Source organism: Sporosarcina koreensis, assembly GCF_042655825.1.
Taxonomy (GTDB): Bacteria; Bacillota; Bacilli; order Bacillales_A; family Planococcaceae; genus Sporosarcina; species Sporosarcina koreensis.
On the sequence record NZ_JBHSNP010000011.1, the window covers coordinates 344,860 to 402,530 of the forward strand.

The 57,671-nt window shown below is 44.2% G+C and carries 63 protein-coding genes (2 of these 63 only partly in view); 58 read left to right on the forward strand and 5 right to left on the reverse strand.

The window, feature by feature from the left end:
* Together ACFPTP_RS08330 and ACFPTP_RS08335 are read left to right on the forward strand one after the other, a co-directional pair.
* A protein-coding gene (locus tag ACFPTP_RS08330) for an ECF transporter S component (RefSeq protein WP_381443564.1) crosses the window boundary here: on the forward strand, nt 1-215 show its 3' portion. 367 nt of this gene lie to the left of the window's left edge; 215 of the gene's 582 nt are visible here — the last part of the coding sequence; its start codon lies beyond the left edge, outside the window; its stop codon occupies nt 213-215.
* Nucleotides 216-787: 572 nt separating this feature from the next.
* Nucleotides 788-1,165: an LptM family lipoprotein gene (locus tag ACFPTP_RS08335; protein WP_381443566.1), complete on the forward strand. Its 378-nt coding sequence runs from the start codon at nt 788-790 to the stop codon at nt 1,163-1,165.
* A 412-nt stretch (nt 1,166-1,577) separates the two neighbouring features.
* Here the strand turns inward: ACFPTP_RS08335 and ACFPTP_RS08340 are convergent, their stop codons facing one another.
* Nucleotides 1,578-2,129, reverse strand: coding sequence for a hypothetical protein (locus ACFPTP_RS08340; RefSeq protein ID WP_381443567.1), 552 nt, complete (start codon nt 2,127-2,129; stop codon nt 1,578-1,580).
* Nucleotides 2,130-2,576: 447 nt separating this feature from the next.
* The gene (locus ACFPTP_RS08345) at nt 2,577-2,834 is read right to left on the reverse strand and encodes a ferredoxin (RefSeq protein WP_060207861.1); all 258 of its coding nucleotides are present in this window, start codon (nt 2,832-2,834) and stop codon (nt 2,577-2,579) included.
* A gap of 109 nt (nt 2,835-2,943) precedes the next feature.
* Between ACFPTP_RS08345 and ACFPTP_RS08350 the strand changes: the two genes are divergently transcribed.
* The 39 genes from ACFPTP_RS08350 to ACFPTP_RS08540 all read left to right on the forward strand — a co-directional run bounded on the left by ACFPTP_RS08350 (nt 2,944) and on the right by ACFPTP_RS08540 (nt 37,617).
* Nucleotides 2,944-3,981, forward strand: coding sequence for a YpbB family protein (locus tag ACFPTP_RS08350; protein ID WP_381443568.1), 1,038 nt, complete (start codon nt 2,944-2,946; stop codon nt 3,979-3,981).
* A complete protein-coding gene (locus tag ACFPTP_RS08355) occupies nt 3,978-5,417 on the forward strand; it encodes a RecQ family ATP-dependent DNA helicase (protein ID WP_381443569.1) in 1,440 nt (479 codons plus the stop codon). Before ACFPTP_RS08350 ends, ACFPTP_RS08355 begins: the two co-directional genes overlap by 4 nt.
* An 80-nt stretch (nt 5,418-5,497) precedes the next feature.
* Complete coding sequence (locus ACFPTP_RS08360; RefSeq protein ID WP_381443570.1) at nt 5,498-6,214, forward strand: LysM peptidoglycan-binding domain-containing protein; 717 nt, start codon at nt 5,498-5,500, stop codon at nt 6,212-6,214.
* 115 nt (nt 6,215-6,329) lie between these two features.
* Complete coding sequence (locus ACFPTP_RS08365) at nt 6,330-7,103, forward strand: metallophosphoesterase (protein ID WP_381443571.1); 774 nt, start codon at nt 6,330-6,332, stop codon at nt 7,101-7,103.
* Nucleotides 7,104-7,318: 215 nt separating this feature from the next.
* Nucleotides 7,319-8,293 (forward strand): YpdA family putative bacillithiol disulfide reductase, encoded by a 975-nt coding sequence (locus ACFPTP_RS08370; protein ID WP_381443572.1) that lies wholly within the window; start codon nt 7,319-7,321, stop codon nt 8,291-8,293.
* A 41-nt stretch (nt 8,294-8,334) separates the two neighbouring features.
* Nucleotides 8,335-9,015 carry a glutamic-type intramembrane protease PrsW gene (gene prsW, locus ACFPTP_RS08375; RefSeq protein WP_381443573.1) on the forward strand — a complete coding sequence of 227 codons (681 nt, stop codon included), beginning with the start codon at nt 8,335-8,337 and terminating at the stop codon, nt 9,013-9,015.
* A 90-nt stretch (nt 9,016-9,105) separates the two neighbouring features.
* Nucleotides 9,106-9,897, forward strand: coding sequence for a spore cortex-lytic enzyme (gene sleB / locus ACFPTP_RS08380; RefSeq protein WP_381443574.1), 792 nt, complete (start codon nt 9,106-9,108; stop codon nt 9,895-9,897).
* A 59-nt stretch (nt 9,898-9,956) separates the two neighbouring features.
* Nucleotides 9,957-11,243, forward strand: coding sequence for a PepSY1/2 domain-containing protein (locus tag ACFPTP_RS08385; protein ID WP_381444217.1), 1,287 nt, complete (start codon nt 9,957-9,959; stop codon nt 11,241-11,243).
* A gap of 93 nt (nt 11,244-11,336) precedes the next feature.
* On the forward strand, nt 11,337-11,975 hold the full coding sequence (locus ACFPTP_RS08390; protein WP_381443575.1) for a flagellar brake protein: 639 nt from the start codon (nt 11,337-11,339) through the stop codon (nt 11,973-11,975).
* A gap of 91 nt (nt 11,976-12,066) precedes the next feature.
* Entirely contained in the window at nt 12,067-12,744 is a 678-nt protein-coding gene (gene cmk, locus ACFPTP_RS08395; protein WP_381443577.1) for a (d)CMP kinase, read from the forward strand.
* Nucleotides 12,741-13,322: a lysophospholipid acyltransferase family protein gene (locus ACFPTP_RS08400; protein WP_381443579.1), complete on the forward strand. Its 582-nt coding sequence runs from the start codon at nt 12,741-12,743 to the stop codon at nt 13,320-13,322. Before cmk ends, ACFPTP_RS08400 begins: the two co-directional genes overlap by 4 nt.
* An 80-nt stretch (nt 13,323-13,402) precedes the next feature.
* Entirely contained in the window at nt 13,403-14,542 is a 1,140-nt protein-coding gene (gene rpsA, locus ACFPTP_RS08405) for a 30S ribosomal protein S1 (protein ID WP_381443580.1), read from the forward strand.
* Between the two features lie 121 nt (nt 14,543-14,663).
* Nucleotides 14,664-15,974: a ribosome biogenesis GTPase Der gene (der, locus tag ACFPTP_RS08410; RefSeq protein ID WP_381443581.1), complete on the forward strand. Its 1,311-nt coding sequence runs from the start codon at nt 14,664-14,666 to the stop codon at nt 15,972-15,974.
* A gap of 14 nt (nt 15,975-15,988) precedes the next feature.
* The gene (locus tag ACFPTP_RS08415; RefSeq protein WP_381443583.1) at nt 15,989-17,008 is read left to right on the forward strand and encodes an NAD(P)H-dependent glycerol-3-phosphate dehydrogenase; all 1,020 of its coding nucleotides are present in this window, start codon (nt 15,989-15,991) and stop codon (nt 17,006-17,008) included.
* 48 nt (nt 17,009-17,056) lie between these two features.
* Nucleotides 17,057-17,245, forward strand: a complete 189-nt coding sequence (locus ACFPTP_RS08420) for a DUF2768 domain-containing protein (RefSeq protein ID WP_381444220.1) — start codon at nt 17,057-17,059, stop codon at nt 17,243-17,245.
* Nucleotides 17,242-17,961: a hypothetical protein gene (locus tag ACFPTP_RS08425; protein WP_381443585.1), complete on the forward strand. Its 720-nt coding sequence runs from the start codon at nt 17,242-17,244 to the stop codon at nt 17,959-17,961. The genes ACFPTP_RS08420 and ACFPTP_RS08425 overlap by 4 nt, the downstream gene beginning before the upstream one ends.
* A 98-nt stretch (nt 17,962-18,059) precedes the next feature.
* Nucleotides 18,060-19,538: a stage IV sporulation protein A gene (gene spoIVA, locus ACFPTP_RS08430; protein WP_381443586.1), complete on the forward strand. Its 1,479-nt coding sequence runs from the start codon at nt 18,060-18,062 to the stop codon at nt 19,536-19,538.
* 293 nt (nt 19,539-19,831) lie between these two features.
* On the forward strand, nt 19,832-20,104 hold the full coding sequence (locus ACFPTP_RS08435; protein ID WP_147059822.1) for an HU family DNA-binding protein: 273 nt from the start codon (nt 19,832-19,834) through the stop codon (nt 20,102-20,104).
* Nucleotides 20,105-20,385: 281 nt separating this feature from the next.
* The gene (gene folE / locus ACFPTP_RS08440) at nt 20,386-20,949 is read left to right on the forward strand and encodes a GTP cyclohydrolase I FolE (protein ID WP_381443588.1); all 564 of its coding nucleotides are present in this window, start codon (nt 20,386-20,388) and stop codon (nt 20,947-20,949) included.
* A 71-nt stretch (nt 20,950-21,020) separates the two neighbouring features.
* The gene (gene mtrB, locus ACFPTP_RS08445; RefSeq protein ID WP_381443589.1) at nt 21,021-21,242 is read left to right on the forward strand and encodes a trp RNA-binding attenuation protein MtrB; all 222 of its coding nucleotides are present in this window, start codon (nt 21,021-21,023) and stop codon (nt 21,240-21,242) included.
* 45 nt (nt 21,243-21,287) lie between these two features.
* The gene (locus tag ACFPTP_RS08450) at nt 21,288-22,022 is read left to right on the forward strand and encodes a heptaprenyl diphosphate synthase component 1 (RefSeq protein WP_381443590.1); all 735 of its coding nucleotides are present in this window, start codon (nt 21,288-21,290) and stop codon (nt 22,020-22,022) included.
* Nucleotides 22,023-22,040: 18 nt separating this feature from the next.
* On the forward strand, nt 22,041-22,736 hold the full coding sequence (locus ACFPTP_RS08455; protein ID WP_381443592.1) for a demethylmenaquinone methyltransferase: 696 nt from the start codon (nt 22,041-22,043) through the stop codon (nt 22,734-22,736).
* A gap of 25 nt (nt 22,737-22,761) precedes the next feature.
* Complete coding sequence (locus tag ACFPTP_RS08460; RefSeq protein WP_381443593.1) at nt 22,762-23,736, forward strand: polyprenyl synthetase family protein; 975 nt, start codon at nt 22,762-22,764, stop codon at nt 23,734-23,736.
* A gap of 89 nt (nt 23,737-23,825) precedes the next feature.
* Nucleotides 23,826-24,272 carry a nucleoside-diphosphate kinase gene (gene ndk, locus ACFPTP_RS08465; RefSeq protein ID WP_381443594.1) on the forward strand — a complete coding sequence of 149 codons (447 nt, stop codon included), beginning with the start codon at nt 23,826-23,828 and terminating at the stop codon, nt 24,270-24,272.
* A gap of 143 nt (nt 24,273-24,415) precedes the next feature.
* Entirely contained in the window at nt 24,416-25,186 is a 771-nt protein-coding gene (locus ACFPTP_RS08470; RefSeq protein WP_381443596.1) for a CheR family methyltransferase, read from the forward strand.
* A 152-nt stretch (nt 25,187-25,338) separates the two neighbouring features.
* Nucleotides 25,339-26,520, forward strand: a complete 1,182-nt coding sequence (aroC, locus tag ACFPTP_RS08475; RefSeq protein WP_381443598.1) for a chorismate synthase — start codon at nt 25,339-25,341, stop codon at nt 26,518-26,520.
* Between the two features lies 1 nt (nt 26,521).
* Nucleotides 26,522-27,628, forward strand: a complete 1,107-nt coding sequence (gene aroB, locus ACFPTP_RS08480; protein WP_381443599.1) for a 3-dehydroquinate synthase — start codon at nt 26,522-26,524, stop codon at nt 27,626-27,628.
* Nucleotides 27,625-27,990: a chorismate mutase gene (gene aroH / locus ACFPTP_RS08485; protein WP_381443601.1), complete on the forward strand. Its 366-nt coding sequence runs from the start codon at nt 27,625-27,627 to the stop codon at nt 27,988-27,990. The genes aroB and aroH overlap by 4 nt, the downstream gene beginning before the upstream one ends.
* A 26-nt stretch (nt 27,991-28,016) precedes the next feature.
* Nucleotides 28,017-29,114, forward strand: a complete 1,098-nt coding sequence (gene hisC, locus ACFPTP_RS08490; RefSeq protein ID WP_381443603.1) for a histidinol-phosphate transaminase — start codon at nt 28,017-28,019, stop codon at nt 29,112-29,114.
* The gene (locus tag ACFPTP_RS08495; RefSeq protein WP_381443604.1) at nt 29,114-30,229 is read left to right on the forward strand and encodes a prephenate dehydrogenase; all 1,116 of its coding nucleotides are present in this window, start codon (nt 29,114-29,116) and stop codon (nt 30,227-30,229) included. Before hisC ends, ACFPTP_RS08495 begins: the two co-directional genes overlap by 1 nt.
* Nucleotides 30,230-30,253: 24 nt before the next feature.
* Complete coding sequence (gene aroA / locus ACFPTP_RS08500) at nt 30,254-31,552, forward strand: 3-phosphoshikimate 1-carboxyvinyltransferase (RefSeq protein WP_381444223.1); 1,299 nt, start codon at nt 30,254-30,256, stop codon at nt 31,550-31,552.
* Between the two features lie 42 nt (nt 31,553-31,594).
* Complete coding sequence (locus ACFPTP_RS08505; RefSeq protein ID WP_381443605.1) at nt 31,595-32,857, forward strand: tetratricopeptide repeat protein; 1,263 nt, start codon at nt 31,595-31,597, stop codon at nt 32,855-32,857.
* 1 nt (nt 32,858) lies between these two features.
* Nucleotides 32,859-33,410, forward strand: coding sequence for a ReoY family proteolytic degradation factor (locus ACFPTP_RS08510; protein ID WP_381443606.1), 552 nt, complete (start codon nt 32,859-32,861; stop codon nt 33,408-33,410).
* Nucleotides 33,411-33,467: 57 nt separating this feature from the next.
* Nucleotides 33,468-33,917, forward strand: coding sequence for a DUF2487 family protein (locus ACFPTP_RS08515; protein WP_381443608.1), 450 nt, complete (start codon nt 33,468-33,470; stop codon nt 33,915-33,917).
* Nucleotides 33,918-34,132: 215 nt separating this feature from the next.
* Entirely contained in the window at nt 34,133-34,639 is a 507-nt protein-coding gene (locus ACFPTP_RS08520; RefSeq protein ID WP_381444226.1) for a ubiquinol-cytochrome c reductase iron-sulfur subunit, read from the forward strand.
* 22 nt (nt 34,640-34,661) lie between these two features.
* Complete coding sequence (qcrB, locus tag ACFPTP_RS08525) at nt 34,662-35,336, forward strand: menaquinol-cytochrome c reductase cytochrome b subunit (RefSeq protein WP_147059784.1); 675 nt, start codon at nt 34,662-34,664, stop codon at nt 35,334-35,336.
* Nucleotides 35,337-35,391: 55 nt separating this feature from the next.
* Nucleotides 35,392-36,159 carry a menaquinol-cytochrome c reductase cytochrome b/c subunit gene (locus ACFPTP_RS08530; RefSeq protein ID WP_381443610.1) on the forward strand — a complete coding sequence of 256 codons (768 nt, stop codon included), beginning with the start codon at nt 35,392-35,394 and terminating at the stop codon, nt 36,157-36,159.
* 110 nt (nt 36,160-36,269) lie between these two features.
* Nucleotides 36,270-36,875 (forward strand): lipoprotein heptaprenylglyceryl N-acetyltransferase LhaT, encoded by a 606-nt coding sequence (lhaT, locus tag ACFPTP_RS08535; protein WP_381443611.1) that lies wholly within the window; start codon nt 36,270-36,272, stop codon nt 36,873-36,875.
* A gap of 70 nt (nt 36,876-36,945) precedes the next feature.
* Nucleotides 36,946-37,617: a zinc metallopeptidase gene (locus ACFPTP_RS08540; RefSeq protein WP_381443612.1), complete on the forward strand. Its 672-nt coding sequence runs from the start codon at nt 36,946-36,948 to the stop codon at nt 37,615-37,617.
* A gap of 39 nt (nt 37,618-37,656) precedes the next feature.
* On the opposite strand, the gene ACFPTP_RS08545 is transcribed toward ACFPTP_RS08540, so the two are convergent.
* On the reverse strand, nt 37,657-38,529 hold the full coding sequence (locus tag ACFPTP_RS08545) for a YitT family protein (protein ID WP_381443613.1): 873 nt from the start codon (nt 38,527-38,529) through the stop codon (nt 37,657-37,659).
* 70 nt (nt 38,530-38,599) lie between these two features.
* Here ACFPTP_RS08545 and ACFPTP_RS08550 point away from each other — a divergent pair, with 70 nt between their 5' ends.
* From ACFPTP_RS08550 to ACFPTP_RS08620, 15 genes are all read left to right on the forward strand, one after another.
* Nucleotides 38,600-38,971, forward strand: a complete 372-nt coding sequence (locus ACFPTP_RS08550) for a nucleotide pyrophosphohydrolase (RefSeq protein WP_381443614.1) — start codon at nt 38,600-38,602, stop codon at nt 38,969-38,971.
* Nucleotides 38,971-39,771, forward strand: a complete 801-nt coding sequence (dapB, locus tag ACFPTP_RS08555; protein ID WP_381443615.1) for a 4-hydroxy-tetrahydrodipicolinate reductase — start codon at nt 38,971-38,973, stop codon at nt 39,769-39,771. Before ACFPTP_RS08550 ends, dapB begins: the two co-directional genes overlap by 1 nt.
* A 24-nt stretch (nt 39,772-39,795) precedes the next feature.
* Complete coding sequence (gene bshA, locus ACFPTP_RS08560; RefSeq protein WP_381443616.1) at nt 39,796-40,929, forward strand: N-acetyl-alpha-D-glucosaminyl L-malate synthase BshA; 1,134 nt, start codon at nt 39,796-39,798, stop codon at nt 40,927-40,929.
* On the forward strand, nt 40,926-42,116 hold the full coding sequence (locus ACFPTP_RS08565) for a CCA tRNA nucleotidyltransferase (RefSeq protein ID WP_381443617.1): 1,191 nt from the start codon (nt 40,926-40,928) through the stop codon (nt 42,114-42,116). Before bshA ends, ACFPTP_RS08565 begins: the two co-directional genes overlap by 4 nt.
* Nucleotides 42,094-43,077 (forward strand): biotin--[acetyl-CoA-carboxylase] ligase, encoded by a 984-nt coding sequence (locus ACFPTP_RS08570; protein ID WP_381443619.1) that lies wholly within the window; start codon nt 42,094-42,096, stop codon nt 43,075-43,077. Before ACFPTP_RS08565 ends, ACFPTP_RS08570 begins: the two co-directional genes overlap by 23 nt.
* 240 nt (nt 43,078-43,317) lie before the next feature.
* On the forward strand, nt 43,318-44,163 hold the full coding sequence (gene panB, locus ACFPTP_RS08575) for a 3-methyl-2-oxobutanoate hydroxymethyltransferase (protein ID WP_381443620.1): 846 nt from the start codon (nt 43,318-43,320) through the stop codon (nt 44,161-44,163).
* The gene (panC, locus tag ACFPTP_RS08580; RefSeq protein ID WP_381443622.1) at nt 44,153-45,040 is read left to right on the forward strand and encodes a pantoate--beta-alanine ligase; all 888 of its coding nucleotides are present in this window, start codon (nt 44,153-44,155) and stop codon (nt 45,038-45,040) included. Before panB ends, panC begins: the two co-directional genes overlap by 11 nt.
* Nucleotides 45,028-45,408, forward strand: coding sequence for an aspartate 1-decarboxylase (panD, locus tag ACFPTP_RS08585; RefSeq protein ID WP_381443623.1), 381 nt, complete (start codon nt 45,028-45,030; stop codon nt 45,406-45,408). The genes panC and panD overlap by 13 nt, the downstream gene beginning before the upstream one ends.
* A 137-nt stretch (nt 45,409-45,545) precedes the next feature.
* A complete protein-coding gene (dinG, locus tag ACFPTP_RS08590) occupies nt 45,546-48,323 on the forward strand; it encodes an ATP-dependent DNA helicase DinG (protein ID WP_381443625.1) in 2,778 nt (925 codons plus the stop codon).
* Nucleotides 48,324-48,389: 66 nt separating this feature from the next.
* On the forward strand, nt 48,390-48,869 hold the full coding sequence (locus ACFPTP_RS08595; protein WP_381443626.1) for a cell wall elongation regulator TseB-like domain-containing protein: 480 nt from the start codon (nt 48,390-48,392) through the stop codon (nt 48,867-48,869).
* Nucleotides 48,870-48,893: 24 nt separating this feature from the next.
* Entirely contained in the window at nt 48,894-50,114 is a 1,221-nt protein-coding gene (locus tag ACFPTP_RS08600) for a pyridoxal phosphate-dependent aminotransferase (RefSeq protein WP_381443628.1), read from the forward strand.
* 23 nt (nt 50,115-50,137) lie between these two features.
* Nucleotides 50,138-51,433 carry an asparagine--tRNA ligase gene (gene asnS / locus ACFPTP_RS08605; protein ID WP_381443630.1) on the forward strand — a complete coding sequence of 432 codons (1,296 nt, stop codon included), beginning with the start codon at nt 50,138-50,140 and terminating at the stop codon, nt 51,431-51,433.
* Between the two features lie 34 nt (nt 51,434-51,467).
* Nucleotides 51,468-52,175, forward strand: coding sequence for a DnaD domain protein (locus ACFPTP_RS08610; protein ID WP_381443632.1), 708 nt, complete (start codon nt 51,468-51,470; stop codon nt 52,173-52,175).
* A gap of 10 nt (nt 52,176-52,185) precedes the next feature.
* Entirely contained in the window at nt 52,186-52,836 is a 651-nt protein-coding gene (gene nth, locus ACFPTP_RS08615) for an endonuclease III (protein WP_381443634.1), read from the forward strand.
* A complete protein-coding gene (locus tag ACFPTP_RS08620; RefSeq protein WP_381443635.1) occupies nt 52,829-53,161 on the forward strand; it encodes a YpoC family protein in 333 nt (110 codons plus the stop codon). Before nth ends, ACFPTP_RS08620 begins: the two co-directional genes overlap by 8 nt.
* Before the next feature lie 342 nt (nt 53,162-53,503).
* Here ACFPTP_RS08620 and ACFPTP_RS08625 read toward each other — a convergent pair whose 3' ends face one another.
* Entirely contained in the window at nt 53,504-56,170 is a 2,667-nt protein-coding gene (locus ACFPTP_RS08625; RefSeq protein WP_381443636.1) for a PBP1A family penicillin-binding protein, read from the reverse strand.
* Nucleotides 56,167-56,805 carry a Holliday junction resolvase RecU gene (recU, locus tag ACFPTP_RS08630; RefSeq protein ID WP_381443637.1) on the reverse strand — a complete coding sequence of 213 codons (639 nt, stop codon included), beginning with the start codon at nt 56,803-56,805 and terminating at the stop codon, nt 56,167-56,169. Before recU ends, ACFPTP_RS08625 begins: the two co-directional genes overlap by 4 nt.
* A gap of 173 nt (nt 56,806-56,978) precedes the next feature.
* On the opposite strand from recU, the gene ACFPTP_RS08635 reads away from it, so the two are divergent.
* Entirely contained in the window at nt 56,979-57,350 is a 372-nt protein-coding gene (locus ACFPTP_RS08635) for a YppE family protein (RefSeq protein WP_381443638.1), read from the forward strand.
* Nucleotides 57,347-57,671: the beginning of a DEAD/DEAH box helicase gene (locus ACFPTP_RS08640; RefSeq protein WP_381443640.1), read on the forward strand. Its footprint extends 1,940 nt past the window's final position; 325 of the gene's 2,265 nt are visible here — the first part of the coding sequence; the start codon lies at nt 57,347-57,349; its stop codon lies beyond the right edge, outside the window. Before ACFPTP_RS08635 ends, ACFPTP_RS08640 begins: the two co-directional genes overlap by 4 nt.

Below are 57,671 nucleotides of genomic sequence, written 5' to 3' on the forward strand. Positions count from 1 at the left end.
GAATGAGTGCATTGAATTACTTCGTATTCCTGCCGATGTATGTGTACTTCATGAATATGCCTGCCTACACTGGCGATGCAATGTTCAACGTGATTGTACTAGGAATTCTTCCGTTCAACTTGATAAAAGGCATCATGCTGATGGTCATTTCATTGCTGCTGTATAAGAGCATGAGCAAATGGATCGACCAACAAAACCGTCAGTTGACGATGTAATAAATATAAAATTCGCGAGTATGTGAACAGCTTATTGTTCGCATGCTCGTTTTTATATTTTAAATATGGTGAAACTAAAGTGTCTTATCATTCGTACATAATTTACGGAGGGTTATCAAGATGAAAAATAAAACATGGATTTTTTCCGGCTTTACACTGCTATTTATAACTTTGCTAATGGTCTATGATTTTTTTCCTGAGTTAAACGGATTTATTCGAATATCGAAGCCGATTTTCATTGGCCTCGTCTTACTTATTTTGTTTTCCGGATTCTTTTTAAATCGTAGCGATAAAGAGTCTTCTCCTAAATCAGATTTAATACGTCAAGTCATTCTAACATCGTATTTGTTAGTGTTAATCATCGTGTTTACACTGTTAGGAGGTATCTCTCAAGTAGGAATATCGCTGTCCAATCCCTTTCTTTGGATTGTTCTTATGATCTTTGTTTATGAACATATCAAGCAATATAAAAAAATGCGAACCGGCCAATCGACTTTGACCCCGTAAAATAATTTCACGAGAATGCATTTGCGTGCGTTCAGCAACACGAATTAGACGAGGGAGTGAAATAGGTGAAAAGGTTATTCTTAGTAATGTTTTTGGTTCTGACAACCTTGTCCTTGTCAGCTTGTACACAGAAAAATTTTAGCTTTGCCGAAGTGGATAACGTTCCGAAAAAAGTAAAGGAGGCAATAAATCCTGACGAGCGACTTCAAGTGATTAACAGAAGCGGCAAAATATATTACATTGTTTTTCAGTCTCAAGAAGACGTTAAAGCCAGTTTGGAAACTGTGGATACGACAGCACTTGTCAAGCTAGACGAAGTGGATGCGAAAGATAACGATGTAAGACAATATGTTTATTCATTAACAATGGATCAGGAACATGACACGATAGAGATTCAAGTTAATGATGAATCCATGGCTTATCCAGTGACTATTATTGACTAACGGGTGTTCTACAAACGGACGCTTTTTTTCGGTCTTGCTTTGAACTTTAGCAGAGGAAATGGTGAGGAAAATAGATGAGTAATAGTATTATTAGATTCATCTGCCCATTTTCCAAGAAAAAATTGTAACATTTCACCAAAATTAATCTTATGAGTTTTAAAGGAGGAAGAAATATTGCTATCATTTGTGTCTATGATCTTTTTTCTTGTCTACGTTATAGCCATCGTTTTCGTCGCTTACTTTTTAATCACAGTAATTTTATTTATGAAAAAGAAAAATCAAAATGATGAATTACTACTTCAAAAAATTGATGAGGTTTCACAAAGATTAGATGAATTAAAAAGGAAATAAAGGAAGTGACGAGGAAGAACAGATGAAGAAGTACATAAAAAAGACCAATAAGTGGTCTTTTTTAAAGGGGAAAATCTAAAGTTTTAAGTAATGGATCAATTTCTGTTTTAAACGTAAAAAAATAAGGCTTATTTTCATCGTCAAATAAGAGTAAATATGGAACTTCATCTTCTGGAAAAATAAAAATAACTTCAGCAATCACAGCATTTATCCATTTGTTTTCTAATCGAAGAGATGGCGTCAAGGGGATTTTTAGCATATAACCTTTGTCTGGAAACGGATTGAATTTTATAACCACATTATCAATTTCTTTAATTATTTTTTCAGCTTCTAATTGTGTCTTGGGATTTGTTGGGATTGTTATTATCTTATTTTTTTCAATATCAAGAAGTTCAATATTCGCGATGCCTTGGGAACTTACTTTAATTAGATCTGGTGGTTCGAGGCTATCTAAATGTTGTTCCAAATCCTTTATTCGTTCATGTATATTTTTATCACTATTGATTTGCGTGAAAGATAACTCCATCGATTTTGTAATTTTGGACTGACTGTAAACAAATAAGCTTAAAATGATTGAAAAACAAATAACATAATAAATACTTGTTCTTAACATATTCTAATCACCTCACCATATTATCTGTTTTTATGGGGGAGTTATGCGTAATATTAATATTAAGAATAAAGGGTCTATTTGGCATATTCATTTTTATTTAGAGAAACCTGTTGCTTGGAGTGGAGGCGCTCGACTCCTGCGAAAGCGTTGAGAGCAGGATGTGGCTGGCTTCCTTAATTTCTGCAAAGTGCACAGAAATACGGCAAATCGAACCCTTCACTGTTCGATTGGAAAGCGTCCGCCTGTAGCGGAAATCCGGTAATAGGAAAAAACCAAGAAGCTCAACGGATTTTAATCCGTGCAGCTTCTTGGTTTTTTTCGTGTTATCATCCAGCTACGGGTTGCAGCTACTCGGGTCATAAGTCAGCTTCGCTGCACGGCAAAGAGCGCCGTTTCGCGAATCTGTCTTATGCCTGTCGTAGCTAACCGCCACCCTCCGCTATTGTGTCAGTCTTCATATTTTAATGGATCGCCGTCGAACGGTGCGTCCGCGACTTTGATCGAATCCGTTGGACAGCCGTCAAATGCGTCTTCCATATCTTCCAATAGTTCTTCTGGAACTTCTGTAACACCCGTGTTATCATCAAGAATAACGTAGGCAATCCCCTCATCGTCATAATCATAGATGTCAGGTGCAGCAGCGCCACAAGCACCGCATGCAATACATGTGTCCTGGTCAACGATGGTATATTTTTTGCAAGTCATTGACGTTCTCTCCTCTTTTCTCCGCACTATCTATTTAGTTCCCTTACCATTCTAAAGCTGTTTTCATTAGTTTTCAACAATAAAACATTAAATTCAAGGGGGGCCATCCATGAATTTGTCTTCCATTCTATTATTTGTCACCAATCAAATGAACGGCCAGCGTACATTGAATGCCGGTCTCCATCTATTACGCGGGAAAAAATCGGGACAAACTTTAACAGATGTGGAATATTTTAATGTCAAACCTTTTTTCGGCATTCTTCCGAAATTGGAAGAGGCAACTTATGCCAAAGCTGCCGACAAGTTACTAGACTCGGGATTGATTATCCAAGACGAGAAATTCATTAAACTGACTGAAGAAGGGCATAAAAGAGTCGAAGAATTGCCTGAATTCCATTTCAAAGGATGGGACTATAGGGGGCGTGAGATGATATTCTTTGGCAGAATCGCTTTGCTCATCCAAGCGCTATCCTATCTACGTGAAGGCGAAACCTCCTTCACTCCTATTCAAAGAGATCGCGATATCCAGCTTTTCGTTAAGCGGCTACTCGTAGATCAACCTGTCAACAATCCTGCATTTGCCAAACGAATAGGGGAAGAGTTAAAGACGGCATTACTGAAAAGTGGAATGAGCGATGTTCAAAAATACATATTTGCATGCAGGTTATCTGGCAGAACTGAAACGGCAAAGACATGGGATCAACTAACTGCTGAAATTGGTGAAGACAGTGATGGACTTCGTCTATTGTTTATTGAAAGTTTACATAGACTTTTGCCTACTGTTGAAGATGCGGATGACTTCCCATTTCTAAAAAACATTGCATTCGATATTAAGGTAAGTTCCTATTTGACTGATTCAGCGTTACACACGAAAAGGCTTTTTGACAAAGGGCTTTCGCTGGAAGACATTGCCTCGATAAGAAAATTGAAAATGAGCACGATCGAAGACCATATCATTGAAATGGCAATGAATGATATACGCTTTCCGGTCACCCGGTTTGTATCAGAGGAACAGATCCGCAAGGTCGTTTCAAAATCGGAGGAAATGGGGACAAAGCGGCTGAAGCTATTGAAAAATGAATTTGAAGCACTGTCCTATTTCGAGCTGCGCCTCATTTTGACTGCAAGTAAGGAGGTGGATAAATGATGGACTTGAAAAAGATTTTGCAGGAACGTTTCGGGTATGCAAACTTTCGTTTAGGTCAGGAAGAAGTGATTCGGCATGTTTTAGACAATCGGGATACGGTTGCCATATTGCCGACAGGGATGGGGAAATCTCTTTGCTATCAGTTGCCAGGCTCTATTATGGAAGGCTCTGTCCTTATCGTTTCCCCGCTCGTTTCGTTAATGGAAGACCAGGCAATGCGAATGCGGCAGAATGGTGAAAAGCGGGTGATCGCCTTGAACTCGTTCTTGCCTTTTAACGAGCGGAAAAGAATCATCGGCCAACTTCAAAACTTTAAATTCATCTTCATTTCTCCGGAGATGCTTTCCCAGGAGGCATTCGCACGGAAATTGAACGGCCTCCTGATTTCGTTGGTCGTCGTGGATGAAGCACACTGTATTTCCCAATGGGGATTTGATTTTCGGCCGGATTATTTACGGATTGGTGAATTCCTGAAAAAAGGGAATCGTCCTCCCATATTGGCTCTGACCGCCACTGCGGATGAAAAAGTGCTCAATGATATACAACGATATCTCCGGATGGAGAAGCCGATTATACAGCGACATTCATTGGATCGGCCGAATATTTCTTATTCTATCCGTGAAGTGAACTCTGCTTTTGAAAAAACAGCATGGATTAAGGAACGGGTTGCAACAACGGTTGGCCCAGGTATCATTTACGCATCCTCAAGAAAAAGGGCGGATGAATTGGCCATGGAACTTCAGTTGGAAGGGGTAGCTGTCCAATCGTATCATGCGGGAAAAGATCAGGAAGACCGCTCCATTATCCAGGAACAGTTCCTAAATGGTGAACTTGAATGGATATGTGCAACGAATGCATTCGGAATGGGGGTTCATAAAGACGATATCCGGCAAGTGATCCATGATCACCTTCCTCCGACGATTGCCGCCTATATCCAGGAAGTTGGAAGGGCAGGCAGGGATGGGCGTCAGGCTGCAGCTACGCTTCTTTATGTGCCGGCAGATGAGCATACGACGAGTTTTATCATCCAATCGGATATGCCGAGTGAAGAAGAGATCCGCCATTACAATACAATGATTTCAGAAGGGCATCCATCTGAAAAAGCAGCTGAGCTTGCTAGTTTGACAGAGACGGGCAAGCGGGTAATTGATTACTATACAGAGCGTTATTCACTAAATGATATATTACTTCGGTTAAAAGGACTGGCCGATGAAAAGACCGAACAACTTCAACAGATGATGCACCTTATCAAAAGCGGGACGTGTATCCGTCAAAACGCCTTATCGTATTTTGGTGAATCTTGTCAGAGCAAGCCGGATGAATGCTGTTCGAATTGTGGTCTCGGTACGAGTGACTGGCTTCAGGAAAGTGAGAATAGGAAGAGTGCTAAAGAAAGAGTCAGTTGGGATGAAAGAATTACCATTTTACTTGGATAACAGGTCCGATGTACGTTTACTTTTACGACAATATTCGTCATAATATAAAGAAGAGCACCACTGAATAGGAGAATATGTCGATGAAAAATAATGATTACAAAGTTGAGTTTGAAGAACATCGCAGAGAGATCGGGTTTGATCGCAATGAGGAAGCGATCTTGCCGTCACGAGCTGAACGGCATGAGCGAAGACGCAAGCAGAAGAAAACTTCCCGCTATACGACGATCAACGTAATCCTGGGCATTTTTACATTCATTCCGATCTTAATATTTGTCTATGTCATTTATAATTTCTACTTTGGGTCAGATAGCAGTTCCGCTAAGGTCGATAATTCTGAGTTTCCTGTTGAGTATGGAACGAACACCTCACTTGGAAAAGGCGATAGTTCCGGTTCGGTTGTCATAGATTCCGAAAAAGAAGAAGAGGATGAGGAACAATCAAATGGGGATGCTGATAAGGGAATTGCCGCAGAGTCGCAAGCGGAATCCAAGAAACCTCCAGTAAACGTTAATCCTCCAACAGCCGAAAAGCAGGAATTGCAAAAAGAGACTGAGACTCCGAAAGAGACGGAAACCCCAAAGGTAGAAGAAAAACCGAAAGCGGAAGAAAAGCCGAAAACTGAAAACAAGACCGACGACACCTCGAAAACGAGAACGCATATTGTCGCTGCAAATGAAACGCTTTATCGGATTTCAATGAATTATTACGGCTCTGATGCCGGAATTGCTAAGATTAAAAAAGCAAACGGTCTTTCATCCAATGATATCATGGCGGGACAAAAGTTGATCATTCCGTAATTGACTCCAAAGGTATGGAAGAAAAGGCAAAGTCGGTTCTTTGCCTTTTTCTTTATCCAGCATAATTAGCTGTAAACTCCCACTAATTAAAGTTTCACATTATGGCAGGTGTAGAATGAAAATTGTTTTGAATAGTTTCGCGTGCATTTCAGGGTTATTCGTGGGCATCCTTGCATATATGTTTTTTTATGCAAACCGGAAAAATGTAATCCATCATTCGTTTTCCGTTCGAAAGGATACTTATGAAGGCAAGGAGCTGTCCGTTTTTTTTATTTCGGATATTCACCGAAGACGCATTGACGGACAATTATTGAAAAAGGTCAAGACGCTTGGATCGATTGACATCATCATTATAGGGGGAGACCTTGCCGAAGGCGGAGTCCCGCTTTCCACCATAGACCGGAATGTGGAAAGGCTCTCGCAGCTTGCCCCGATCTATTTCATTTGGGGAAACAATGACCGTGAAGTCGGTGAAGCGGAGATCCGGAATATTATCGAGAAGCATGGCGGTACAATGTTAGAGAATTCAGATGCCATGATCCAGAACCATCCGCTATGGGGGATTTGCGGGACTGATGATCCTTCCAGTGGAAAAGTGGATGTCGAAGCTGCTTTAAAAAACATTGGAAAGTACTCTCATGTGATCGTCGCTACCCATACTCCGTCATTATTCCGTAAAGTGGAAAAGATCTGCAGCCCAGAACTGATGGTTGCAGGTCATATGCACGGAGGACAGATTCGATTTGGCAGATTTGGTCTTCATCCGTTAGGGGAGTTCAAAGAAGCTGGTGGAAAAGCAAGATTGATCAGCAATGGTTATGGCACGTCCCTAGTTCCGTTACGATTTGGGGCGGCCCCCGAAAGTCATGTCATTACGATAAAATATTAATGTATATAAATTGGATTCCCTATTATATCCACTTTGTTTGTTGATTGAAGTGCAGAGCGGCGACTCCAGCGGGAACAGCGCGAGCTGAAGACCCCGCAGTCACGCAGTGACGAGGAGGCTGAAGCCGTGCCCGCGGAAAGCGTCCGCTCGGAACGGAAATAAACTCTAAGTAGAATATATGTGGTTTTTGTACGATTGTAAGGAGACTGATGAAATTGATTTACAAAGATGCAATTGTGATCGGTGGAGGACCATGTGGTCTCTCTGCCGCTATTGAATTGGAAAACATAGGCTTGGATGTATTGGTAATTGAAAAAGGAAATATTGTTAACTCGATTTACCGTTATCCGACTCACCAGACCTTTTTCAGTTCAAGCATAAAGCTTTCCATAGGAGACATCCCTTTCATTACAGCAAAGGAAAAGCCGAAAAGGAATGACGCACTCGTCTACTACAGGACCGTTGCTGAAATGAAAGGCCTTGCCATCAATAGCTTTGAGAAAGTCGAGTCGGTGAAAAAAGAAAATGGAGCCTTCACGGTGCAAACCGATCTAGCAAGTTACAAGGCGAAGTTTGTCATCGTCGCGACAGGCTATTATGATAATCCCAATTCTTTAGACGTCCCAGGGGCTTCATTGCCGAAAGTTCACCATTATTTCAAAGAAGCGCATCCATATTTCGGAAGGAAAGTCGTCGTTATTGGCGGTAAAAACTCTGCTGTGGATGCTGCGATCGAATTGGCGCGTGCTGGAGCTGCTGTGACAGTCATTTACAGAGGATCTGAATATTCACCAAGCGTTAAGCCTTGGATACTGCCCGGTTTTGACAGCTTAGTTCGAAGCGGTGAAATCGAAATGCATTTCAATTCGGTTGTCACCGATATTACACCTAGTTCCGTAACGTTTGAAAAAGACGGGGTCCACAGGACGATTGAAAATGATACTGTTTTTGCGATGGTCGGTTATCATCCTGACCATGAATTTCTAAAAGATATGGGGATTCGCGTCGACGAGGATAGCGGCCGGCCTTGCTTTGATGAAAACACGATGGAATCCAATGTGGAAGGTTTATATATAGCAGGAGTCATTGCCGCAGGCAATAATTCAAATGAAATTTTAATAGAGAATGGTCGTTGGCATGGAGGTTTGATTGCAGAACATATTCAAACTATTTCCAACGAACTTAAATGATGAAAGTGTGAAGGATGGCGGGGGAAGGGGGCAACACGGGTTTGATCATATTACTGACAGTAGCGATTGCGCCCGGGTTGGCGCTTTTCAGCTATTTCTATTTACGGAAACAGATAGCAAAAGAGCCTTCACGGACGTTGTTTCATACATTTATATATGGAGCAATGATGACCTTTCCGATCATGTTCATTCAACACGTCTTTGAAGAGGAGAACATTATCCCGAATGAATTTTTCCGCAATGCGATCTTCACAAGTTGGATCGAAGAGTTTTTCAAATGGCTCATATTGTTGATTGCCATCTTCAAACACGTTGAATTCGAAGATGCATATGATGGCATCCTTTATGGGGCGAGTGTGTCACTTGGATTCGCGACAGTGGAAAACATCCTTTATTTATTCATTTTCGGAATGGACACCGCATTCATTAGAGCCCTTCTCCCCGTCTCGAGCCATGCATTATTCGGCGTCGTAATGGGGTATTACTTGGGGAGGGCGAAGTTTACGACAGTCTCAAACCGTAAAGGTACGCTATTCTTCGCCTTCTTCGCGCCATTTATCCTCCATCTTATCTACAATGGAATCTTAGGGGTGAATGACCTTTCATTATATTTGATTATTCCATTCATGCTTTATCTTTGGTGGTTCGGATTGACGCGTGTGAAATTTGCCCATACATTTGCGATGCAGCAATTCAGAAGTAGAGCCCAAGAGAAAATTTAGATGATGATCTGGCCAAAGAAGCCAGATCTTTTTTTATGCGGTCAAGTTAATAAAAAGAATTTGTTTGGACAAACTGAAAGAAAGGAGGGTATGAATTTGAAGAAATTATTGATACGTATAATGGCTGTTGCATTATTGCTTGGAACGGCATATGCAACTTCCCCTATTGAAATCGATGCGTTCAGCTCACGCGATATTGCAAGAGGGGCGACGGGAGATGATGTAATCGAACTTCAAGCAAGACTCCAATACATCGGTTTCTACAAAGGGAAAATCGATGGTAAATTCGGGTACGGAACCTATTGGGCTTTGCGGAACTTCCAAGACAAATACGGGTTGCCGATTGATGGAATTGCCGGCTCCCAAACGAAAAAGAAGTTAACAGCAGCTTCGAAGTACGATGAAAAATTTGTTATGGATAATTTGAGGAACGGGAATCAGTTCACCTATTATGGAGGCACCCCTCTAGCTGCCCAGGTGAAAAAAGGTGGAGGCGGAAAAGAGCATATGCATCTGCCGTCAAAATATTCGGAGCAGGATTTGAAGCTCATGGCAAATGCCGTCTATGGGGAGGCAAGGGGAGAACCTTATGAGGGACAAGTTGCAGTCGCTGCTGTTATTTTAAATCGGGTGGAACACCCTGATTTCCCTAATACGGTAAGCGGCGTCATCTTCCAACCATTAGCTTTCACCGCGGTAGCTGACGGACAGATTTGGCTGGAGCCGAATGAACGGGCGAAGGAAGCCGTTCTTGATGCATTGAATGGTTGGGATCCTTCCGAAAACGCCATTTATTATTTCAATCCGATAACCGCTACAAGTAAATGGATCTGGTCGAGACCGCAAATTAAGAAAATCGGCTTGCATATCTTTTGCCGTTAATGGCTTAGTGAAAGGTGGATTGCAAATGGCTCTCATAGGAAGGGCTATTTACATTGACTATGAAAAAATTGATTTTTGTGCTTGCCTATGCATTAGTCGTAGTTTCAGTTTTCGCTTTTACGAAGACTACTGAAAGTAATAAACTGGCGATTTTATTAAGTAACCAATATGCCCAGCAAATGGCGGAAGCCTCGGATAAAATGGATGAGCTTGATTCGGCAGTAAAACAAACGCTCCTCTTCAACCAATCTGAAGGCTCGAAAAAAGCAAGAGAAGATATTTGGAGACTTTCCTCGGATATACGGCGCTCAGTTGCTTCATTGCCATTAGATTCGGCTTTTTCGACATCATGGATGAACTACTTAGGAAGAATCGGCAATTATGCAAAAGAGGCCGATCGATTAGGCGATCCTAGTGAATATCATAAAGTGATGGCGCAGGCTTCGAAAAACTTAGGCGCCATGCATGATGATTGGAGAGTTGCGACAGCGGGGCTCATCGATGGACAATATTCTATGGATGAATGGACGAATAGGCTGAATGCTTCGAATCCCAATTATGATTGGTCCAATATGGGAACGAGCATTAAGCAATACACAGAAGCTGACTTTCCTTTGACTGCCAGCGAGTCGGATGCGATGAAAAAGAGGGAATTGAGAGATATTGACGAGGCGAAAGTGACGAAAGCCGAAGCTGTGGAACGTTTCAAGACATTATTTCCGCAAGTTTCGAATGATGTCGTCGGCGTTGAAATGAGCAAACCAGGCTCTCCATATCCGTTTTATCATATCCGTTTTGCTGATAGAGAGTCTATCGGTTATATTGATATAACCGAAAAAGGAGGACATGTCCTTTCCTATCTTTCAGAAAGACCATTTGGCAAGTCGTCCGTTCCATTTGAAGATTTGAAGAGGACTGCTGAAGAATTTCTTAAGGCAGCAGGATATAAAGACCTTGTCTATGAAGAATCAAGGGAAAATAATACTGCGTGGCATTTCGTATTCGTCAGGGAAGAACCATTCTATGGCGCAAAAGTTTTCTCAGATGTGATCCATTTGAAACTTGCCAAAGATAATGGTGATATCATCGGCTTGAATGCAGCGGAATATATTCAGAAAGAGAAGCTCCATCGACAGTCGATCAAGAAAATGGATTGGAAAGCATTCTTCCATACAGACGTACAAGTTGTGGAAGATGAACTTGCTTATGTCGAGAATGAAAGAATGGAACAAAGACTGGCGCATTATTTAAAGGTGACACGGGATGAACATGGCCATACAGGAACGTATAATGTACTTGTCGACACCGAAACAGGAGAAGTCATTAAAACAGAAAGGCTTGAATGACGGACTGTAGTTCAAATGTACCGAAATTCAATATTGGATTTTATGCCTACCCGTGACATAATAGATATATCTATAAAAGGTAGGTGTGTTGCAATGCGTCTTTCAATTGGCACAACGTTAACAATCGATAAGGATTTCACCGAAACAGGTGATAAGTATAAAAGTAAAGTTGTCGACTTCGGGGAAGGATATGTAATGATTGATTATCCCGCCCATATGGAGTCGGGAAAGACAGCGTTCTTCATGGATGGAACACAGTTGCTCATAACATTCGTGGAAAACAAAATGTCCTATGCGTTTCGTGCCGAAGTTACCGGCAGGATAAATAGAGGGATTCCTATGTTGAAATTGACTTATCCCGGTGATGATCAGCTGATCAAAATACAAAGGCGCGAATTTGTACGGGTTGAGACAGCCATTGATGTCGCAGTAGATTTTGAAGGCGTCTTCCAACAGTTCGTTGCTGAAGACATTAGTGCGGGTGGAATCGCTCTCAATATCGGTCAAGATAATTACTTAGAAGAGGCGGAAAGTGTACGATTGACAATCGCCCTTCCTTTTGTAAATGACGATATAAAGTACATCAGGACTGAAGCGAAAGCGGTACGGATCTGGGAAAAGGAAAATCGTCGGATCGCCTCCATGCAATTTGGCAAAATCGATACGACGGATAGGCAGAATATTATTCGTTTCTGCTTTGAGAGGCAATTGCTGACCAGGAACGAAATGTGAAGCATTATGTAGGGGAAAGTCCTATTTGTTCAGGACTTTTCCCGTTTTTATGTGTTACAATGTTTTCGAATTGAATTCGGGGGTAGATGATATGTTAAAAGGGATTAGTATTGCAATTGACGGTCCTGCAGCTGCAGGCAAGAGTACAATTGCAAAAAGGATTGCACAGAAATTACATTATACTTACATCGATACAGGTGCGATGTACCGCGCTTTGACGCATAAAGCGATCCAGTCGGACATAGATATGGATAGTGATAACGATTTGGCGGATTTACTTATGGACACCGAGATTCTTTTGGTTCCTGAAAAAGGCGGCCAAGCCGTTTGGATAGATGGAATCGATTGCTCGGAAGAAATCAGGTCTCAGCTTGTGACTGGCGCTGTTTCCAAAGTGGCTTCACACCCGACTGTCCGAAAAATGATGGTTGATAAGCAGCGGGCCCTTGCAAACGACTCCGGTGTAGTTATGGACGGGCGTGACATCGGTACTGAAGTGCTGCCTAATGCAGATTTAAAAATCTTCATGACTGCTTCTGTAGATGAAAGGGCGGAAAGGCGCTTCCAGGAAAACGAAAAGCGCGGAATCCATTCTTCGCTTGAGAGTCTGAAAGAAGATATCGAAAGACGCGACCGTGCTGACAGTGAAAGGGAAGTATCGCCGCTAAAGAAAGCAGCTGATGCCATACTCGTAGATACGACTTCGATGTCCATCGATGATGTGGTCGATAAAGTGATAGAACTTGCGGAAATGAGGATGGAACGATGAACCTTTATCCTTTCGGCAAATTTCTTGTCAGTACAATATTCTATCCTCTCTATCGGATCAAAGTAATTGGCAAAGAGAATTTCCCTCCTGAAGGCGGTGTGCTTCTATGCACGAACCACATAGATAATCTGGATCCGCCTGTCGTCGGTATTTCCTGTCCGCGAACTGTCCACTTCATGGCGAAGGAGGAACTGTTCAAAGTTCCTATCCTGAAAACAATTCTTCCGAAAGTGAATGCATTTCCCGTTAAACGCGGCATGAGCGATCGTGAAGCGTTCAGGACTGCATTGAAACTTTTGCGAAGCGGCAACGTAGTCGGAATGTTTCCGGAAGGGACAAGGAGCAAAACCGGCGAACTCGGAAAAGGACTGGCGGGCGCAGGCTTCTTTGCGTTAAAAGGGGATGCTGATGTAATGCCTTGCGCAATCATTGGTCCGTACAAACCTTTTCGTGCGTTGCGTGTAGTCTACGGAAAGCCGATTGCAATGGCACCTTACCGGGAAAGAAAAGCGTCTGCGGAAGAAGTGACCGAAGTCATCATGAATGAAATCCGTGCCCTTTTGGAACAGCATAAATAAATTAATAAGGTTAATTTTTTGTTTTTATGCATCGATTCGAATAATATAGAGATAGGATTCATTATGGAGGAGGACTACATATGACTGAAGAAATGAATTTGGATGAAATGAACGGATATAAAGAAGGCGACCGAGTCACTGGCAAAGTGACGAAAATCGAAGACAAATCCGTACTGGTCGAAATTACTGGAGCACCTTTCGATGGTGTCATCCCCATCAGTGAACTATCAAGTCTCCACATTGAAAAAGCGTCCGACGCAGTGCAAGTCGGAGATGAACTCGAATTGATCATTACAAAAGTGGAAGATGAGAACTATGTCCTTTCCAAGCGGAAAGTCGATGCGGAAAATGCATGGGATTCACTTGAAGAAAAATTCAATAATAAGGAAACGATCGAAACGGAAGTAAAAGATGTCGTGAAAGGCGGACTTGTCGTCGATCTCGGCGTTCGCGGTTTCATCCCGGCCTCACTCGTCGAAGATCATTTCGTTGAATCGTTTGAAGATTATAAAGGGCGTACGATGGAATTTAAAATCGTAGAAATGGACAAGGAGAAAAATCGCCTCATCCTTTCACACCGCGCGGTCCTTCAAGAGGAAAAGGCGAGCAAAAAAGAAGAAGTGCTTGAGGGACTTAAAGAAGGACAGGTGCTTGAAGGGACAGTCCAACGCATCGCTTCGTTTGGAGCTTTCGTCGATATCGGCGGAGTTGACGGTCTAGTCCACATTTCACAGCTTTCCCATGAGCATGTAGAAAAAGTGACAGATGTTCTTAAAGAAGGGGAAAAAGTGAATGTGAAAGTCCTTTCGGTCGATCGCGATTCGGAGAGGATTTCATTGTCTATTAAAGAAACATTGCCTGGACCGTGGGAAAACATTGAAGAAAGAGCGCCAAAAGGATCTGTGCTTGAGGGCACTGTGAAGCGTCTTGTTTCCTATGGTGCATTCGTCGAAGTATTCCCTGGTGTTGAAGGCCTCGTCCATATTTCACGGATTTCCCACCAGCATATCGGAACTCCTCATGAGGTATTGGAGGAAGGACAGAAAGTCGACGTGAAAGTGGTCGACGTGAATGCAGAGGAGAAACGACTATCGCTCAGCATTAAAGACCTTCTTGAGAAGGAAGAAACCGAATCATACGGTGATTATGAAATGAAAGAAGAAACGGGTTTCTCTTTGAGCGATGTCATCGGAGATCAATTGAAAAAGTTCACTGAATGATATTTGTCAAATTATCGAACAGACGAATGAATCGCAATCATATGGGTGATGGTGCTTAAATAGGCATCATCATCTTTTTTGTGTATAATATCTAAAGATATAGTGGAAGGGTGTTAAATAAATGAATAAACCAACCGTAGCGATCGTCGGTAGGCCGAATGTAGGCAAGTCGACAATCTTCAACCGTATCGTTGGAGAACGTATTTCGATCGTCGAGGACGTAGCCGGTGTAACAAGAGACCGGATCTATAGCTCGGCAGATTGGCTCTCGCATGATTTTAATCTGATCGATACAGGCGGCATTGATATCGGTGATGAGCCATTCCTGGAGCAGATCAGGGCGCAGGCGGAAATTGCGATTGAAGAAGCCGATGTCATCATCTTCTTGACAAACGGTCGGGAAGGTGTGACCGATGCAGACGAGCATGTTGCCAAAATCCTTTACAAAACGAAGAAACCTGTAGTCTTAGCAGTCAACAAAATAGATAATCCAGATATGCGCGATATGATCTATGACTTTTACTCGCTCGGTTTTGGTGATCCGTATCCGATTTCCGGATCTCATGGAATCGGGCTTGGTGATTTGCTGGATGCAGTCGCTGCAAGTTTCCCGGAAGCCGGGGAAGAAGTTGAAGAGGATGATGTCATCCGCTTTTCATTGATCGGTAGACCGAATGTCGGTAAATCATCATTAGTAAATGCCTTGCTCGGAGAAGAGCGGGTCATCGTGAGTGACGTTGCCGGAACGACTACGGATGCTATCGACACTACTTATGAGTTCGAGGGACAGAAATATAAGATCATCGATACTGCCGGCATGCGAAAAAAAGGAAAAGTGTACGAAAACATGGAGAAATATAGTGTTTTACGGGCGCTGAAAGCGATTGATCGCTCAGATGTAGTGTTAATTGTCATTAACGGCGAGGAAGGGATCCGCGAACAGGATAAGCGGATTGCAGGCTATGCGGAAGAAGCAGGAAAAGGCATCATGTTTGTTGTGAATAAATGGGATGCTGTCGAAAAAGACGATAAAACGATGAATCGTTTCACCGAAGATATCCGCAAGAATTTCCTATTCCTCGATTACGCGCCGATTTCCTACGTTTCAGCGAAGACGAAACAGCGTGTCACAACATTATTCGATCAAATAAAAATGATTAGTGAAAACCATGCATTGCGCATCCAATCGAGCGTTTTAAATGAAGTGATCGAGGATGCCGTCGCGCGCAATCCAGCCCCTTCAGATAAAGGACGCAGACTGCGCATCTATTATGCGACACAAGTGGCGGTCAAGCCTCCGGTCTTCATTGTATTTGTCAATGAGCCGGAATTGATGCACTTCTCTTATGAAAGATTTCTACAAAATCGTCTAAGGGAATCATTCGGGTTTGAAGGAACGCCAATCCGACTGATCACACGAGCAAGAAGTTGAATGAGGTGAATGTATTGGAAAGAGTGTCAGTGATCGGTGCAGGCAGCTGGGGGACAGCGATCGCCTTCGTCCTTGCCGAAAACGGCCATGACTGCCTGCTTTGGACAAGAAGGGCGGAACAGGCCGCCGAAATCAACGAACGACATACAAATGCTTCGTATTTACCGGGCATAACATTACCTGCCAATCTGAAGGCAATATCTGATTTGGAATTGGCCGTGGACCATTCTGATATTATTGTCATCGCAGTTCCGACAAAAGCGATTCGGTCCCTCTGTGCAGAAATCGATGAGCTTGCAGGCAATTCAAAGTTGATCATCCATGTTTCGAAGGGAATTGAGCCGGATACGTTGAAGCGGATTTCTGAAGTGATTGAAGAGGAAATGTCACCTGATAAGCTGCAGGCAATTGTCGCACTTTCAGGCCCGAGCCACGCTGAAGAGGTCGTCCTTCGCCATCCGACGACTATTACAGCCGCCTCCTTCGACCAGGAAGCCGCAGAGCATGTTCAAGACCTTTTCATGAATCAATACTTCAGGGTGTATACAAACGATGATCTGATCGGTGTGGAATTGGGAGCTGCGTTGAAAAATGTTATCGCCCTAGGGGCTGGCATCACCGACGGAATCGGGTATGGAGATAACGCCAAAGCTGCGCTTATTACACGTGGTTTGGCGGAGATCACCAGACTTGGCATGAAAATGGGGGCGAATCCGCTTACGTTTTCAGGCTTGACCGGCCTTGGAGACCTGATTGTGACGTGTACAAGCGTACATTCACGGAATTGGAAGGCAGGCAATCTGCTTGGCCAAGGGAAGTCATTGGATGAAGTCATTGCTGGAATGGGGATGGTCATTGAAGGCGTTCGGACAACTAAAGCCGCTCACCAACTATCTGTCCGCTACGATGTATCAATGCCATTGACGGAGGCGCTATATTCTGTCCTCTTCGATAATGTCCCGCCGAAGGAAGCTGTGGATCAGCTTATGAGCAGGATGAAAAAACAGGAAATTGAAGATATATTTTATAAATAAGTTGTTCTGAGAAACGAAAGGATGATTCATTTGTCCTCATTGGATAAAATGTGGCTGTCGTTTTACGCAATGGGTTTCATGGCTATTTCCATGGGACTCATTTACGTAAGCCGACATAAGCTTTCAAATAGATTATTAAAATTCTTATTTGCCCTTATCGCTTATTCTTTATTGATATTTTCATTTTTTGCGATGGTTTACTTAGTATTCAGTGGGCCGACTGGAGGGGCGAGATGAAAATGATCCGAAAAAGATCCTTTTTGCTTTTTTCTGTGGTTGCCATTTTGCTCCTTCTATCGGGCTGTATGTATAAAGGTGAAGAAAAGGCCATAAGGGAGAATCCTTATGAAGATCAGATCGATTTGATCCAAAAAGCCGTCGATGCATATAGAGGAAATAACGGTGGACTTCTTCCAATCAAAACGACTGAGCAAGATACGGATCAGTACATAAAATATCCGATAGAATTTTCCAAAATCGTTCCTGCATACACTGAAAAAATTCCATCCAACGCATATGAAACCGGGGGGATTTATCAATACGTCCTTATGGATGTAGAGGAAAACCCCACAGTGAAACTCGTCGATTTGAGGACTGCGGAGCGCATTCGCGAATTGAATCTGAGAAGGCATATCAACGGGAAGCTGCCCTTCAAAGATCCTGTGGGGGAAAATGTGTATGAAATCGATTACGAAGCGATGGGATTCAAGGAGCCGTTGAAAGTTGACAGTCCATATTCAGACGCCTTGTTGCCCATCGTAGTCGGTGGGGACGGTCATTTTTATGTCGACTATTCGATTGACTTGAATAGGATCCTCCAGGAGGAAAAGCCGAATGTGAAAGAAGGGGAAGACATCCGATACCTACTGTCTGATTCATATCCGATCTTGCCAGCTTACTCTTTGCCGTACACGGTGAATGAAAAAAACGAACCTGTTTTCATGAAGAAGTGACAAACTTCATAGGGTATATCAAAACGTTTCATGCATTTTTAGCATGAAACGTTTTTCGTTTACATAAACTAATATGCGCGAAAAAAGGAGGGCTAAGTATGAAAGAGGAATTATATGAAAATCTGGCTAGGAGAACGGACGGGGATATTTATATAGGTGTGGTCGGCCCTGTTCGTGTAGGAAAATCGACTTTTGTTAAAAGGGTGATGGAGGAGGTCGTCATACCGAATATGACGGATGCAGGCGATAGGGCAAGGGCGCAGGATGAATTGCCGCAAAGCTCGCCAGGTCCGATCATCATGACGTCTGAGCCGAAATTCGTTCCAGCGCAAGGCACCCAAGTATCAATCGGGGAGGGGGAGTTATCCTTTCAAGTAAGACTAGCAGATTGTGTCGGCTACGTAATTGATGGAGTGAAAGGATACGAGGATGAGGACGGCCCGAAATATGTCCATACACCTTGGCATAATGAACCGATCCCGTTCGAGGAAGCTGCACGCATCGGTACAGACAAAGTGATTCGGGATCATTCCACAATCGGCATTCTAGTAACAACAGATGGGACAGTGAACAATATTCCAAGAGCGGCTGCGGAAGTGGCTGAAGAGGAAATCGTCGGTAAGCTAAAAGAGATTGGCAAACCGTTTGTCATTGTTCTGAATTCCAAAATGCCAGCCCATGAAAAGACAGTCGCCTTGAAGGATCAGCTTCTTGAGAAGCATGGAGTGCCTGTCATCGCAATCAGTGCCGACCAATTGAACGCACAGGAGATCCAACTTATCTTGAAGGAAGCATTGTACGAATTCCCAATCACGGATATTGAATTGCAAAAGCCTGATTGGATGGATGTACTCGGGTCCGAACATGAGTTGAATGCGGCAATTGACAACGTCATCAATGAAGGATTCCTCGTTGCATCGAAAATTAGAAAAGTACAAGAGCTGGCAGAGCGTCTGAAGGACGAAAAGTATGTAAGGAATGCCGAAGTTGTTGATGTGGATGCAGGGAAAGGGAAAGCGACCGTCAATATCGAAATGGATGAGCAGGCATTCCGCGAGGTTTGTGAGAGCATCATGCAACAGGAGATGAAGACAAAAAAAGATTGGCTTCTCTTTGTCAAAGATGCTGTTAAAGCGAAAAAATCATATGATATGTATTCTGAAGCGATTGATACTGCGAAAAAAAGCGGTTATGGCGTAGCGTTGCCGACAATTGATGACTTCCAGCCATCTCCACCTGAACTGATTAAAGAGAATAATTTCTATGGAGTACGAATGAAGGCAACTGCACCATCCCTCCATATTATCCGAATCGATATGGATGCGGAGTTCTCACCCCTTATAGGATCGGAATTCCATAGCCATCATTTACTGAAGGAACTAAAGAATGCCTATCTTCATGACAGAGATGCCTTATGGCAGACACAGCTTTTCGGCACTCCTCTGCATGAAGTGTTGAAGGAAAGCATTCGTTTTAAAACTTCATCCGTTCCACCAAATGCGCGTAAACGGCTACGCGAAACAATTGAGCAAATGGTCAACGACGGAAATAAAGGCATGATTACATTTATTGTATAATGGAACAGACAAGGAAGATCCGTATTTTACGGGTCTTTTTCTGTTTTTGGTCAAATAAGCCAAAATTGACCACAAACACCGATAATATTGTTGCACCGCGGTTTTGAGTATGTTACTCTACTTACAGTAAAGAAAAGCGATGGGCGCTTGCTCAGCCCCGACAAGCGCTGGAGGTCTTGAAATAAAGGCGTTCTTTGCCTTTATCTTCAAGACCGAAGCGACTCGAGGGGCTAGCGCCCGGAGCTAGACAATCACATTGAGTTAAGCTATCTCTTTGAGAGGAGGTGAATGGTGTGAATAAAACAGAATTGATCAACTCAGTTGCCGAAGCGGCAGGTCTGACGAAAAAAGATGCTACTAAAGCGGTTGAAGCTGTATTCGATACAATCCAATCGACACTTGCAAAAGGTGATAAAGTACAATTGATCGGATTTGGTAACTTCGAAGTACGTGAGCGTGCTGCTCGTAAAGGGCGCAACCCACAATCCGGAGAAGAGATCGAAATCGCAGCTAGCAAAGTTCCTGCGTTCAAAGCAGGTAAAGCGCTTAAAGATGCTGTTAAGTAATCTTTAAGTTTACATAGGAGCCCCTCCGCAAATGTCTTCTCGACATAAACGCGGACGGGCTCCTTTTATGTAACCATATCATTTAGAAAACCTATAACATAGGTAGTTGCTTTCCGTTCCAGCACTCGCTTTCCGCGGGCGTTGCCTTAATTCTTGCTCGCAACGCTGCGCTTGTGCTCGCAAACGCCGTTCTTCGTAACGGCGTTCACTGTACGTATCCATAGGAGTGTGCTACTATCTTTGAAGGAATAGCATTAGATTGGGATGAGGAGGAAGTCTGTATGAAAGAAGTGGATCTCGGTAAAATAGAAAAAGCAGTTTCGATGATCCTGGAAGCAATAGGCGAGGATACCGACCGGGAAGGATTGCTCGACACCCCTAAACGGGTCGCCAAAATGTATGCGGAAGTTTTTGAAGGACTACATAAAGATCCAAAACAATATTTTGAAACGGTATTCCACGAGAATCACGATGAAGTGGTGCTTGTGAAAGACATTCCGTTCCACTCGATGTGTGAGCACCACCTTGTCCCATTCTTCGGACACGCCCATATCGCATACATACCGCGCAACGGAGTTGTTGCCGGACTTAGCAAATTGGCGAGAGCTGTCGAAACGACTGCAAAGCGGCCGCAATTGCAAGAAAGAATCACTTCCACCGTTGCAAATGCAATGATGGACATGCTTAATCCGATTGGTGTCTATGTCATCATCGAAGCGGAACATATGTGTATGACGATGAGAGGGATTAAAAAGCCGGGTGCGAAAACAGTAACTACGGTTGCACGCGGAATTTATGAGCACGATGATGTGAAAAGAGCAGAAATTCTGTCTCTTCTGAAGTGATCTGATGCCTTTGCGGATCAATTCATTTCTATGATATGATGGGACGTATATGGATGACAGGAGATGAAAACATGTCACAACCTGATTTTATCATGATCAAGGCGCAAGAAGATGGAGTGAATGTCATCGGGCTGACAAGAGGCAATGATACAAAATTCCATCACACTGAAAAATTGGATCGTGGGGAAGTGATGATTGCCCAATTCACTGAGAATACGTCTGCCATGAAGATCCGTGGCAAAGCCGAGATCCATTCGGCGCATGGTATTGTCTACAGCGATGGAAAAGAATAGACAAACGGGACCCAACTCATTTGGTCTTTGAATGGAGAACCGAAGATGGACAGACAAACAATCAATCGATATATTCAAAATTATATACGCGAAGTCGAACGATCCATCCAAGAGCCTATATTGAACAGGGATCTTGGGAAGATGCCACTTGACGAAGCGAAGGCGTTCTTCCTCCTTTTACCGATGTTGAATAACGAGGAATGGACCACTGAGCTGAATATATCTGCGATTGCAGTGGGCGCTGTGCATGCGGCATTTGACATGCATGACAGAGTGGACATCTTGGACGCGACTTCAAAGGAGCAGCAGCTCATGGTCCTGTCAGGGGATCATTTCAGCGGCATCCATTACAGATTATTGTCATCGCTTCCAGATTTCAAGCTCATCACTTCCATGTCGGAAATGATCGGGCACATAAATGAGACAAAGACGAACCTGTTAATGGAAGGGTCGGATGGAACCGAAGAGCTCATCGACTCAATGATCAGCATTGAATCGGGATGTATAGTTGAATTTCAAAGAAGATATGGCTTTACAAGATATTCGACAATCGTTGAAACCGCATTGGGTCTCATCTGGTTTTTCAGGAAGTTGACAAAAGAACCAGCCATCGAGCAGGTTTGGTCAGGAAACAGGATCAAAACTGCCGATATTGAAGCTGCTATTTCTGTTTTAACTTCGAGGTTGCAAAAACAGCTTTCGGAAGCTGGATTTTTGACCCCGTTCTTAAAACAGGAAATCCATAGGTTTGCAACACCGTTATTAGGCAGGCCTATATAGAGAAAGAAGGTAAGGCATATGGGGACGTCCAAAGAAGAGAAAGTCCATCACGTCTTTGAGAAGATCGCTGATGATTATGATAAGATGAACTCCGTAATTAGTTTCAATCAACATAAAAAATGGCGTAATGATATTATGAACCGAATGAATGTCAAAAAAGGTTCCCGTGCATTGGATGTTTGCTGTGGCACAGCCGATTGGACGGTTTTCTTGGCTGAAGCTGTCGGATCTGATGGAAAAGTGACCGGTCTTGATTTCAGTGAAAGCATGCTTGCTTCTGGAAGGCCAAAGGTCGCCAAGTACAAAAACGTCGACCTAATCCAAGGGAATGCGATGGATTTGCCTTTCCCAGATAATAGTTTCGATTATGTGACAATCGGATTCGGCTTGCGTAACGTCCCTGATTACGGACAAGTATTAGCAGAAATGAACCGTGTTCTGAAACCGGGCGGCATGGCTGCCTGCTTGGAGACGTCTCAAACCGAAATCCCGGTATACCGTCAATTATTCCGTTTTTATTTTAAATACATCATGCCTTTATTCGGCAGGCTTTTTGCGAAAAGCTATAAAGAATATTCCTGGCTACAGGAATCGGCGGATGATTTCCCAGGAACGAAGCAGCTTGCTCAAATGTTCGTAGATGCAGGCTTTCGGGAAGTGTCATTTAAGAAATATAGCGGTGGGGCAGCAGCAGGGCACATCGCGTTCAAATAATCGCAAGTAGGGGAAGGTAATCGTCTTGGAGAAATTGAAGTTAATGTCGCTTTACGCAGATTTCCGGAAGGATCTGTCATTCATCGAAAAGGAACTTGAACGATCCGTTGACTCTTCTTCCCCAGTCATTCGGCAAGCGTCGCTCCTGCTCCTGCGGGCAGGCGGAAAAAGGATACGTCCTATATTTGTCATCCTATCGTCTAAGTTCGGCGAATATTCCATGGAAAATGTGGCCAAAGTGGCAGTGTCCTTGGAATTGATCCACATGGCATCCCTTGTTCACGACGATGTCATCGATAATTCCGATTTCCGCAGAGGCTATGAGACGGTGAAGGCAAGATGGAATAACCGGATTGCGATGTATACCGGCGACTATATCTTTTCGCGTGCACTCGTTTCCATTGGGGAAATTGAAATGCCCGCTGTTCATCAATTGCTTGCTGAGACGATGTTGGAGATTTGTAAAGGTGAAATCATTCAATTTGAATACCAGCAAAAAACAGATCAGTCTTTCCGCGACTATTTACGTCGCATTAAAAGGAAAACAGCCTTATTGCTCTCTTCCAGTTGTGAATTGGGGGCTCTAGTTTCAAATACCGATTCGGAAGTTGTCGGGAAGCTGAAAAGATTCGGCTATTTCGCAGGCATGGCATTCCAAATCGTCGATGACATCTTAGATATCACATCAACGGATGAAAAACTTGGCAAGCCTGCCGGCAGCGACTTGTTGAATGGGCATTTGACATTGCCGACATTATACATAAAAGATGACCCTGAATTCCAACCGTATTTGTACCGGGCCTTTGATGGTTCATTGACGGAAGATGATCGTGGCCGGATGCTTGCCTATATACGCCAATCCGGTGCAATTGAAAAATCGCAGCAAGTGAGTGATATGTACTTGAAGAAAGCGATTGCGGAAGTGGAGTCCTTGCCGGACAACGACGCGAAGAAGGCGCTTCTGCAAATTGCGGACTTCCTCGGAAAAAGAAAGTTCTGATGAATGGGTTGCGAGTTGAAAGATTGTGATCCGAGTGGTACGATCAGTAAGGATAAAATTCCATACATACGTGAAGGAGTGTTTTATAAATGGAAAAAACATTTTTAATGGTTAAACCTGATGGCGTTCAACGTAATTTGATCGGTGAAATTGTTAGCCGTTTCGAAAGCAAAGGTTTCACATTGGTCGGCGGTAAATTGATGCAAATCAGCCAAGAGCTTGCTGAACAGCATTATGGCGAACATAAGGAGCGTCCTTTCTTTGGGGAGCTTGTAGACTTCATCACTTCCGGACCGGTTTTCGCAATGGTTTGGGAAGGTGAAAACGTTATCTCGACAGCACGCTTGATGATGGGTGCGACAAATCCAAAAGAATCTGCTCCAGGAACAATCCGCGGTGATTTCGCTGTAACTGTTGGCAAAAACATCATCCACGGTTCAGATTCACCTGAATCTGCTGTTCGTGAAATCGGTCTTTTCTTCAAAGAAGAAGAGCTTGTCAGCTATGACAAATCAATCACAAGCTGGATCAACTAATAAATCTCCACAAACAGCCTCGCGGTCAAACCGCTTGGCTGTTTTTATTATTTTTGTCCAACTGAAGACATATTTGGAAAGCGGTACATTTGGTCCCTTCTTTCCGGTATAATAGGTGAAAAAGAATATCAGGGGGATTTTGCATGTCTGACTACATCGATTTCATATCGAAAATAAAGAAAAAGACTGGAATCGACTTATCCTTATACAAAGAAGCCCAAATGAAAAGAAGGCTCACATCCCTATACGAAAAAAGGGGATTCCGAAATTTTTCGGACTATTATACAGCCATACATAATGACAAGGAGCTCTTGAACGAATTCCTTGATCGAATGACGATCAATGTATCGGAATTTTACCGGAACGCACAACGATGGGAAGTTCTCGACAAGAAAATCTTCCCCATGCTGCTCGCCCAAAACAAAAAACTGAAAATCTGGAGCGCAGCATGTTCCACTGGGGAGGAACCGTATTCACTTGCAATGGTATTGTCCTCTCACGTTCCTTTAAGGGATATATCAATATTGGCAACTGATCTTGATGCAGGGGTGTTGGAACGTGCGAAAGTCGGCCTTTATCAAGAACGGTCGTTGAAAGAAGTTCCAAAAAATATTTTGGACAAGTACTTTATCAACGAAGGCCAGCATTATCAAGTGAAAGATGAAATTAAAAAGACAGTTCAATTCAAACAGCAAAACCTTTTAGGGGATCCGTACGGTTCAAATTTCGATCTTATCGTATGTCGCAATGTGATGATTTACTTCACAGAAGAAGCGAAGGATCAAATCTATAACGATTTTTCAAAAGCGCTCAAGCCAGGTGGGATTCTATTTGTCGGAAGTACCGAACAGATTTTCAATCCATCCAAATACGGTTTTGAGTCGGAAGAGACATTCTTTTACAGAAAACTCTAAGAAAACGTTTACAATTATATTTATCCTTGAAATCCGGAATATTTCCGGATTTTTTCATTAATACCTATAGTCAAAATTGTTTTAGTTTGATAAAGTGCTATGAAACGGATGTTTACTCCATCCTTAAGAAGAGAGATAAAGGAGGAAATGGAATGAGGTTTTTTACAGCTGGCGAGTCACATGGACCTCAATTGACAGCCATTATTGAAGGATTGCCCGCACAAATGCCATTAACGGCAGAAATGATCAACAATGAATTGAAAAGGCGTCAAGGCGGCCATGGACGCGGCCGTCGGATGCAAATAGAAAAAGATCAGGTGCTGATCACATCAGGAGTCAGGCATGGGAAGACACTCGGGTCACCTGTGACATTGACAGTCGTCAATGATGACTGGAAGCATTGGACGAGCATCATGGGAATCGAACCGTTGGCGGATGATGTGAATCCAGAAGACATCAAAAGACAGATTACACGACCGCGTCCGGGACATGCAGATCTAGTCGGAGGCATGAAGTATGGCCACCGTGACCTGCGGAACGTCCTTGAAAGATCTTCGGCGAGGGAGACGACGATGCGTGTTGCAATTGGTGCTGTAGCTAAACAGTTCCTTTGCCAACTAAACATCCAAACAGTTGCTCACGTGACGGAAATTGGTGGCATCACGACCAATCCGGAAACATATTCAGAATTATCTATGGAAGAGCTGCGGCAAGTCATCGAAAATGATCCGGTCTACTGTGCCGACAAGGAAGCTTCAACACGAATGGTTGCTGCAATCGATGATATTAAAGGCCGTGGAGATACGCTTGGCGGAGTAGTGGAAGTCATCGTGGAAGGCTGCCCACCGGGGATTGGAAGCTACGTCCAGTTCGATCGCAAAATGGACGGAAAGCTTGCCGGGGCTATGATGAGCATCAATGCCTTCAAAGGCGTTGAATTCGGATTGGGCTTTAAGATGGCTCAAAAGCCTGGAAGCGAAGTGCATGATGAAATTGTATGGTCGGAAGAGCTGGGCTACTATCGCAAGTCAAATCGGCTTGGAGGGCTGGAAGGCGGAATGACGACTGGCATGCCAATTGTAATCCGTGGTGTCATGAAACCGATTCCTACATTGTACAAGCCCCTTGAAAGCGTAGATATCGATACGAAAGAGCCATTCGTGGCTACAATCGAGAGGTCGGATCCTTGTGCTGTGCCGGCAGCCTCCGTTGTTGCAGAGCATGTCATCGCAACCGAAATGGCAAAAGCGATCATGGAAGAATTCCGTTCAGATACGATGGATGGCTTGAAGGAAGAGATCGAGCGTTACCGACAATATGTAAAGGAGTTCTGACATGGGGAAACTGACCGTTCAATTGCCACATACGCAATATGAGGTGCATATAGGTGAAGATGTGTATGATTTGTTTTCATCACGTTATATAGGTTTGTTGCAAAGCGCCGATCGGGTGGGCATCATCGCTGATAAACAGGCCGCTGACTTGCATCTTCATACGCTTCTTGATGCATTACGAACAGCCGGTGTTGAACCTATGGTAAAGATTGTTCCTGCCGGTGAGAAATGCAAATCACAGGATGTCTATTTTGAATGCCAATCCTATTTTGTAAAGGAAAATTTCACCCGGAACTCTCTTCTGATCGCGTTCGGGGGAGGGGCTTGTGGGGATTTGGCGGGCTTCGTCGCCGCCACTTTCATGAGGGGAATCAAGTTTGTTCAATGTCCCACCACAATCCTCGCGCACGACAGTGCAGTTGGCGGAAAGACTGCCATCAATCTGCCCGAAGGGAAAAACATGGTTGGCTCCTTTCATCAGCCGTCGGCGGTTCTTTTCAATACGAAGCTTTTAGCCACCTTGCCGCCTCGCGAAATTCGCTCCGGTATGGCGGAATTGATAAAGCATGCTTTCATTTCTGATGCTGAGTGGTCCGAATCGCTTCTAGAGGAAGCGAGTTTTTCGAACCCGACAGAAGAATGGTTATCGACAGAGCTATTAAAAGGAATCCAAGTGAAGGCGGATATCGTTGCGGAAGACGAATTTGAGCACTCGAAAAGGAAGTTTTTGAATTTCGGCCATACATTCGGCCATGCAGTAGAAGCTGTTTACGGCTTTGGGGGGCTAAGCCATGGAGAATGCGTTATGATTGGCATGGCTTATAGTTTTATCCTGAGTGAACGTCATGGGAAAATGGATGCATCATTCACCGACCACTTCATTAAGTTCGCGAGAATAAATGGATATTCATTTGCTCCGGTTTTGGAGCATTCATTTGAAAGCTTCCTTGGATTTATGGAAAAAGATAAAAAAGCTGCATTCGGCGAAATGAATTTCGTCATATTAGAAAAACTGGGCGCGCCTTTCGTACGGAAAGTTTCAGCAGGGGAGTGTGAACAGGTTTTCATTGACTTGCAAAATAGAATTGAAATGGGGGAACGGTCATGACAGTAAGGGGAGTTAGGGGGGCAACTACCGTTGTCTCGGATCAACCTGATATCGTATTGGAAGCTACAAGGACATTAGTGATTGAAATGGCAAACGAGAATGGCATCGTTCCTGATGAAATCATTTCAGTCATCGTTTCGACAACGCGGGACATAGAATCTGCATTTCCTGCAAAAGCGGTCAGAACACTGGATGGATGGAAATACGTACCCGTCATGTGTACACATGAAATGGACGTACCGGGATCAATGCCGCTATGCATCCGGATTCTCATGCATGTCAATTCCGAAACTCATCAAAAGGATATTAAGCATATTTATCAAAATGAAGCAATAAAGCTACGGCCAGATTTGCAAAAATAAGCGACATGCAGACCGGAGGAATACATATGCAATGGAAAAACGTTTTATCTACCATGAAGCCTTATAAACCAGGCAGATCTACTGAAGAAGTGAAAAAGGCTTATCAATTGGAAAAGGTAGTGAAATTAGCTTCAAATGAAAATCCATACGGCTGTGCATCATCCGTTGCGGAGTTTTTAAGCAGTGCATCGATGCCGTTTGAAATTTATCCGGATGGCCATGGCACCACCTTGCGGACAAAACTGGCTGAAAAGCATGGCGTGGACGAATCATCAATCCTCTTCGGAAATGGGTCGGATGAAATCATCTCAATTATTACTCGGGCCTTACTTGATGAAAAAGTTCATACGATTATGCCTACCCCCACTTTTCCACAATACATCCATAATGCTAAAATCGAAGGGGCGGATATAACGGAGATCCCTTTAAAAAATAGACATCATGACTTGGATAATTTTATCGGAGCGATCAATGATCGGACCGCAGTCATCTGGGTGTGCAATCCGAACAATCCGACGGGCAGTCTCATTCCGAACGATGAACTGGAAAGCTTTTTGGAGCGTGTTCCTCAAAACATCCTTGTTGTCCTGGATGAAGCCTATTTTGAATACGTGACAGATCCGGATCACGTTGATTCCGTTACGCTTATAAGCCGGTTTCCTAACATCGTGGTTTTACGGACATTTTCAAAGGCGTATGGTCTTGCATCCTTCAGAATAGGGTATGCGGTAGGTTCATCCGATATTATTACCGAGCTGAATAAAGTCCGAAACCCGTTCAATAACAATACACTCGCCGTTGCCGTTGCAAGCAAGGCTTTGGAAGACGACGCATTCATCGAGAAGTGCAGAAAGTTGAATGAAATACAAAGGGAACGCTATAAGTCATTCGCTTTTGAAAAAGGACTCCATATATTTGATTCCGAAACGAACTTTGTGTTGATAGAAGTACCTGGAGACGCAGATGAAGCTTCGGAGTTCCTCTTGCGGCACGGGTATATCATCAGAAGCGGCAATGCCCTTGGAACCCCGGGTTACGTCAGAATTACAATCGGATCTGAAGAACAGAATACCGGGTTGCTTGAAGCGTTTAAACTTTTATTACATGAAAAAGGTCGAGAATAATGAATGAAAATGTAGCAATTATAGGTTTGGGTCTTATTGGCGGTTCACTTGCGCTTGCAATAAAGCGAGGCGGCCGCAATATACATATCACGGGCTTTGACCGTTCATATGCAACAGCTGATGAAGCTTATCGCCGTGGTATAATCGACATGATTGCCCCTTCGGCAAAAGCGGCATGCGAAAAAGCGGATTACATCTTTTTTGCGACGCCTGTGAATACGACAATCGCATTGATGGAAGAGGCCTTGGACTGGAAACTTAAAGAAAATGTCATTCTGTCGGATACGGGCAGCACGAAAAATCCGATCATGCAGGCTGCTGAAAGACTTCATGAAAAAGGATTGACGTTCATTGGCGGGCATCCGATGGCTGGTTCCCATAAGAGCGGCATAGCAGCTGCAAAAGGGCATCTATTTGAGAATGCATATTATGTTTTGACACCCTCTGAAAGTGCAAGCGATGAACTAATTGATAAGCTTTCCAATCTGTTGGCGCCTTCCAAAGGTAAAATTGTATTATTGGATGCCGCTGAACATGATCGGATGACAGCGATTGTCAGTCACTTTCCACATATTATCGCGTCCTCACTCGTTGGTAGGCTGGCGGATCAGGAAAAAGAGCAGCCTTTCGTCAAAAATCTTGCAGCAGGCGGATTCCGTGACCTGACCCGTATTGCATCTGCGGATCCGACAATGTGGCGGGATATCACGATTCAGAACAGGGAAGAATTACTTGGGCAATTGGATGGCTGGCTGCATGAAATGCAATCGATCCGTGCGATGATTGTTGAAAATGATCCCGAACGGATATATGGTTTCTTTTCAGAAGCAAAGGAATTCCGTGACCGATTGCCCTCCACTTTCCAAGGGGCAGTTCAGGGTGCATTGTATATGACCTTCGATTTGCATATAGACATCCCGGATCATCCTGGTGTCATATCCGAAATTACGAAAATACTTGCTGATCAACAAATCAGCATCACGAATATCCGAATTGTTGAAACCCGCACAGACGTGTACGGGATTCTCGTCATCAGTTTCCAGACAGCTGAAGATCGTAAATCGGCAAGAGAGATTCTCGCGAAAACAACCGATTACAGCATGCATATTCTCTAATAAGGGGGACTCGTCGTGGTTGGAATGAAAACAGTGAAGTTCGATAAGCCGTTACTAAAAGGTTCGCTGAAGGTGCCGGGAGATAAATCGATTTCCCACCGTGCGATCATGTTAGGCTCAATTGCAGAAGGCCGTACTGCAATAAAAGGGTTCCTAGATGGGGAAGATTGCTTGAGGACAATCGATATATTCAAGAGGTTGGGCGTATCCATAGAGCGAAATGGAACAGATGTCGTGATTGAGAGCCCTGGAATGAAAAACTGGACATCCCCTACAGAAAATTTGTATGCGGGCAACTCAGGAACGACGGCGAGACTGATGCTCGGCATTTTGGCGGGTTCAGCGATCACTTCCACATTGACGGGCGACGATTCATTATCAAAGCGTCCGATGAAAAGGGTGACAACGCCTTTACAATCAATGGGAGCCTCTGTTGCAGGTGAAGAGGGGGGAGACTTCCTTCCTCTTACAATCGTTGGCTCAAAGCTTGAAGGAATCGACTATCAAATGCCTGTCGCAAGTGCACAAGTGAAATCTGCGATTCTTTTCGCGGGATTGAACGCAGTTGGCGAGACGGTTGTTAGGGAAGACACTGTTTCGAGGGATCATACGGAGAGAATGCTCAAACAGTTTGGAGCAAAGCTCAAGCAGGACGGGAATACTGTAAGGATCCAAGGTGGTCAGTTATTAGAGGGCACATGCGTCACAGTTCCAGGTGATATTTCCTCCGCAGCATTTTTCATGGCGGCTGCGGCAATGGTCGAAGGAAGTGAAGTGGAATTTATAGATGTCGGGCTTAACCCGACGAGAACCGGAATCATTCAAGTGTTGCGACAAATGGGAGCTGGAGTTGAAATACTTGAAAAACATGGTGAAACAGGCGAACCTTATGGAGTAGTTAAAGTAACGCAAGCTCGTTTGGAAGGAACAGAGATAAGCGGAGAAATTATTCCGACGCTTATCGATGAATTGCCGATTATTGCATTAATGGCAACCCAAGCGACTGGAAAAACAATCATTAAGGATGCAGCAGAACTCCGAGTCAAGGAAACGGATCGGATTGCTGCCGTAACTGATGAGCTGACGAAGCTGGGTGCAAAAGTAGAAGCGACAGAAGACGGGATGATTATCGAAGGGCCGACCTCCTTATCAGGAGGAGAGCTGAAATCATACGGTGACCACAGGATAGGAATGATGGCTGCCGTAGCCGCATTGGTATCGGATGGCCCCATCCACATTGAAGACCCTTCCTGCATCGCCATTTCCTATCCTACTTTTTTTGACCATTTGTCACAACTCGTTACGGCGGGCATCGAAGAATAATTTTCCTAATGTATACAACATGAAGGAACAGGTGAAAATATGATGCAGTTACATGATTTTGAAAAAGCGGTACTCGATGGCGATATCGGCTTAGTGAATGACTTGATTGACCGTGCAGAAAAATCCGGTGAATTCGATCTGCTCTATGAAGCAGCGGCTTTATTGGTCGATTACGGATACATCGGTCAAGCGGACCATATTTACGAAACGTTGATATCCTACATGCCGGATGAGCCGCAATTGAAGATCGACAGGGCAAATACATTAATGGAGCTGGGCGATGAGGATGATGCGCTCCTCCTGCTTTCTGAAATCACGCCCGACGATGAGGAATATGTCCAGGCGCTTTTAGCCATCGCCGACTATTATCAGATGATCGGCATGGCCGAAGCTGCTATTGGAAAGGTGAAAGACGCGCTTGCACGCGCCCCGCATGAGCCGGTTATCCGTTTCGCCTACGCTGAACTATTACTGGATGCCGGGAGATATCTTGAAGCCGCGAAACTTTACTCCGAACTTTACAGTGAAGGCCATAAGGAAATCGCAGGTGCGATGATCCCGTTACGCCTGGCAGAAACGTACAGTGCCGGTGCGGCATATGAGGAAGCGCTCCCTTATTATGATGAACTTTTGAAAGAAGAGCATCTTCCCGATACACTATTCGGTGCCGCATTTGCCTATTACCAGAGCAATCAGCCGGAAAAATCGATCCATTTGCTTGAAGAGTTGATTGGAATGGATCCCGATTATTTCTCTGCCTATATGCTCGCCGGTCAAGCGCATTCCCAATTGGGTGATGATGAAAAAGCATATGAATATTTCGAGCAAGGCATCAATCGGGATGAGTTTGACAAAGAGCTCCGCCTGTCAGCGGGCAAATCAGCATTGAAGCTCGGATTGCCCTTCGAGGCGGAAGAGCATTTACAGCAAGCGATTGCGCTGGATCCGGAATATATAGATGCAATCGTCACACTTGCCTCTCTTTATAATCATCAGGAAGAAGACGGGAAATTGTTAGCGTTACTGACCGAATTGAATGAAGGGCAGCTGGATATTCCGCTTTTAACCGCTTTCAAGGCATATGCTTTGGAAAGAGATGAACAATATGCGCATGCATACGTATCTTACAGTAAGGCATATGCTGGAATGAAGGATGATCCATCTTTTTTGGATAAATACGCAAGATTCCTTTTGGATGAAGGAAAACGGGATGAAGCTATCGAAGTAGTTAAGACGTTGGTAATGCAAGAACAACCTGAGGAATGGACCGCTTTTCTTGAAACGTTGAATGACGAGGAGGTGTGATATGACGGCCATGATTCCTGTCGCTGCCAAAAAAGACTTTGTACGGTGGTTTTTGAAGCGCTATAAATTAAAGCGCCGGGAATGTGTGTGGATTCTGAATTATCTTCTTAGCCATGAGCAGCTTCTTCAAAACGTCCACTTTACGGATGAGGCACATTACTGTCCGCGGGCGATGGTGATTTCAACAATAAATTCGGAAAGTATCCCTTTCCGTTTTTACAAAGGTAATCTGATGACTGCCGATGCGGAAAAATCATTTCATGACTTACGACTCCATCCGGAGGAAAAAATGTATATCCAACTGAATTTCCCGAACAGCCATGCATGTCCACAATATGCAAGTGTGAGAGAGGAAAATCCATTCCTCCCTGCGGAACTTCAGGTAAGTGCAAGGGATCGGAAGATTGCCGAACAGCTGCTTGAGGAAAGTGCGGCATCCATGTCACTGGAATTACTTATGAAAAGGGTCGATGAGGCACTGGATGCCAATGATCGGGAGCGGTTTCTCATCCTTTCGGCAATGCTGAACGATATGAAAATCACAAAAGACTAATGACTCCGTCTTTCCGACGGAGTCATTTGCATGAATTTTTTAGGGGGCTGGTTATAGATGAATTGGACAGGCAAGGATATGGATACATATTTGCAACAGAAAGAATATATCGACACATTGGTGGTTCCGCTTGTAAAAGTTGAAACGAAGATGGATAATATGAAGACAAGCGCTTCTTCGACAGAATTCGTCATGCATCTCGCATCCCTCATTGAAACGCAGTTTAAAGGGAGGATGATGTTTGCACCTCCATTTGCCTATACACCGCAAACGGACCAACAGTCAATGGCGCAAACGACATTGCAGGAATTTTCAACAACAACATTCAAACACGTTTTCTTTTTGACGACGGATCATGCCTGGACGTCGATAGAGCTGCCTGGACAAGTCATATGGATGCCTTCCATTCCATTGGAAAACATGGATGTCTCTTTGCGGCAATCGATTCTCGAAGATCAGTTGCGTCAAGTGCTGCCGAAATTCACCGAGGAATGGGCGAAGGAATAAGCAATTCGCAGGAAACCGATTCCCTCACTTCCACTTGGATTATCAAGTGGTTATGACTGGGACATGTGTAAAATTCATGAATTGTTCACAATCTGCACTTACAGATTAACGCATGATTGAATTTACATTAATATTGATATATCATAGATATGTCCTAGTATTACAATTAGCAAAAGTATGTCCGTTGGACTGATTTTGGAGTAAGAGGAGGGAAACTGATGAGCAGCAAAGTGTCTAGACGCCAATTCCTAAGCTATACATTGATGGGTGTCGGCGGATTCATGATTTCAGCAACATTGATGCCGATGGTCCGCTTTGCAGTCGATCCAGTATTGCAACCGAAAGGCGAAGGAGAGTTCGTTCCAACTCCGCAATTAGCGGACAAGCTAACTGAAACGCCTGTGCGTGTTGACTTTACTATTAAAGATCGTAAAGATGCATGGTATAAATCCGATGTATCGAACACCGCTTGGGTCTATAAAGAAGGCGATAAGATCATCGCACTTTCTCCTGTCTGTAAACACCTTGGTTGTACGGTGAGCTGGGAAGGCGGAGAAAACCATAAGAATGAGTTCTTCTGCCCTTGCCATAATGGACGTTATGAGAAAAACGGTAAAAACATACCGGGAACTCCGCCACTCGGACCGCTTGATGAGTTTACGGTCGAAGTCGTGGATGGCTATGTACATCTTGGAAAAACGGTTCCAAACACATTAGTTTAATATGTAAGGGGGTACGACCGAAGTGCTGAATAAAATTTATGATTGGGTTGACGAACGGTTGGATATCACCCCGATTTGGCGGGATATCGCAGACCATGAAGTACCTGAGCACGTAAACCCTGCACATCATTTTTCTGCATTCATTTATTGTTTCGGAGGTTTGACGTTTTTCGTAACGGTCATCCAGATTCTTTCAGGTATGTTCCTTACAATGTATTACACCCCGGATATTGAAAATGCATGGAAATCCGTCTACTATCTTCAAAATGAAGTGGCATTCGGTGAGATTGTGCGTGGAATGCACCACTGGGGGGCATCGCTTGTCATCGTTATGATGTTCCTTCACACATTGCGTGTATTCTTTACAGGCTCGTATAAAAAACCTCGTGAATTGAACTGGGTCGTCGGCGTATTGATTTTCGTCACGATGCTAGGTCTTGGTTTCACTGGTTACCTATTGCCTTGGGATATGAAAGCGTTATTCGCGACAAAAGTAGGTATTGAGATTGCTGCATCGGTGCCATTCATCGGTGAACAGATCAAGATCCTTCTTGCGGGTGACTCTACAATCCTTGGAGCTCAAACATTGACACGATTCTTTGCGATTCATGTATTTTTCCTACCAGCTGCTTTGCTTGGGTTGCTTGCAGCACACTTTATCATGATCAGAAGACAAGGTATTTCCGGACCGCTATAAGATCCACATCCAAAACGATGTTGATTGTCTGAAAGTAGATTAAGGAGGGGACAAAATGCAACGCGGAAAAGGTATGAAATTTGTTGGTGACTCGCGCATCAAAGCAACAGGCAAGATGCCGAATGTCCCTAAAGACTATTCGGAATACCCTGGTAAAACAGAAGCATTCTGGCCAAACTTCCTCTTGAAAGAGTGGATGATTGGTGCCGTTTTCCTAATAGGCTATTTAATTGTTACAGTTGCCCATCCGTCTCCGCTTGAGCGTCAAGCAGATCCTACGGATACAACATACATACCGGTTCCTGACTGGTATTTCCTATCCATGTACCAATTGCTTAAGTATGAATTCGCATCCGGTCCATGGAACGTCGTCGGAGCGATCATCATGCCAGGATTGGCTATTGGAGCTCTAATGCTTGTTCCTTTCATGGATACATCGAAAGAGCGTCGTCCATTCAAACGCCCTCTTCCGACAGCTTTCATGCTCCTAGCGTTTGCAGCTCTTTTCTATTTGACATGGGAATCCGTTGTGAACCATGACTGGGAAAAAGCTAAAGCGCAAGGTCAAATTGTTGAAGAAGTTGAATTCGATCCAGAGTCTGAAGGATATCAGATTTATGCGGGATCCTCTTGTATCGGCTGTCATGGTGACGCTTTCCAAGGTGGTCTAGGACCAACATTGATCAATAGCGGACATACGGCTGAGGAAATTGTAGACATTGCGCACAATGGTATTGGCACAATGCCTGCAGATCAGTGGAAAGGTTCCGATGAAGATCTGCAAAAACTTGCGGAATTCCTCGAAGGCCTGAACACGAAATAACAATACAACATGAAAAAGAGTCAGGTGACTGACTCTTTTTTTTATAAAAAAGTATACATAGACGATTCGGATAACTTTTGAATGACATATTTGTATTTGGAGAGATGGCCATGATTTCTATCGTCAATCGAATATGGTTTTTATTGTCCCATCGATCATTCCTTTGGATTTTATTATTCGTCAACCTGATTGGGACGGTGTACGGATATGATTGGTATATGTGGCAATTGGAAATAACGGAACCAAAGTTCTGGATTTTCGTGCCTGATAGCCCGACAGCAAGCTTATTTTTCACACTTGCTATCATCGGTTGGCTGATCGGCAAGAATTTCAAGCTGATCGAAGCACTTGCTCTCATCACACTTGTCAAATATGGTTTATGGGCGGTTGTCATGAATCTGCTCACGATGCTTGAAAATGGCTACTTAGATCGTGTCGGCTGGATGCTAATCGGCTCCCATTTCGCTATGGCGGTACAAGCAGTCCTTTACAGTCCATTATACAAATTCAGGTTCAGACATATCGTTATCGCGGGAATTTGGACATTACACAATGATGTGATTGATTATGTATTTGGTCAAATGCCGATTTATCATGATTTGATGAAACATATGCAACAAATCGGTTACTTCACATTCTGGCTATCCATTGCGTGTATCGCCTTGGCATATGCTTTATGGGTGAAAAGGAAGAAACGGGAAAAAGTTATAGTATGATAGCAAAAAGTTGCGGTTCATTCGGGCTCAATATAAAATAGGGATAGAGAGAAAGGGAGGGGAAACATAAATGTCTTTTATCGTTTATCTGGGTATTATTATGTTGCTTCCATTGTATGCCCAATTCAAAGTGAAGAATACGTATAATAAATATGTGCGAGTCCGTTCGACATCGGGAATGACAGGTGCTCAAGTAGCACGTCTCATCCTTGACCGAAATGGTCTTCAAGATGTGAAAGTCATTGAAAGTAAAGGGTTTTTGAGTGATCATTATAACCCGTTGACCAAAACGGTGGCATTGTCATCACAAAACTTCCATGAAGCTTCAGTTGCAGGTACAGCCATTGCAGCCCATGAAGTTGGACACGCAATCCAAGACGCTGAAGCGTACGCATTCTTGCGTTTCCGCCATCGATTGGCACCAGTAGCCAATATTACATCAAATGCTTCATGGATCTTCATCATTATCGGTATCCTTTCAGCAAGTATGAACAACATGCTTGGCATCGGGATAGCTTTAATGGCAGTCGGTGTGTTATTCCAAATTGTAACATTGCCAGTTGAATTTAATGCATCCAGCCGTGCAATGAACCAAATTGTCGAGCTTGGAATCATCCGGAACGAAGAAGAGCCGCATGCGAAAAAAGTGTTGAGTGCAGCCGCAATGACATACGTCGCTGCTACAGCAGTTGCCGTAATGGAATTGATCCGCCTTGTTCTTATTTTCCAAAGCAGAGACTAAAACTAAAACCCGACCGCAAATGGTCGGGTTTTTCTATGGTCAATGATCCAATGGCCGTTTCTGGTCATCAAGTGTAAAGCCCTCGCCCAACACATCATGCACATCCGTCACCGACACGAAAGCATGCGGATCAATCGACGTAACAATATTTTTCAACCGCATCATTTCATTTTTACCAACAACACAATATAATATTTCACGATCCGATTTTGTAAAATGGCCGTATCCCCTAAAAACAGTCACGCCCCGATCCATTTCCAACGAGATTGTCGATGCAATCTCATCCTGGGCCTCCGAAATGATGAACGCTCCTCTTGCGGCGTAAGCACCTTCCTGTACAAAGTCGATGACACGAGCACCAACAAACAGTGCGACAAGCGTGTACATCATGGACCGATGATCCAAGTAAACCGCCCAAGACAGTAAAATAACGAACGCGTCAAACATAAACATTGTCTTTCCCATGCTCCAGCCTATGTACTTATGCGCCAAACGTGCGATAATATCTACACCGCCAGTTGTTCCGCCATACCGAAAAATGATGCCGAGCCCAATGCCGATGAATACACCTGCGAACAGGGCGACAAGGAACATGTCCCCTTCCAGGTGAATGTTGACCTGGTATTTCATGAAAATTTTCAAGAAGACGGAAACGGCAACGGTACCGATAATCGTATAAATGAAGACTTTTCTTCCTAACAGCTTCCAACCGATGATGAACATCGGAATGTTCAGCACAAGGTTCATGATGGCAGGATCCCAGTTGAACGCAAATAATAGGATAAGCGTAATACCTGTAAATCCGCCTTCCGCCAATTCATGTTGAATATTGAAATGTACAAGGCCGAAACTGAAAATGGCTGCGCCAAGCATGATGAAAAAGATATTTTTAAATTTTATTCCACTAAGCAAAAGATGACCACCTTTCCTGGGTGCATTAACATTATCGACCATTCCTGAATTTTTGACAACAGTCCTATGAATGAATACGATAACAAATGAAGGAGACGGAAGCAAATTGGAACAAGTTAAAACAATGAAAAATTTGCAAGAAGAAGTCCATGCATATATATCAGGCTTTGAAGAAGGTTATTTCCCTCCGATGGAAATGTTGGCCAGGCTCACAGAAGAGCTCGGTGAACTTTCTCGCGAAGTGCAGCATGTGTATGGCATGAAAAAGAAAAAGGATAGCGAAGAAATCAAATCGCTGGAAGAGGAAACTGGTGATTTGCTGTTCGTCCTCGTCTGTTTTGCGAACTCACAAGGAATCAGTTTGGAAGACGCATTAATGGGTGTCTTGAATAAATTCAAAGAGCGCGACGCAGACCGTTGGACAAAAAAGGAGGATTTTTGATGAAAATTAAAGTAGCCATCGCTGGTGCCCGTGGAAGAATGGGATCTACGGCGATAGAAGCGATAGAAGCGGCAAAAGATGCGGAAGTGGTAGCCGCACTTGATTATAAATTTGGTGGTTTGCATTTACATAATGGTGCAATAAATGAGGAGAAACAAGGAATCCCGATTTTTACATCGTTAGCCGAGCTTTGTGCAGCGCATCAACCAGCCGTGCTATTGGATGTGACCGATCCGGATGCCGTGTTCAATAACGTAAAGGATGCATTATCGCTTGGCGTCCATCCCGTCGTCGGGACTTCCGGATTGACCAAGCAGGAGTTGGAAGCGATTTTCAAAATGGTGGAAACGACACATGTCGGAGGAATTATTGCGCCGAACTTTTCAATCGGTGCGGTGCTCATGATGAAATTTGCAGCACAGGCAGCCCGTTACTTAGGGGATGTCGAAATCCTTGAAATGCATCATGACCGGAAATTGGATGCGCCTTCAGGGACAGCTGTCAAAACAGCAGAGATGATAAAGGAGAACAGGCCTCCGCATATCCAAGGTCATCCAGAAGAGCAGGTCCATTTAGAAGGCGCGCGCGGTGGGGATGTGGAAGGGATGAAAATCCATAGCGTCCGGTTGCCTGGTCTGCTAGCCCATCAGCAAGTCCTCCTTGGAGGAGAAGGGGAATTATTGACGATCCGTCATGATTCCTTCGACAGGAAAAGCTTTATGCCAGGGATCATGATGGCGATACGGGAAGTGATTGGTCGGAAGGACCTTGTGTACGGCTTGGAAAATATTATCGATTAACGTTGGGTAGAAGAGGTGCAGTATATGAAAAAATTGAAAGTCGGTGTTATTTGTTACCCTACAGTGGGTGGGTCCGGGGTTGTTGCGACTGAACTCGGATTGAAAATGGCGGAACGGGGGCATGAAATGCATTTCATCACTTCAAGCCGGCCGTTCCGTATCCCTGATGGCCAACCTAATATTCACTTTCACGAAGTAAAGATTGATGGATATGCTGTTTTCAAATATCCGCCGTACGATATCGCATTGGCGAATCGGATTGCACGAGTGATTGAAGAGGAAGGACTGGATCTATTGCATGTGCATTACGCAGTGCCGCACGCCATTTCCGCTGCGCTTGCAAAGGATATGGCGAATTCGGATATCGGTGTCATTACGACATTGCATGGGACAGACGTGACCATCCTTGGCCATGACCCAGCCTTAAAAAACACAGTCCGTTATGGAATCGATAAATCTGATCTGACGACAGCCGTTTCCGAATCCCTTCGGCAGGATACCCTCTCATTAATTGAACCGCAAAAAGAAATACTGACGATCTATAATTTCATCGATGAAGAGAAATACCGGCCAGTGGATCCGGGTCCTTTGAAAAGTGAATTGGGAATCCGGGAGGATGAAAAAGTGATCATTCACATTTCGAATTTCCGAAGCGTCAAAAGAATCTCTGATATTATTGACAGCTTCAAACTTCTCCGTAAGGAAACCGATTCGAAATTATTGTTGGTAGGTACGGGTCCGGAGAAACTTGAAATGATGGAAAAGGCAAGAGAGGAAGGTTTGGAAGGGGATATCATCTTTACAGGAAAACGGGATGACTTGCCTGAACTATTGGCGATAAGCGATGTCATGTTCCTATTATCCGAAAAAGAGGCATTCGGTCTAGTGCTCCTGGAAGGATTTGCTTGCGGGGTGCCTGCTATTGCGACAAATATTGGCGGGATACCTGAAGTAGTAGAGGACGGCAAGAATGGATTCCTCGTTGAGCTGGGCGATGTGAAAGCGGCAGCCGAAAAAGCGAAGCGTCTTCTGGAAGACCCGATTATGCATCAATCCTTCCGTGAAAGAGCAATCGAGACAGTCTGCAATAAATTCAATTCATCCTCGATCGTGCTGCGATACGAAGAACTGTACTATAGAGTGGCGGGTTTGGAATGATTGCCGATTTTGGAACAGCGCCGAGTCGGAAGGTCGTCCGTCAATTGGAGGAAGCGGGATATGAAGCGGTCTTTGTAGGAGGGGCGGTTCGGGACCATTTGCTTGGCAAGGAGGCGTCGGATTTCGATATCGCCACGTCTGCCATGCCGGAGGAAGTGAAGCAAGTCTTTACGCACACAATCGATGTAGGCATCGCTCATGGGACTGTGATGGTGATGATGGACGCTGAACCGATTGAAGTGACAACGTACCGCACGGAAAGTACATATACGGACCATAGGAGACCTGATGAAGTCAACTTTGTCAGATCCTTGAAAGAGGACTTGCAACGCAGGGATTTCACAATGAACGCCTTGGCTTTGACATTGAACGGTGAACTGATCGATCCATTCGGGGGAATGGAAGATCTACAGGCATCTAAAATCCGTGCAGTCGGCAATGCATCAGACAGATTTCATGAGGATGCGTTGCGTATGATCCGTGCAGTCCGGTTTTCGTCCGTTTTAGGATTTGAAATCGAAGATCAGACCCTTCAGGCGATTGAAGAAAATGCGGCAACTATTAAGCACGTCTCCGTTGAACGGATCAAGGTAGAGATGGATAAGTTGTGGAAAGGTTCTGATCCCGGCAAAGCGCTTTCAACAATTGTGGACACCCGCTTATCCATACATTTGCCTCTATTTCCGAATGACGCCCGAATACTTTCTGACTGCGTCCCTTTTGCAACAACGGAGCAAGGCTGGTCTGCATTAATGTTGGCGGGGCATTTTTCTGCGGGAGATGTTGCGAAGGCATATAAGCTTTCCAACAGGGAGAAGGCTTTCCTGTCTGATGTGCAAGCTGCATTCGATAAAAGGCAGTCCAGCTTTTTCACGATTGATGACTATTACCAGTTTTCATTGGAAGTGCTAATCGCAGCAGAGAAAATATGGCAAGCCTTTCATCAGGGGGGAACCGGGATTCCCGTCCAGGAAATGACCCGAATGAAAGAAAGCTTGCCGATCTGTTCCAAAGATGACTTGAAAGTGGATGGGAAGGACCTCATGGCATGGACAAGCCAAAGAGGCGGCAGATGGCTTGGCGAATGGATGGAGAAAATTGAATATGCAGTGCTCCATCGAGATTGCCCAAATGATGCGGAAAAGATAAAGGAATGGTTTCTTAATGAATATGAACATCAAAAATGAATTGCTGAAAAGACTTTTTGAAGCTGAGGGAAAGCCGATTTCAGGCCAGGAATTTGCGGATGAATTCGGTCTTTCCAGAACTGCCATTTGGAAATATATTAAAGAATTTGAAGAGGAAGGCTATGAAATCTCATCTATCAAGAAAAAAGGGTATGTACTTATCGCATCGCCGGATCGCGTGAATACCGCCAATATCCATAAGTATTTACAAACAACGACGTATGGATGGAACATCGATTATTATGAAAGCTGCGATTCCACCCAGAATCTTGCCCATGATGCTGCGCAGGCAGATGCACCAGATGGCACCCTCGTCATTTCGGAAGAACAGACAGCCGGCAAGGGAAGGCTGTCCCGACCGTGGAACTCGGCAGCTCAAAAGGGCATTTGGATGAGTCTGATCGTCCGGCCGTCTTTAATGCCGCAGCAAGCACCGCAAATGACGCTTGTGGCGGCAGTAGCCATCGTCAGGGCAATTGAAAATGTCGCTGGCATTGAAGCGACGATCAAATGGCCAAATGATATTATGCTCAATGGCAGGAAGATAACAGGCATCTTGACGGAGCTTCAATCTGAACCTGATCGGGTGAAGGCGATCATCCTCGGAATCGGTATGAACGTCAACCAAGATGAAGAAGACTTTCCAGTGGAACTGAAAGAGATAGCCACTTCGCTCAAGATTGCTTGCGGAAAGCATATTGATCGGGCGAAACTCATAGCTGAAATTCTTGGTTTTGTTGAATTGTATACGAAGATGTATGAAAAACACGGATTCGGACCGATCAAATTGCTATGGGAAGGGTATTCGAACATTGCAGGCAAGCGCATCCGGGCTGTCATGTTAAATGAAACAGTCGAAGGCAATGCTTTGGGCATCTCTGATGAAGGTCTATTGGAGCTCCAGCTAGACGACGGTACTGTTAGAGGCATCTATTCTGCGGACATTGTTATAAAAGATTGAATGTATACAAATCTTTCTCTATTTGCTATAGTAATTGCGAAGGGCAGTATCAATCGGAATTGCACCTTCAAGAACATTTGCTCAGCAAAAACATAATAGGATCTGCCTTGATCTTGCAAAAGACAGGGACGGAGGAAACCAAAAATCGCACTCACACAATCCTTCTGCCCTTTTTTAGGCCGGAAGGATTTTCAATTTTCGGTTTTCTCCATTTTGACAAACAAAAGGGAGAGGATACGGATGAAAAGCACTACAGATTTCACGAAGATGAAAAAGCTTGGGGAGAAAATCGTCATGTTGACCGCATACGACCATCCATCAGCACAATTGGCGGAAGAGGCCGGCATCGATTGTCTACTTGTGGGGGATTCGCTTGGCATGGTTGTATTAGGTTATGAATCGACAGCCGCTGTCACCGTTGATGATATGATCCATCATGGAAAAGCGGTCAGGAGGGGAGCGAAAGAAACTTTCGTCGTTGTCGACATGCCTTTCGCATCTTATCATGGTTCCGAAGACAGGACGTTGGAATCTGCAGTGAGGATTTTTCAGGAAACGGGAGCGAACGCACTGAAGCTGGAAGGTGGAGGCCGGGTGATCGACACGATCCGCCTATTGACGGAGACAGGGATTCCGGTCGTTGCACATCTTGGACTCCTGCCACAGTCGGCAGCTGTTGCAGGGGGGTACAAAGTGCAAGGGAAGACTGCGGAAGCGGCGGAACGACTTATTCTGGATGCAATCGCATGTGAAGCGGCGGGCGCCTGCATGATTGTCCTGGAATGCATTCCTTATCAGCTGGCAGAACAGGTTTCGAAAGCTGTCTCAATCCCTACAATCGGCATTGGGGCTGGAGCAGAGACGGACGGTCAAGTGCTCGTCTTCCATGATACAGTCAAATACGGCAACCACCATATCCCTAAATTCGTTGAAGCGTTTGCGGATGTTGGTACTGACATCCGAGATGGGTTGAAGAGATATACTTCAGCAGTCAAGACAGGCGAATTTCCTTCTGAAGCGCACCGTTTTGCAATGAAGGAAGAGGAACTCGTCACATTATACGGAGGAATGAACGATGTACGTTGAAAGTACCGGCATCCAAGTGATCGAAACTATTGAGGAACTGCAAAAAACATTAAACCGGAATGAACGGAAAGACACGACGGTCGGCTTTGTCCCGACTATGGGATTTTTGCATGAAGGGCATTTATCTCTTGTGAGCCATGCAAAGGAACAAAATGATATCGTCGTCATGAGCATTTTTGTCAATCCAGCACAATTCGGACCTGGCGAAGATTTTGAATCCTATCCTCGGGACCGAGAAAAGGATTTACGTCTTGCAAGCGAGGCTGGCGTTGATATCGTGTTCATCCCATCCGTTGAAGAAATGTACCCTGCCGATGGCGGCATCCGCATCTTGCCGGGCAGGCAGGCGGATGAGCTTTGCGGCGCTTCAAGACCGGGGCATTTCGATGGTGTTCTTAAAGTTGTATTGAAACTTTTCAATATTGTCGATCCCGACCGTTCGTATTTCGGGATGAAAGATGCTCAGCAGCTTGCCATTATCGAAACGTTTGTCCGAGACTTCAATTTACGGACGGCTATCGTGCGGGTACCGATCGTAAGAGAAGAAGATGGGTTGGCGAAAAGCTCGCGCAATGTGAATTTGACGGCAATAGAACGTTCAGAAGCGCCTGCGATCTACCAGGCTTTGCAATCGGGTGTTGAAATGTTTGCCGATGGGGCAAACCCAGAGGCTGTTGAGCGACAAGTAGCAGAAGGGATCATTGCCAACAGTTCTGGGAAGATCGATTATGTGAAAATCCTTGCATATCCCGAATTGGGCCCTGTAACTGACGATACAGAGGAGATTATTTTAGCTTGTGCTGTGAAGTTTTCTTCAACAAGGTTAATAGATAATATTATTATGTCAACAAAGGATGGTACACCATGTTCCGAATGATGATGAACAGTAAATTGCATCGCGCCACAGTGACAGAAGCGAATTTGAATTATGTAGGAAGTGTTACGATCGACAGCGACCTGCTGGACGCGGCCGGAATGCTCCCGAATGAGAAGGTCCATATCGTCAACAATAATAATGGGGCTAGATTTGAAACGTATATCATAGCAGGCGAGCGCGGCAGCGGGGTCATTTGCGTGAATGGAGCAGCAGCAAGATTAGTCCAGAAAGGTGATATCGTCATCATCATTTCATATGTTTATGTAACTGAAGAAGAGGCACGCACCCATCAACCGACTGTGCTGCTTATGGATGAACAGAATGGAATTAAAGACATAATCAAAGAAGAGCCTGGCGTCATTGCTTAATTGAATAAAATGCTGATGAAGGACACGAATTCCCCTTCATCAGCGTTTTTTATTTGTATGGATACCTAATTGCGCATTCATGCCACGGAATATGATACAATCTGCTGTAGTATTCAATACAGGAAGTTGATGATTGAATGGATAAAAGTACATATGCAGTCGTTGACTTGGAGACGACTGGACATTCCCCTTCAAGAGGGGATCGGATTATACAAATCGCAATCGTTTTCATTGAAAAAGGAACGATAACGCACCAGTATGCCCGATTTGTCAATCCGGAACGTGAAATACCGATGTTCATCCAACAATTGACCGCAATTACGGATGAAGAAGTAAAGTCCGCTCCAACATTTGAGGAGATTGCGCAAGAAGTCTCCGATCTGTTGCAGGGGACCGTATTTGTTGCACATAACACCGATTTCGATTTGTCTTTTTTGCAAAGCGAATTCAAGCGTTGCAACGTGGCAGGATGGTCCGGCAAGAAAATAGATACCGTTGAATTATCCAAAATCCTTTTCCCATCATCCTCAAGCTATCGACTGCAGGATTTGGCGGAGGATTTGGATATTGAACTTCCGGCCGCACATCGAGCGGATGATGACGCAGAAGCGACCGCGAATCTGCTGCTTAAAGCAGTGTCCAAGCTTCGGACTTTGCCGGAAGAGACATTGAACTTATTGCACAGACGTTCATTCTCGTTGCGCTCAGACATTTCGTCACTGATCTATGAGGCGTTGAAGATTGCGCGGACATCTCCGGTCGGCAAAAAGCTACCGCTATTCAGAGGGATCCCATACCGAAACGCTGAGAAGCCAGCCGGAGTCGTGGCGGCACGTTTTTCGTATCCATTTAAGGAAGAGGAAAAAATCGAACTGCTGAAGAAAGGATATCCTTCTTTCGAATACCGGAAATCCCAATTGTCTTTCATGGATACGGTTTGGGAAACATTGTCTGGCCATTCTGAAACCGTTACAGAGGTCCCGACAGGTGTCGGGAAAACGGTCGGATATTTATTGCCTGCAGCGATCCATTCCATTCAGACTGGGAAACCAGTAGTGATCAGTACGTTTACAAATCATCTTGTTGATAAAATCTTAGAGGATGAAGTGAAACGTATCCGTAAAATACTTGGCATCGAGTGTGGAGCGACGGTCCTTAAAGGCAAGGAGCAATATATTTCGCTCGGAAAGTTTGAAGAGCTATTGAGGATTACGGATGAATCATACGATGAAACATTTACAATTATGCAGATACTTGTCTGGCTTACGGATACGGTAACCGGCGATGTCAATGAATTGAATGTATCCGGCGGTGGACAATTGTTTATCGATAGAATCCGCAAACGGAACAACCTTCTGAAGGATGACGAAAAATTGGCGGACTACCATCAAAGGACAATGGATGCTTGCAGCCGTTCCAACCTCATCGTAACGAACCACTCGATGCTATTGTCCGATTCCAACCGCGAACAAAGGATTTTTCAAAACTTTTCCGGTTTAATCATCGATGAAGCCCATCAATTCATCCATACGGCTGCGAATGCCAATGAGACGGTTCTATCCTATATGAACTGGAAGTATGTCATGGGGCAGCTCGGCTCAGATGCGGATGGTCAACTATTGCATCAAATGATGAAACTTCATCGAAAATATGGAAATTATGAAAATCGGATCTTCGGAAAGCTCGCAGCCTCCTTTGAGCAATTCACAAAAGTATTTGATGATGTTGCTTCCCTGTTGTCGTATCACCGTCCACAAGTCAAAGGCGGCCAGCAAGGGAACCGGGTGATATTTGGCCTCGGGGAATTGAAAGGGAGTGAATCCCTGTTTTCAATAATGGCGGAAAAGATGAATGGATATATTGAACATGTGCAAATCATAAGTTCCCGTCTGGAAATGCAAAGAGAAAAAATGACACTGAAAGAACAGGCGTTTTTATCAGAATGGAATTATTGGTTAAGGGAGTTAAAAATAAAGGCTGGTGAATGGGTCGAAATATTCTTGGATGGAGAAACGGAAAACTTCACCGTTTGGATTGAAAAGGATAAGCGGAGCTTGCCAGGAAGTTTGAATGTCGTCAAAAGTCCCGTCGAAGGTTCGAATATTACAAAGGAATTCATCACAAATCTTAAAGAAGAAAAGATAGGTATCGTCTGGACGTCGGCAACAATGACAATCAATCAGGATGAGCGATTTGTTTCAAGGCAGTTAGGCATAGCTGATCATGTGCCTGTATTGACTTTTGACGCTCCGGAACACTTCTATGATAATGCAGGGATATTCATCGTTGAAGATATGCCTTCCATACAGCATGTATCCCAAAGCGACTATATCGAGGCTGTTGCGGATGCTGTTGTCCAAACAGTGATTGCGACAGGTGGAAGGTTGTTTGTACTCTTCACTTCCCAAGATATGTTGCGTAAAACATATGAATTGATTCTGGAAAGTGAATTATTGAGTGATTATGCTCTTATTGCACAAGGGGTCAGCTCAGGAAGCCGCATGAAACTTTTAAAATCATTCCGTCAGTTCGATAAATCGATTTTATTCGGCACAAATAGTTTTTGGGAAGGTGTTGATGTGCCGGGCGAAGCCTTATCTGCAATCATCATAGTCCGGCTGCCGTTTTCATCGCCTGATGAAGTCGTTTTCAAAGCGAGGGCTGCAAAACTAGCTGCAAGTGGATCCAATCCATTTACAGATTTGTCCTTGCCTGAAGCGATACTAAGGTTCCGACAAGGATTCGGACGATTAATCAGATCGAATGGAGAGAGGGGCTTTTTCATCATATTGGATAGACGGATTGACACGAAATCATATGGGAAGCGGTTTTTGAATGCATTGCCGTCTGTTCCCGTCCGAAAAGTGTCATTAGAACATATGGTGAATGAGCTCGAAGATTGTTATAATAAATAGGAATCAGTAGAAAGCGTAATGCGTATAGCTTTCCAAATTGTAGTTTGTATATAGGAAGTGATGCTTATGATGAATTGGATCAAATTCATCGCAGCTTTCCTTTTGGCGTTATCACTGATCATTATTGTCATCGTCTTTTATAATGCCAATGTCCCTTTTTCGGATGCAAAAGAAAAAGCGGAAGCGGATGCGTTGAGCTCTGGTGCTTTGAAGTCGGTTGAACGCACTGATATTTACAATGGTACCGTTTCGATGGTGACCGTATTTGGCAAGGATGACGAAGGAAATGAGAAAGCGGTTTTCATCGAAGGGAAAACAGGAGAAATCCTTGATGAAGTACTTATGAAAAATGGCACCGATGCCCAAGCCGCGATTGAAACGGTCAAGTCGGAACTGCCAGTGGAGAAAATCCTCCATGTAATCCTTGGCTTGGAGGATGGCCACCCTGTATGGGAAGTCGCATTTAAAGGTGAAAACGGCAAATTGAATTATGTATATGTCTTTTTTGAAAATGGCGAATGGTTGAAACGGATTTTAAATCTTTAAGATAGATTCGTTTACATTCGGTAGATGAAGGGACAAAAGGGAGCGATTCAATTGACAAAGAAGTTAGCAGCGCGGGTGAGTACATTATCACCCTCTACAACTCTTGCCATTACGGCAAAAGCAAAAGAGATGAAGGAGTCGGGCATCGACGTCATCGGATTAGGGGCGGGAGAACCTGATTACAACACTCCTGAAAACATTTTGGAAGCGGCTTATCAATCCATGAAAGAAGGCAAGACAAAATATACGCCTTCCGGAGGCCTTCCTGCATTGAAAGATGCGGTCATCGCCAAGCTGAAGAGAGACCAACAGTTGGATTACACAAGGCAGGAAATCATGATCGGCATCGGGGCAAAGCACGTCCTATACACGTTATTCCAGGTCCTACTGGATCCAGGCGACGAAGTGATCATCCCGACACCGTATTGGGTAAGCTATCCCGAGCAGGTGAAACTGGCTGAAGGAGTTCCTGTATTTGTAGAAGGGACATCTGAATCCCACTTCAAGGTGACGGCCGATCAAATCCGAAATGCAATCACTTCCAGCACTAAAGCTGTCATTATCAACTCACCGGGAAATCCGACTGGGATGATCTATTCTCGCGATGAACTTCAACAAATTGCTGATGTTTGTCAAGAAAAGGATATTTGGATCATCTCGGATGAAATCTATGAAAAGCTGATTTATGGAAATGAGAAGCATATTTCGATTGCACAGCTTTCGGAGGATGCGAAGAAGCGGACATTCATTATTAACGGAGTTTCCAAATCGCATTCAATGACGGGATGGAGAATCGGATATATCGCGGGTGATGCAAAAGTTGTCGGAGCAATGACGAACTTGGCTAGCCATTCGACATCCAATCCGACGACGACTTCACAATATGCAGCGATAGAAGCGTATGATGGCCCTCAAGATGCAGTGGAAACAATGCGTAAGGATTTCGAATCACGCCTTGAACGAATTTATCCTCAGCTGGCGGCAATTCCAGGATTTACAGTCGTCAAACCACAAGGTGCTTTCTATTTGTTGCCGGAAGTTACGGAAGCAATGAAAAAGACCGGCTTTTCAAATGTGGATGAGTTCGCCTCGGCACTTTTAACAGAAGCGAAAGTGGCAGTCATACCGGGATCCGGTTTTGGTTCACCTGAAACGATCCGATTATCCTATGCGACTTCGATTGATCTGCTTGAGGAGGCGGTAAAGCGCATCCGTTCATTTGTAGAAGCTAACTGGAAAGAATAATAGTCATACTCACGGAGGTACTTATGAAAACAATTATGATCCACGAAATGCCCGATCACGTAGGAGAAACTGTCCGGATCGGAGCATGGCTTGCGAATAAAAGATCGAGCGGAAAAATCGCTTTTCTGCAACTTCGGGACGGTTCAGGATTTGTCCAAGGCGTTGTTGTCAAGGATGCTGTAGGGGAGGATATTTTCGCCAAAGCGAAATCGATTCACCAAGAATCTTCCCTTTATATCACAGCGGAAGTTACGGAAGATGAGCGTTCATCATTCGGAGTCGAGCTGCAAGTGAAAGATATCGAGATCATTCACGAAGCGGTCGATTACCCGATCACACCGAAAGAGCATGGAACTGAATTTTTGATGGATAACCGTCATTTATGGTTGCGTTCCCGTAAACAGCATGCGGTCATGAAAATCCGGAATGAAATTATCCGCTCAACATATGAATTTTTCCATATGAATGGTTTTGTCAAAATAGACCCACCGATTTTGACAGGCTCTTCACCGGAAGGAACTACGGAATTATTCCATACGAAATATTTCGATGAAGACGCTTATTTATCCCAATCCGGGCAACTCTATATGGAAGCGGCAGCGATGGCACTTGGGAAAGTGTTTTCTTTCGGCCCTACGTTCCGCGCGGAAAAATCGAAAACACGCCGCCACTTGATCGAGTTCTGGATGATTGAACCTGAAATGGCTTTCGTACAACATGAGGAGAGCTTGGAAATCCAAGAGCAATATGTATCTCATATTGTACAGTCCGTATTGCAAAACTGCCCATTGGAACTCGAGCGACTTGGCAGGGATGTTTCGAAATTGGAAAAAATCCAGGCGCCATTCCCACGAATCACTTATGATGATGCAATCAAGTTCCTACATGAAAAAGGCTTTGACGATATTGAATGGGGCGATGACTTCGGTGCGCCGCATGAAACAGCGATTGCTGAAAGCTTTGATATGCCTGTGTTCATAACACATTATCCGAAAGATATTAAATCATTCTATATGCAGCCGCACCCGGATCGCGATGACGTCGTCCTTTGCGCCGATTTGATCGCCCCGGAAGGATATGGAGAAATCATTGGTGGTTCAGAACGTATTTACGATTATGAATTGATGAAGCAACGGATTCAAGAACATAATCTCGACGAATCCGCTTACGAATGGTATTTGGATTTATGCAAATACGGCGCCGTTCCGCATTCCGGCTTCGGACTTGGACTGGAACGGACGGTTGCGTGGATTTCAGGCGTGGAACACGTAAGGGAAACAATTCCTTTCCCACGTCTATTGAATCGACTTTATCCTTAATTGACACAGATTTATTAATAGTGAGGTGTTCGGCATGAAAGATGAAGAACGGCTCCGTATTTGGATTGAGCAGGGAAATGTCACCATTTCCCAGCTCTTTTTTCAGCACTATAAAGCATTGGATATAAAAGATGTCGACGCTGTGCTTCTATTGCAGATGTGTGCATTTCAGGCGGATGGTTCGCAATTTCCTACACCATCCGATCTTGCTGAACGAATGCATCTTACGGAGAATCAAGTATCCGAAATCCTCCAGCGTTTCATGCAACGCGGATTGCTGGAAATCCGGCAAGGCCAAGATGAAAACGGAGTACTCTTCGAACAATTTTCAATGCAGCCATTATGGAACAGGCTTTTGAACTTTGTGCTTACGGAGCAGAACGTAAAAGAAGAGCAAAAGGACAAAGACGAAGAAGGCGAAATCTTTACGTTGTTCGAGCAGGAGTTCGGCCGTCTTTTATCTCCGATGGAATGCGAAACGATTACGATGTGGTTGGATGAAGATGGACATGCTGTCCAGATCATAAAGGCCGCATTGAAAGAGGCTGTCCTTGCCCAAAAACTCAGTTTGCGCTATATTGACCGGATACTTTTCGAATGGAAAAAGAAAAGAGTTAGAACATTGAATGACGTGGAAAAGCAATCCAGGTCGTTCAGGACATCAATGATGCGTCCGGTTCAAAATCAGGAAACCGTCGTTAAAAAGGTTCCTTTTTACAATTGGCTGGAAGAACGGGAATAGGTGATTGCATATGTTGACGAAGAAACAATGGGAAGCCTGTCTTGAAGAATTCGGCAAGATGTTTCCCGATGCTCATTGTGAGCTGGTGCACGAAAATGCTTTCGAGCTGCTCGTCGCCACATTGCTCTCCGCTCAATGTACGGATGTACTCGTGAACCGTGTTACTGCGGATTTGTTCAAAAAATATAAAACGCCGGAAGATTATTTGGCAGTCGATATAGAGGAGCTTCAAAACGATATTCGATCTATCGGTCTGTATCGGAACAAAGCGAAAAATATTCAAGCATTGAGCGCGCTCTTAATCGAAGAATTTGATGGTGAAGTGCCGGCGGATAGGGATGTTCTAACGACTTTTCCAGGCGTTGGCAGGAAAACAGCCAATGTTGTTGTTTCCAATGCATTCGGTATCCCTGCTATGGCAGTTGACACACATGTTGAGCGTGTAGCCAAACGTCTAGGCATGAATCGATGGAAAGACACCCCTCTCATGGTGGAGGAAAAGATCATGCGATGGACGCCTATGGAAAGATGGACAGATACGCATCATCAGATCATTTTCTTTGGACGATATCACTGCAAAGCCCAAAATCCGGCTTGCGGTGAATGTCCGCTCCTGCCGTTGTGCAGGGAAGGGAAGAAACGGATGAAAGGCATTGCATAATTCCGAAATAGACAGGAAGGAAATGCTTTATGCCTTCTGGAACAATTGGCTTGATATGAAAGTAGGCATAGAGGAAGCCTATAAACATAAGAATGCTGAAGCCGCCAATATGATGGACAAGGCAATTGAAAATTATGTGAAAATGCTGGGGACTTTTATGCGCGTTGATTCTTCTACTAAATCATCCATTGAACCATTAAATGGCGAAGAACGGCTGCAATTCATCCAAGATAAAATAAGCGTTTATTTTGCTTTTGTGCAGTTGGATACTTTATACACCGAGGCAATGAAAAAAGCAGTGAGCCAGTTGGCAATGAGAAAATAAAACGGGGCTGTTCAGAAAATCAATGAAAACTGACTTTCTGGATAGCCTCCTTTTTTTCCTTGTATAATTATCAGACGGTTTTGTTGGCGTTTCAGGCGGTTCTTACGAGTTTTCCGGCGGTTCCGTTGTTACATCAGGCGGTTCCGCAGATTATCAGGCGCTTCAAGTGTGCGCGAAAAGTTATGTTTTGCTCGAGTCCCAGCAGGTTATACTCGAGTTTGACACGATTATGGCAAAATCCCCGACAGTTATGCTTATCTTGTGACTTAGGATCCACCTTGTTAAACAATAAAAGGGCTGCCCAAGTAGTCATTTTGACTTCCTGGACAGCCCCGTTTTTATTTATCTTCCACTGCCATCATCGGTTCCGTCGCCCGAGCCGTCACTTCCTCCCGTTCCCGGATCGGTTGTCACATCGCCAGAAGAGCCAGTTCCGTCCCCGGTTGTATTATCGCCATCTCCTTTGTTTCCATTATTGTTATTGCCTTTGTTTCCGTTATTTCCGTTGTTTCCACTATCGCCTGTGTTACCATTATTATTGCCATTGTTTTCGTTATTTCCGTTATTATTTTCCCCGTTGTTCTCGCCGTTATCAACATTTCCATCTTGGTCATCCATCGACGGATCATCTTCCGTTTGGCCCTCTATGAGAAGGGAAGTGGAAACTGTACTGCTTTCGATTTCACCTGAAATTGCCTTAACGTAGAAGACGTATGTGCGACCTCTCTCGACTCCGGAGAACGTCACATTATTTTCAGAAGTCGTCGTCATGTTCTGCGGCTCACTTCCGTCCACTGAGACGGAAACATTGAATTGCACTGGTTCTGGAAGCATATAGGCATCAGGATTGTCATATGACCAATTTAATGAGACAGAGTTTGACTCTGCATCATATTGTGCGGACAAACCGCTTGGCGCTTCCAGTTCGGTAATGGTTTCTTCAGCCATTTCGGTCGGTGCCGTTCCTCTTACGAACAGTTCTTTGCTCTTCAACGAGTCCGGCGTTGAGTTGCTCGCTAGGATTGGCGGATTAGATCCTTTGACGATGACTGCCTCTTCAACGGAACTCGGCTGCTTGAAGCGCGGTGTGTTCTTTCCGGCCACAAGATCAGTCATCACTGTCCTGAACAGTATTTGCGGCACATAGCGGCCTCGATCGTATGTTGTAATCGGAGTTTTAAAGTCTTTATAGCCGCCCCAAACGGAAATTGTGTATTCCGTTGTATAACCGGTGAACCAGCTATCCGGTACATCGGTATTTTTCATTCCTTTTTCTTTCATCGTGGCTGCATCATAGTTTGTCGTACCTGTCTTACCGGCCATATCCAGTCCTCGGACGTTAGCCGTCTTTCCGGTTCCATAAGTGATAACGTCCCGCAAAATATCAGTCACCATATAAGCGGTGGAATCTTTCATAACCGTCTTAGGATCCGGTGCCAAATTACGATCGGAGCCATCGCGGTAAATGATCTTTTTGACCGCATGAGGTTTTGTGTAAATACCGCCGTTGCCGAAAGGAGCATAGGCTCCAGCCATTTCAATTGTCGAGAATTCAGCATAATCACCGCCAATAGCAAGCGCAGAAGTCATTTTATCATATTGAAGCCCTAGCTTGCCCGCAAAATCACGAGCTCGTTTTGTTCCTACTTCTTCAAACACTTTGATGGCCGGAATATTTCTTGATCGGTACAAGGCTTCTCTCATTGTAATTGGACCCATGTATTTTCCATCGACGTTTCGGATCGATATATCTGTGCCTTTGTATTTATATGGTTCATCATTAAGGATATGTGCTGTTGACCAGCTTTCATTTTCGATAATAGGACCGTAAGATAGGATTGGTTTAATTACAGAGCCGGGTTGTCTACGGCTGGAAGCAAAGTTCCAATTTCGTCCGGTGAAATTCCTTCCGCCTCCGATTGCGACTATTTCTCCGGTTTTTGTATTAAGTACAGTCATTCCTGCTTGCATCTCATCGGATTCATAGATTGACGAGTTGATTGCTTTTTCTACAGATTGTTGTGCAGATGGGTCAAGAGCAGTCTGGATAGTTACGCCTTCTGCAAGAATATCCATCATGCCGGCTGATTCCAATTCATCCAATACGATGTCAATGTATGCAAGATACTTGGAATCCTTATTTTGTTTGCGTTGATCCTCCGGAAGGAGTGTTTTCGTTACAGGGATCGCTTTTGCCTTCTCCATCTCGTCCTTCGTTATTTTCCCGTGTTTGTACATAAGGCTGAGGACAGTATTCCGACGTTTTTCAGCACGTTCTGGATTTTTAAACGGATTATAGCCGTTCGGAGATTGTGGCATCCCTGCCAACAACGCCATTTCATGCAATTCAAGCTCATTCAGATCTTTACCGTAGAATTCTTTTGCAGCTGTCCCGATCCCATATATGTTGCCAGACATGAGGATTTTGTTAAAGTACATTTCGAAAATCTGTTCTTTTGAATACTCATTTTCAAGCTTGAAGGCGAGCCACGCCTCCTGTGCTTTCCGCTTCAATGTCTTTTCCTCTGATAGGAAAGAGTTCTTGATGACTTGCTGTGTTAGCGTCGAAGCTCCTTGTGATCCGAAGCCGCTTCGGAAGTTGGCAAGCACTGCGCCGCCCAATCTCCAGAAATCCATTCCATGGTGTTTGTAAAAGCGGATATCTTCGGTTGCGAGGATGGCATTTTCCATCTCTTTCGGGATTTTATCGTAAGGGACGAACTCCCGGTTCTCGGCTCCGAATTTCATAATGATATTTCCGTTCCGGTCAACAATATCTGACGTGAGCGGATCCTTCAATAGATTTTCATCAAGGTCTGGCGCGCTGCTCGCATAGAATGCAAACAGTCCTGCTCCGCCAACCAAAACTGCAATACCGAGCGCGACGATGCCAAGAACTACTTTCTTTATAATGCTGTTGCCATTCTTCTTCTTGTTATTTTTTCCGCGCTTCCGTTCCGCTTCCATCTGCTGCCGGCGGGCTACGCGGGATTTTTTTTGATCACTCATAAGTTTTCCTGCCTTTCAATTGTTTCTTCGAATGCGGGTTTCAAAAATGAATCCAAAGCGGCCAAATAGTCTAGCCGTGGATTGAAGCCTGCTTTAATCTCTATGGATATCTCTTCCATTTCAGAAAGTGTAATAGATTTCCTTCCTCCTGCTATCATTCTTTCCCACTTTTTTTCGAAGTACTCGTAAGGAATGATAAAATAGCGGTCAAGAACTGTGAATTTCACTAACAGAAACGCGATGCCTGCTTGCTCAGTCACTTTTTTCATATGCTCAACCTGATGATCGTGGATATTTTGCAACGGAAAGGAAGTCGTATTCTTCGTCTCCTTTGCTTCAAAGTCAATATATTTCCCTTTCCAAACCCCATTATAGTCAGTTGTGGAAGGAGATCTGAAATATGCTTCAGTTATGACGGCTGCACTTCTGGCGGGGTATTTCACATGCACGATTTGGATAGGGACCGGCTTTTTATGGATGACGGCTTCATTGTTGGACAAATAATATTCATTTGTCTCGTTTAATTCATCCTCTAACGTTTTCCCTCGGTTGCTGAACGATAGATTTTTTTTATTCACTCGGGCAGAGCGTTGTGCCGGAACATATTTTTTTCCGTTCGGATATCGAATTGTCATACCTACCACCTCGCATTTCCTATCATACCATAATGATTAGACGGATTATCACTCTTAAAGTTCCGCGGAAATATTGTCCAAATAGTTTTGAAGAATGCACGTTCGTTAGAGATTGGTGTCCACCTACAGTTTTTGATAGACTATAGGTAAGACTTCGGAAAGGAAGAGATCAATTGTTAACCTTAATAGAGAAAACCGAACGGCTCCTTTCTGTATGTGAAGAGTGCTTGGAAAGACTCCCGGCGATGCGTGAACTGGATCAGGAGCCGGATTTTTTTACAGAAGTGAAACCTTATGCAGATACAAACCATAGATTACTGGATGAATGGACGGAGGAAATCCGAACGTTGATTCGGGAAAAAAGGCCGAAATATGTTCATCTTCATCAAATCGAATCTTTGAACGAATCAATGAAACAATTCATCGTCCAATCTTTTTATGCGAAAACAGGAAAAAAACGTTTTGTCCTTTCTATCAATTCTGCGACGTATACATTTAGAACGGTTTTGGATGAATTGCAACGTAAAGGAGGGGAGCAAGGATGAAGAGGACGAGCGTCCGTGAAACAGTGGATCGTTTCTTATCCGCCCCTGAACTATCCTCCAATATTCGCCACTATGAAAAGATTGCAGGAAAATCTGCCGAATACTCATCGTTTCCGGACCAGCTTCATCCATCCATTGTGAAGGCATTAGCCGAAAAGGGGATTGAACGTTTATATAGTCATCAGCGTGAAGCATTCGATCTAGCCACCTCAGGCAATTCCATAACGGCAGTCACGCCGACTGCTTCAGGTAAATCTTTATGCTACCACCTGCCCGTCCTGCAAAGCATTTTAGAGGACGAGTCATCCCGTGCGCTTTATT

Excerpts from the sequence above, each read along its gene's own strand:
- ACFPTP_RS08340 (WP_381443567.1), bottom strand. The coding sequence starts at position 2,129 with ATGTTAAGAACAAGTATTTATTATGTTATTTGTTTTTCAATCATTTTA.
- ACFPTP_RS08345 (WP_060207861.1), bottom strand. The coding sequence starts at position 2,834 with ATGACTTGCAAAAAATATACCATCGTTGACCAGGACACATGTATTGCA.
- ACFPTP_RS08350 (WP_381443568.1), top strand. The coding sequence starts at position 2,944 with ATGAATTTGTCTTCCATTCTATTATTTGTCACCAATCAAATGAACGGC.
- ACFPTP_RS08355 (WP_381443569.1), top strand. The coding sequence starts at position 3,978 with ATGATGGACTTGAAAAAGATTTTGCAGGAACGTTTCGGGTATGCAAAC.
- ACFPTP_RS08360 (WP_381443570.1), top strand. The coding sequence starts at position 5,498 with ATGAAAAATAATGATTACAAAGTTGAGTTTGAAGAACATCGCAGAGAG.
- ACFPTP_RS08365 (WP_381443571.1), top strand. The coding sequence starts at position 6,330 with ATGAAAATTGTTTTGAATAGTTTCGCGTGCATTTCAGGGTTATTCGTG.
- sleB (WP_381443574.1), top strand. The coding sequence starts at position 9,106 with ATGAATTTGAAGAAATTATTGATACGTATAATGGCTGTTGCATTATTG.
- ACFPTP_RS08385 (WP_381444217.1), top strand. The coding sequence starts at position 9,957 with ATGAAAAAATTGATTTTTGTGCTTGCCTATGCATTAGTCGTAGTTTCA.
- ACFPTP_RS08390 (WP_381443575.1), top strand. The coding sequence starts at position 11,337 with ATGCGTCTTTCAATTGGCACAACGTTAACAATCGATAAGGATTTCACC.
- cmk (WP_381443577.1), top strand. The coding sequence starts at position 12,067 with ATGTTAAAAGGGATTAGTATTGCAATTGACGGTCCTGCAGCTGCAGGC.
- ACFPTP_RS08400 (WP_381443579.1), top strand. The coding sequence starts at position 12,741 with ATGAACCTTTATCCTTTCGGCAAATTTCTTGTCAGTACAATATTCTAT.
- rpsA (WP_381443580.1), top strand. The coding sequence starts at position 13,403 with ATGACTGAAGAAATGAATTTGGATGAAATGAACGGATATAAAGAAGGC.
- der (WP_381443581.1), top strand. The coding sequence starts at position 14,664 with ATGAATAAACCAACCGTAGCGATCGTCGGTAGGCCGAATGTAGGCAAG.
- ACFPTP_RS08420 (WP_381444220.1), top strand. The coding sequence starts at position 17,057 with ATGTGGCTGTCGTTTTACGCAATGGGTTTCATGGCTATTTCCATGGGA.
- ACFPTP_RS08425 (WP_381443585.1), top strand. The coding sequence starts at position 17,242 with ATGAAAATGATCCGAAAAAGATCCTTTTTGCTTTTTTCTGTGGTTGCC.
- spoIVA (WP_381443586.1), top strand. The coding sequence starts at position 18,060 with ATGAAAGAGGAATTATATGAAAATCTGGCTAGGAGAACGGACGGGGAT.
- folE (WP_381443588.1), top strand. The coding sequence starts at position 20,386 with ATGAAAGAAGTGGATCTCGGTAAAATAGAAAAAGCAGTTTCGATGATC.
- mtrB (WP_381443589.1), top strand. The coding sequence starts at position 21,021 with ATGTCACAACCTGATTTTATCATGATCAAGGCGCAAGAAGATGGAGTG.
- ACFPTP_RS08450 (WP_381443590.1), top strand. The coding sequence starts at position 21,288 with ATGGACAGACAAACAATCAATCGATATATTCAAAATTATATACGCGAA.
- ACFPTP_RS08455 (WP_381443592.1), top strand. The coding sequence starts at position 22,041 with ATGGGGACGTCCAAAGAAGAGAAAGTCCATCACGTCTTTGAGAAGATC.
- ndk (WP_381443594.1), top strand. The coding sequence starts at position 23,826 with ATGGAAAAAACATTTTTAATGGTTAAACCTGATGGCGTTCAACGTAAT.
- ACFPTP_RS08470 (WP_381443596.1), top strand. The coding sequence starts at position 24,416 with ATGTCTGACTACATCGATTTCATATCGAAAATAAAGAAAAAGACTGGA.
- aroC (WP_381443598.1), top strand. The coding sequence starts at position 25,339 with ATGAGGTTTTTTACAGCTGGCGAGTCACATGGACCTCAATTGACAGCC.
- aroB (WP_381443599.1), top strand. The coding sequence starts at position 26,522 with ATGGGGAAACTGACCGTTCAATTGCCACATACGCAATATGAGGTGCAT.
- aroH (WP_381443601.1), top strand. The coding sequence starts at position 27,625 with ATGACAGTAAGGGGAGTTAGGGGGGCAACTACCGTTGTCTCGGATCAA.
- hisC (WP_381443603.1), top strand. The coding sequence starts at position 28,017 with ATGCAATGGAAAAACGTTTTATCTACCATGAAGCCTTATAAACCAGGC.
- ACFPTP_RS08495 (WP_381443604.1), top strand. The coding sequence starts at position 29,114 with ATGAATGAAAATGTAGCAATTATAGGTTTGGGTCTTATTGGCGGTTCA.
- aroA (WP_381444223.1), top strand. The coding sequence starts at position 30,254 with ATGAAAACAGTGAAGTTCGATAAGCCGTTACTAAAAGGTTCGCTGAAG.
- ACFPTP_RS08505 (WP_381443605.1), top strand. The coding sequence starts at position 31,595 with ATGCAGTTACATGATTTTGAAAAAGCGGTACTCGATGGCGATATCGGC.
- ACFPTP_RS08510 (WP_381443606.1), top strand. The coding sequence starts at position 32,859 with ATGACGGCCATGATTCCTGTCGCTGCCAAAAAAGACTTTGTACGGTGG.
- ACFPTP_RS08515 (WP_381443608.1), top strand. The coding sequence starts at position 33,468 with ATGAATTGGACAGGCAAGGATATGGATACATATTTGCAACAGAAAGAA.
- ACFPTP_RS08530 (WP_381443610.1), top strand. The coding sequence starts at position 35,392 with ATGCAACGCGGAAAAGGTATGAAATTTGTTGGTGACTCGCGCATCAAA.
- lhaT (WP_381443611.1), top strand. The coding sequence starts at position 36,270 with ATGATTTCTATCGTCAATCGAATATGGTTTTTATTGTCCCATCGATCA.
- ACFPTP_RS08540 (WP_381443612.1), top strand. The coding sequence starts at position 36,946 with ATGTCTTTTATCGTTTATCTGGGTATTATTATGTTGCTTCCATTGTAT.
- ACFPTP_RS08550 (WP_381443614.1), top strand. The coding sequence starts at position 38,600 with ATGAATACGATAACAAATGAAGGAGACGGAAGCAAATTGGAACAAGTT.
- dapB (WP_381443615.1), top strand. The coding sequence starts at position 38,971 with ATGAAAATTAAAGTAGCCATCGCTGGTGCCCGTGGAAGAATGGGATCT.
- bshA (WP_381443616.1), top strand. The coding sequence starts at position 39,796 with ATGAAAAAATTGAAAGTCGGTGTTATTTGTTACCCTACAGTGGGTGGG.
- ACFPTP_RS08565 (WP_381443617.1), top strand. The coding sequence starts at position 40,926 with ATGATTGCCGATTTTGGAACAGCGCCGAGTCGGAAGGTCGTCCGTCAA.
- ACFPTP_RS08570 (WP_381443619.1), top strand. The coding sequence starts at position 42,094 with ATGAATATGAACATCAAAAATGAATTGCTGAAAAGACTTTTTGAAGCT.
- panB (WP_381443620.1), top strand. The coding sequence starts at position 43,318 with ATGAAAAGCACTACAGATTTCACGAAGATGAAAAAGCTTGGGGAGAAA.
- panC (WP_381443622.1), top strand. The coding sequence starts at position 44,153 with ATGTACGTTGAAAGTACCGGCATCCAAGTGATCGAAACTATTGAGGAA.
- panD (WP_381443623.1), top strand. The coding sequence starts at position 45,028 with ATGTTCCGAATGATGATGAACAGTAAATTGCATCGCGCCACAGTGACA.
- dinG (WP_381443625.1), top strand. The coding sequence starts at position 45,546 with ATGGATAAAAGTACATATGCAGTCGTTGACTTGGAGACGACTGGACAT.
- ACFPTP_RS08595 (WP_381443626.1), top strand. The coding sequence starts at position 48,390 with ATGATGAATTGGATCAAATTCATCGCAGCTTTCCTTTTGGCGTTATCA.
- ACFPTP_RS08600 (WP_381443628.1), top strand. The coding sequence starts at position 48,894 with ATGAAGGGACAAAAGGGAGCGATTCAATTGACAAAGAAGTTAGCAGCG.
- asnS (WP_381443630.1), top strand. The coding sequence starts at position 50,138 with ATGAAAACAATTATGATCCACGAAATGCCCGATCACGTAGGAGAAACT.
- ACFPTP_RS08610 (WP_381443632.1), top strand. The coding sequence starts at position 51,468 with ATGAAAGATGAAGAACGGCTCCGTATTTGGATTGAGCAGGGAAATGTC.
- nth (WP_381443634.1), top strand. The coding sequence starts at position 52,186 with ATGTTGACGAAGAAACAATGGGAAGCCTGTCTTGAAGAATTCGGCAAG.
- ACFPTP_RS08625 (WP_381443636.1), bottom strand. The coding sequence starts at position 56,170 with ATGAGTGATCAAAAAAAATCCCGCGTAGCCCGCCGGCAGCAGATGGAA.
- recU (WP_381443637.1), bottom strand. The coding sequence starts at position 56,805 with ATGACAATTCGATATCCGAACGGAAAAAAATATGTTCCGGCACAACGC.